Here is a 57,171-nt window from a genome sequence, read left to right as displayed (position 1 = left end):
ATGCAGAACACCCGACTGGCAGCGCTTCCGAACGTGAAGTCTGCCCGGGAATTCGGTGTCTTACTGGATGCGCCGCTCCAAGGCTGGCAAGGCCTTGCCGTGCGTTCTGGCACGCCCGATGCGGTCGTGCAGAAACTACGCGCTGCCTGGATCACCGCAGTCAATTCCGCCGCGGTCAAAACCAAGGCCGAGCAGCTAGGGATCGAACTCGACACGGCCAAGTCGTCCGAGGCATTCCAGAAGTTTTACCTGGCCGAATACGACCGCTGGGGCACTTTCATCAAAAATAACCAGATCACTGCACAGTGATCCGGCCTGCCAATCAATTCTTTCACCATGACAGGCAATCCCATGATGCAACGAATTCTTCTTACAGGTGCAGCAGGAAAGCTGGGCAGACGACTCAGAGCGCCCCTGGCAAAACGCTATCCGCTGCTGCGCGTCACCGACATCCTCGAGTTGCAGCCCATCGAGAGCAATGAAGAGGTTGTCCAGTGCGATCTTTCCAATGCTGCGGCCGTCGAGAAACTGCTGGTCGGCGTTGATGCGATCGTGCATTTCGGCGGGTATCCGCGTGAAGCAGCGTGGGACACGATCCTTCCTGCGAACATCATCTCGACCACGAACTTGTGGGAGGCCGCAATGAAGGCGGGCGTGCGTCGCATCGTGTATGCGAGCTCCAATCACGCCATTGGTTTCCACCCAGTGGGCCGTACGATCGGAATCGATGCTGAGCTCAAGCCCGACTCACGTTATGGCGTTTCCAAAGCTTTCACCGAGATCGTCGCCAGGTTCTATTACGAGAATTTGCGCTTGAATCGCTGGGCCTGCGAATTGGCCGTTGTGAGGATCTTCCTTCGGATGAACGCATGTTGTCCACGTGGATCCATCCGGACGACTTGGTTCAGCTGGTGACCCGGGGCATCGAAGAACGTGTCCAGGCTGATGTCGCCTACGGCTTGTCCCAGAATTCAAAGGGCTGGTGGCGCAACGACGGACTGGCAGCCTTGAAGTACGAGCCCGCACACAGCGCCGACGACCATTTGGACAACATCGCCGTGGCGGACCCCTCTGCGCCGTCCTGGCAATACCAAGGCGGCCCGTTTGCCACCGCAGAGTACGTCGGCGACCCTGAACGTGCTGCCTTGTTCTCCCGTTAGGCCCTGCTGACGAGAGCTTTCAATCCCTCTTTTAAACCATACCATGACCTACCAAGACATCCCCGCCGAACTTCGTGCCTCCTTGATGAAGACTTCTGCTGCGAGCATCAGTACGCAGCTGATCCGTCGCGGACTGCGCAACGTGGCCATCCGGGGCGTGCGGCCTCTCAATCCGGATCTGCCGCCAATGGTTGGTCCCGCATTCACGTTGCGCTACGTCCCAGCTCGGGAGGATCTGGACGCCTATGGCTCCGGAGGTGACCCGCAAAACATCCAACGCCAGGCCATTGAGGTTGCGCCTTCGGGTCACGTCTTCGTCGTCGATTGCCGCGGCGTGACCGACATTGCTGGTATTGGCGCCATCTTGGGGCGGCGACTTTTGCAGCGCGGACTGACAGGCATCGTGCTCGACGGAGGAGTGCGTGACACCCATGCGCTGGCTGTCACCGACATGCCGGTGTACTGCGCAGGTCCTTCTGCGCCGCCAAATTACACGGGTCACCATGCAGCAGACATGAACATTGTGATTTCATGCGGCGGTGTTGCCGTCTACCCCGGGGACATTATTTTCGGAGACTGCGAAGCGGTGGTCGTCATTCCACGCCATCTTGCGGAGGAAATTGCTGCGGACGCCGTCGAAATGGAGCGCCGAGAGCGGTTCCTCTTCGCTCAAATCGAAGAAGGTAATTCGATCAATGGCGTCTACCCACCAAGCGAGGAAACGCTTCATCGATATGCCATTGCATGCGAGCACGGTCTGGCCTGAAAGCCACTGCGGTTTCCAGTGAAGACCCAATGACTGAATAAATTTCGACCGCGATCACGAACAGAGGCACCGCACGTGTGTTCATACAATATTTTTGTAAATTAAAACATTTTATAAAATATACAAAATTAAAAGTTATATTAGAACCCTTAAAACTTGGAGACAACATGAAACTGCCTTTGATCACCCTGGCTTCTCTGCTGGCTTGCGGCGCCTCGATGGCCCAATCAAGCGTGACGCTCTACGGCATTGCCGATGCCTACTTTGGCCAGAAGGAAACCGGTGTCGGAGCCACCAAAGTGAAAAGAACGGTCGTTGACAGCGACGGCATGGCCAATTCCCGCTGGGGCCTGCGGGGTTCGGAAGACCTGGGCGGCGGCCTGAAAGCCGAATTCCAGTTTGAAAGCCTGTTTGACATCACCAACGGCGCCACCACACAGGTCACCACAGCGCCAGCCTCGGTCGCGCCGCAGTTGTTCAGCAGCCAGGCCTGGGTGGGCGTGTCGGGCGGCTTTGGCAGCGTGAAGCTGGGCCGCCAGGTGTCACCCTTCCATTCGTTCGTGGGCCTGACCAACAATTTGTACGACGCGACGGCTTTTTCCACCACCGGCACGGTATGGGGCTTGGGTAACCTGCCCAACTATGTTGGGCGATTCGACAACGCTATCAGCTACGAGTCACCGGTTTTCAGCGGATTCAGCGGCAAGGTTGCACTGGGTTTCGGCGAAGATAAGGCGCTTGCCACACCGACCACCCCGGCGCTGTCAGCCTCGCGCAATACCAGCCTGAACATCAAGTACGCGCAGGGCCCGCTGGTGGCAGGCTATAGTTTTCAGGAGCAAAGGCCGCAGGGCAGTGCGACGGCCCTGAAGTACAACTTGTTGGGCGGCTCGTATGACTTTGGCATGGTCAAGGTGGTGGGCGGAGTCAACACTGCTCGGCGCGACAACACCAAAGACAATGAATGGCAGCTGGGCGTGAGCATTCCGTTTGGCGCCGCATCAGTTGCCGCAGGCTACGGCAGCTCTAAGGGACATGTAAATGGCGCAACAGGCAACAAAGGCACTGGCCTGGCCTTGCTGGGCACCTACGACCTGTCCAAGCGTTCTCGCCTGTATGCCGGTTGGAGAACTACCACTGCAAAAAACGCAAGCGGCACAACGATTAACGAAACCTCAACGATGGGTGCCGGCATCATTCACCGTTTCTGATTGCCAACAAGCCATCAGCATCGGAATTTATTGAAAAATGATTAAAACCGACAAAGTTGGCTTGGGGCCTTTGACGCATTAGGCACCTGGCCCGCCGGATTAGGCTGACGGCCACCCAAATGGCGGACTACACGGATGCGCTCCTCGCGCTGGCAGGCCTTTCGCAATTGGAACTGCGGGTCACGGATGTGGACCTGAGCGCCCTGGCCTGCAGTGCCCTGGCCAATTTGCAGGAACGCAACGCGCAGCGGGTCGTGTGTTTGACTGTTCAGGAAAATCTGAATGTCCGCGGAGACGCTCGGTTGCTGCGCCTGGTAATGGACCACCTGCTGGACAATGCCTGGAAATTCACCAGCCTGCGCAAAGTCGCAGAAATCTCCTTTACGTCCAATGAAAATGCGCAAGGTGAGAGGTTTACTGCGTCAAGGACAATGGCGTAGGCTTCAACCCGTCATATGTCGACAAGCTCTTTAACAGCTTGTCGGTGCACCTTCAATCTGTCACTTTTGAACTTTCAATTGGCACCAAATAGACCACGCAGATAGATCATTTTCCCTAGAGGCACTTGGTAAAAGGCGTTATCCAGGAAAATTTGCCCAGACAAGCATTCTTCAAAATATAGTCCTTTCAATTGGCACAACCTTGCATTTGCTACCTTCAATGTGTCACTATGTGCGCATTGACCTGCAAGGAAAGGACGATGAGACGTTTTCAGGTGGTATCCAATGCGCTGGCCGTTGCCGGCGACCGCCTTGTGGCCATCATCAGCGTCGAGCCTGCCGGATCCGTCACGGTCACTGAACAACATCAGCCAGAAATGGACCATGCCGATTAAAGATTGGAAGGCCGCCTTGAATCGCTTTACCATTCAGTTCGACGAGCGCATGCCGCGCTTCTAACTCAACCGCCGTTTACACAAAATTCGGGACACCCTCTCGGCCTGCTCACGGCCAGCTTTTGAGCAACGGCTTGTGCACTTACCTGCCGAGTGCACAGCTCAATAACTGCCGCCTGCTTGAGCTCTGGTGAGTGCTGTACACCGCCCGCTTTGCCGACAACGTGGGGGTGCAGCTCATCGATCCAGGCCGCGAGCGTGTCCCGGCATGGATAGCCCAGTGCTTCTATGGCTCCTGTAATGCAGCGATCATGATTGAGGTAATGCTCGACCGCCACCTGTTTCTGTTCGTCAGAATACTTCTGCCATGAGCGCACATAGCCAGTCGGAAAATCCTCGCCTTGTTCGAATGCCCGATGCCAGCTCTTGAGACTATTCTTTGTCGGATAACCCAACTGTCGAATGGTCGCGCCAGTGCGTTTGCCGAGTTTTATATAGAGCTTGACGGCTCGAATTCGGTCTACGTAAGAGTACATGAACTATCTTCCCAAGTAGTCCAAGAATTCCGCCGCACCCCCTTTTGAGAAAAAGTGATCCCTATGACTACAGCATTGCGCGACGACCAATTTATTGAGTGATTAATGGGCAATGATTAGTTGCAGATTTAGCCACAGGGGATCGGGCGCTTTCACATCGCCGAAACTTCGTTAATATCAAGCAAGCGTGCGGTAGAGTGCTACCCGTCGATTGACTTCAACTCCCGACTCAAAAGGCCTCCGTCCAAGGGCGGAGTTCAAGTTCATGAGTCCAGGCGCTGCGGTGCTGGATATGAAGCTGCCAATAGGTTTCCGCAATTGCATCGATAGAAAGCAGACCATCTGGCCCTTTTTCGTTTTGACGGCCAGGAAATGCTGATAGCAATCGATCCCCCTCAATGCCACCGTCTATGACGACGTGAGCGACATGAATGCCCTTCGGCCCTAACTCACGCGCCATACTTTGAGCAGTAGCGCGCAGTCCTGCCTTTGCAGCCGCGAATGCAGCAAACATCGCACGGCCGCGCAGTGAACCAGAAGCACCCGTGAAAAGAATTGTCCCGCGGCCGCGCGCCACCATGTGCCTAGCACTTTCCCGACCAGTTAAAAAACCGCCGAGGCAATGTTCGCGCCATAGGTTCTCGAAGTCGCTGGTTTCAAGATCCAAAAACGCGTCGCGGCGATTGCTGCCCGCATTGTGTAAAACCAACTCAAGCGGCCCATATTCTTCGGCACTTGCTACGAAACGCTTCGCGTCCGATTCGTTGGAGCCATCTCCGATGACAGCATGCGCAGAGCCCCCGGTTGCACAGATCTCCGCTACTACCGTGTCGAGCTTCTCAGCGGTACGCCCCGCAACCACTACATGAAGGCCTTCCCTTGCAAAACGCCTCGCCGCTGCAGCACCCAGACCTCGGCTTGCACCAACGCCGACAATAAGTGCGGATCTATTTTGTGTCATCAAACTTCCCCCTTATGAGTCAATGCATCAATTTAAAGCATGTCAATTTCTGCTCATTTGATCGTCGACTGGAAGTCGACCGAGTGCAGCACCGAGATTGAGTTCAACACCACCATCCGTCGCGGCGTCCTGTGACAGCAACCATTTGACGCGTTTCGCCACTACTGGCTGAACCATTAGTATTTGGAAGCGCTGACTCTCGTCTGTCATCAAACTCTCGGCGGGCAGCGTCGCAAGATTCACCATATGCTTTGCGTTTTGAATACCACTTTGCGGGAACCCGGCTATTCGTTTCGCAAGACGATCGACAAAGCCACTCAATTCAGAATCCGGTAGTGCGCGATTGATCCAGCCGTACCGCTCCGCCTGTGCGGCATCGTAGTCGTCACTCGACAGAATGACTTCGAGCGCGCGGGCGCGTCCGAGCAATGCTGGTAACCATTGAGTCCCGCCCGCCCCCGGCAGCAGACCACTGCCGACTTCCGGTTGACCGAATACTGCTCTTTCAAGCGAGGCAAACCGCATGTCCAGCGCCAGCGCAAACTCACCTCCCGCTCCCCGCACACGGCCACGAATTTCGCCAATGGTGACCTGGGGGAGTTGCGATATCCGTATGTATAGCTGTGCGAGGGGCGACAGGCCGTTGCGTGGCTTCGACGCGGGGGTTGAATTTACCTGGGCCGCCATGTCAAAGTGGTTTACAAAAAAGTCCGTAAGGGCGCTGCGAAAGACAACAACCCGAGTGATTTCATCCTTCGACAACGAATCGACCAAGGCCATTAAATCGACGACCAATTTGCGGTCGACTAAATTGGTTGGCGGGTTGTTTATCTCAATGATGGCGATACCATCGCGATCCGTACGACTTAGTGTTGATAAATTTTCAGTATTCATTGTGGTTTCCTGTTAAGGCTGAATTGCCCGAACGATTTCTTCCTCAACTTCTCTGAGGCGGTCTTTACCAAAGAAGATCTCATTACCCACGAAGAATGTGGGTATGCCAAATGCGCCGCGTTCAAACGCTGACTGAGTATTTGTGAGAAGGGTGCCTTTGACGTCAGGCTGTTGTGACGCCTCAACTAAGCCCCCACCATCAATCCCAGCAGCCGACAGGACGGCAACGATCTCGGTCGGGTCATTCATGTTTCGCTCCTGTTCCCACATGGCCCGGTACATCGCATCCACGTAGGGCTTGAAAATGCCAAGCTTTTGCGCCGCGACGGCCCCACGCATCAGTTGTAGCGTGTTGATTGGGAAGAAAGGGTTGAAGCGGAATTTTTCGACCTTGTGCTTGGCAATGAAGCGTTGTATTTCAAGCGCGTCGTAGGCTTGCTTTTTCGGGATGCCTGCAAATGCTTCCATAGGTGAACGATTGTTGGCAAGCTTAAATAGACCCCCCAAAAGTATTGGCACGTACTCAAAGTTGACGCGGGTGCGCCATTCGATTTCAGGAATTGCTTTGTGACAGAGGTAGGCATTCGGACTTCCAAAGTCGAAGATGAATTGAACTGCAGGATGACTCATGGGTGACTCCAATGGGTGTTGATTGATCCAAACGTAAACGTTGGTGAATTACCAGCGCTCCAGCCACGGGCGCAGTTCTGTCTCATGCGTCCATGCATCTCGCGGTTGGGCATGTATCTGCCAGTAGGCCTCCGCAATGCTGTCTGGGTTCAAGATGCCGAGTTGTTCCTTCAGCTCGTAGCGTTCCGGAAAATTCGTGCGAATGAATTCCGTGTCAATGGCACCATCGATGACCGGGTGCGCCACGTGGATGCCCTTTGGCCAAAGTTCGCGGGCCATGCTCTGCGAAAGCGCACGCAATGCATGCTTTGCACCTGCGAAGGCCGCAAAGCCATCGCTGCCGCGCAGGCTTGCGGTAGCACCGGTGAAAATGATGGTTCCCCGACCCCGTGGCAACATCACTTTTGCGGTCTCCCGTCCCATAAGAAAACCGGAAAAGCAAGCCATCTCCCACACCTTTTGGTAGACACGGGAAGTCGTTTCAGTGATCGAGAAGCGCACGTTGGCACCAATGTTGAACACAGCTACTTCAATAGGTGCAATGTCGCGCTCGATCTTTTCGATGAGCGCGATCATTTCCTCTTCTTTGCGGGCATCGCTGCCAAATCCGTATGCCTCGCCCCCGCTATTGCGGATTTCAGCCACAAGGGGTTGAAGCTTATCTTCGCTACGACGGGTAACACAGGCAATGTAGCCTTCGCGTGCAAACCGTCGAGCAATTGCTCCCCCTGTGGCATCACCGGCGCCGATGACAAGAATGGCTTTCTTTTCGTTCATGATGAATTCCTTTTAAAACGTTTCTACCAAATACAAACTACATAGCCATTAAGCTACTGACAATTGTTCGCACGGATATCGCGCCTCAGTGGATAAGACGTCAGCGCTCTCAGCGGCGTGCTGATAAATGAAATCAGCGATGCCAGAAATGTCGGATAGCGCCAGTGCGGGCTTGCCAAATATGGCCACGGCGCCGTCAGTCGCAATGGCCTCTATACCGGGAAACGATGGCCAGAGAGGGGGCTTACCAAGCTCAGCGCGCCACACTTCCAACTTTGGAAAATTCCCTTGTTTGAATCCCTCTATCAACACCAGATCACACGCTTGTAACTTGCTCAACATATGAGACAACGACGGCTCAATCTCTTCACGCATTTCATGCATAAGAGCCCATCGACTCCGACCCATTAGCAGTAGTTCTTGACAACCAGCTTCGCGCAGACGGTATGAGTCCTTGCCTGGACGGTCAATGTCCAAGTCCTTATGACTATGTTTGATCAGAGAAACTGTCAGCGCGCGCGCTTTCAACTCAGGGAGGATGCGCTCCAGCAATGTAGTCTTGCCCATTCCAGAATGCCCCGCGATACCAAATACACGCATATCAGCTCCGCCCTGCCATCTGATTTGGCTTGTCGCTGCGGATAAGGTGCTCCCCGGCGTTGCGAACTGCGTCCAACAGTTCGTGCTGCATCGCTTCACTACGCATTGCACGCGCAAGCATCACTGCTCCCACGTTCTGTGCCATGACGGCCCACGCAGTATCTGAATTACCTGTCAAAGCGCTAACGTTGGCATGAATAGTTTGGACGCCTTGCTCAAATGCCAGTCTCACGGCGTCTTCGGAACGCCCTATCTCGGGTGTCAACGAGGGCAGTGGGCATCCCATTTCCGGGTGCTGCACATGACTCAAACTTAAATACCCCGCTAAGGCTCGGGACACCCCTACTGGATCTGCAGCATCTACAGCGGCATACATGTCAGCCGTGCGCTTCAGTTCGGCCGTGATCATCGCGACGAACAGGTCCGACTTGCCGCTGAAGTGTTTGTACAAGGAACCGGTTGTCACTCCCGCAGCTGCAGCCAAGTCTGCCATTCCACTGCTAATGAATCCATGCCGCTTTGCGTGCCGACCTCCTGCATCCACTAGTTTTGCGCGTGCTTGTTCTTTGTACTCGTTGGTGTAACGCATGGGGCTTCTCTAAAAATTTAGTTGACACATTTTCAACAGGTAGCGTAGGATAACGTTCATTATCCAATAAATCAACAACTTTTTTCTGAGGACGGAAACCCCATGGAAAGCACAGAGACAGACGGCTGGAAAAAGACGGCTTGCATCATTTGCTCACTCAACTGCGGCCTGGAAATCAAGACTGAGGGGGGACGAATCACAAAGATCAAGGGTGACAAGTCCAATCCAATCTCACAGGGCTACATCTGCGAGAAGTCGCAGCGCATGGACTTCTACCAAAACGGTGCTGACCGCATTGACTCACCCAAACGCCGCAAGCCCGACGGCAGCTACGAGAACATCCATTGGGAAACGGCTATACGCGAGATTGCGGAGAAGTTCGCTGCAATTAAGCACCGGCATGGCGGTGAAAGCATTCTTTACTATGGTGGTGGCAGCCAGGGCAACCACCTCGGCGGCACGTACGCAGATAGCACCATCAAAGCACTAGGCATTCAGTACCGCTCGAACGCATTAGCACAGGAAAAAACGGGGGAAGGCTGGGTACAGGGCAAGATGACCGGTGCGCCAGTACATGGTGACTTTGAGCACTGCGAGGTGGCGGTTTTCCTTGGCAAGAACCCATGGCAATCACATGGATTTGCCCGGACACGTGTCACGCTTCGTGAGATTCAGAATGACCCAAACCGGGCGATGATCGTCATAGACCCCCGGCGAACGGAGACCGCCGAAATGGCGGATTACCACTTGGCCGTAAAACCTGGTACCGACGCGTGGTGCCTGGCGGCAATGTCCGCCATTTTGGTGCAAGAAGAACTGGTGGCCACGGAGTGGCTCGTCGAGCACACTACCGGCTACGCCGCAGTGCTAGCGGCCATAAATAAGATTGACATTACCCGCTATGCCAAGACCTGTGGAGTTGAAGAGTCTTTACTAAGGGCGGCCACCAGACGTATTGCGATCGCGAAAAGTGTCTCGATGATCGAAGACCTTGGAGTGCAAATGAATTTGCACTCCACACTCAACAGCTACCTCAACCGCTTAGTGTGGTTGCTGACGGGAAACTACGCGAAGCCGGGTGCCAATAACGCATTTGTGCCTTTTCTCAATCTATCCAACTCCAGCCGAAGTACATCAAAACCATCAGGCTCAGGCAAGCCCGCTGCACCCCGTAAATGGACACATAGCCCGGTCACCCATTCGAAGGTGATCATGGGGCTGATTCCGTGCAACGTGATCCCGGATGAAATACTGACTCAGCATCCCAAGCGTTTTCGGGCGATGTTCATTGAAAGCGCCAACCCGGTGCATTCTTTGGCGGACAGCCAGCGCATGCGCCAATCGTTGCGCGCCCTGGAGTGCAGTGTGGTGATTGATGTTGCCATGACAGAAACCGCCCGGCAAGCCGACTATGTGTTGCCAGCTAGCAGTCAGTTTGAAAAGGCCGAGGCCACGTTTTTTAACCTGGAATTCCCGCGCAATGGATTCCAGTTGCGTCACCCGCACCTTATCCCTCGCCCGGGCACGTTGCCTGAAGCAGAGATTCATGCACGTCTGCTGGAGGCCATGGGCGAGTTGAACGATTCCAGCTACACGTTCTTACGGGCTGCTGCGCGAATAGGGCTCAAGGCATTCGGGCTGGCCTTTGCTTGGAAGTCGATGCGCGACAAAGCGGTGGCACGGTATGCCCCAGTGGTGCTTTATCGCACTCTGGGTCCAAGCCTGCCAGCCAATCTCGCGCCAGCAGCATCCCTATGGGGAATCAGCCAACTTTACGTGCGGGCACAGCCCGCAGCGGCAAAGGGCGCTGGGTTTGGTGGCCCCACGCTGCTGGGTGGTAATCGGCTTTTTGATGCCATATTAAATAGTCCATCCGGTGTCATATTTGGCGTCAGCCAGTACAGCGATAGCTGGGATGCGGTGAAGTTGCCCGACCACAAAATTAACTTGAACATCAAAGAAATGCTGGACGAGTTGGCAACGATTGACTGCAAGCTACCACTCCACCGAGCAGACTACCCGTACGTTCTATCGGCCGGGGAACGACGCCCTGAAACAAGCCAAACGTCCATCCGCAACCCAGAGTGGATGAAGAAAGGTCAGTTTGGCTTGCTGCGCATACACCCGCAGGATGCGGTCAAGCTTGGGTGTGCGGAAGGGGACTGGATTCAAATTCGTACCCCGCGTGGCACCGCGCAAGTACCCATTGAACTGACCGATGAACTGCAGCCAGGGCACGTATCTTTGCCCAATGGCCATGGCCTGGACTACCACAGGGCCGATGGCACGCTGGACCGCAGAGGCGTCTCGTTGAACGAACTGACCAACACCACCGATCGCGATCCCTTCGCAGGCACGCCCTGGCACAAGTATGTGCCGGTGCACCTGGAAAAAATCGGCGCCCCTTAAACCCAAACCGAGAACCACCATGACCCATGTCGTCACCGAAAGCTGCATACGCTGCAAATACACCGATTGCATTGATGTTTGCCCCGTGGACTGCTTTGTCGAAGGCCCCAACTTTTTGGCTATTGACCCCGACGCTTGCATAGATTGCGCTGTGTGCATCCCCGAATGCCCCGTAAACGCCATTTACGCAGAAGAAGATCTCCCCGCAGACCAGCGGCACATGACCGCCCTTAATGCCGAGCTATCCCGCTTACCCGGTTGGAAAGTCATCACAAAGCGCAAAGACCCTTTGCCTGAAGCGCCAGAGTGGAAAGACCGAACCGGCAAATTGGCCCAGCTGCAGCGCTAAGCGCAGGCTCTTCCACATGATCAATCAGAAAGAACAACCATGAGTGCATGTTTAGAAGAAACCGTTTTGAGCGTCCACCACTGGACCGACCGGTTGTTTAGTTTCACTACCACGCGGGACAGCAGCCTGCGTTTTTCCAACGGGCACTTCACCATGATCGGTTTGCGTCTGGAAACGGGCAAGCCGCTGCTGCGCGCATACAGCATCGTCAGCGCCAACTACGAAGACCACCTGGAGTTTTTCAGCATCAAAGTGCAGGATGGCCCGTTGACCTCGCGCCTGCAGCACATCAAGGTGGGTGACAAGATTGTGGTGGGCCGCAAGCCAACCGGCACCCTGCTGATCGACTACCTGCTGCCGGGCAAGACCCTCTACCTCGTTGGCACCGGCACCGGCCTGGCACCATTCCTGAGCCTGATCCGCGACCCGGCCACGTATGAAAAATACGAGAAAGTGGTGCTGTTCCATGGCGTGCGTGAGGTCAATGAACTGGCCTATGCAGATTTCATCAACGTGGACCTGCCCAAAGATGAGTTTCTGGGGGAGTTTGCTACCGCGCAATTGCTGTACTACCCCAGCGTCACACGAGAACCCTTCAAGAACCGTGGCCGTGCCACGGACCTGTTTGCCAGCGGCAAGCTGGCGTCTGATTTGAGCTTGCCCAAGCTGGACCCGACCCACGACCGCATCATGATCTGCGGCAGCCCGGCTTTGAACAAAGACATGCGCGAGCTGCTGGATGCGCGCGGCTTCGTTGAGGGCAACACCACTACACCGGGCGACTACCTAGTGGAGCGGGCGTTTGTGGAAATGTAAACGGCGGTTGGTAAAGCGCACAGATCGGTTGACCTGTCAACCGTACCAACCTAAAGTTAGTGAAGTCCGTCCTACGCGCGCAGGTCATCGCGCACGGCATCGGCACCCCAGTGCGCCGCGTTGAGCAGTCGTTGCACGCCATGGGGCTGCGCTCGCCCAGATGCTCGGCAAGTTGCAACCCGTTCTTTCGTTGCACCGAACTCAACAAGCCGCGCAAATACCGCAGGGCGCGCGCCAGAGGCTTTGCATGGAAAAAGCGCGGTCCAATCCGCTCGTGCAGTGCCATCAGTTCGCCGCTCATTGCCTGACTGCTGCTTCTTGCATGGCCACCTCCATTGGCTTGATCCATGCCTGTTAGATCAACAAGGCGCCTATAAGTGCGATTGTAGTATTAAGGCAACAAACAAAACAGACCCGGTGAGCCGCTGGGCGTTGCAACTCAAGGAGCGGCGGGGTTACTGGCGCGCCATCGTCGCCATTGCGGCCAAGAACGCCCGGATGTGTTGTGCCGCGCTGAAGCTGGGAGAAGGCTTCAAAGTTCCCGCGTGATGGAGTTCGGCTTGTAGATTTTCAAAACCAGCACCGTGTGATGTGCCATTGTTGATGAGTTGAGAGGTTGGGACCTGCGCCGGGGAGTGCTCGTTTATATGGATGGCAAGGTAAGAGCAATCGAAGCCAGGTGCCCTCAAGCTTTGCCGAGGGACGATTGGAGCCCCTAGCGCGCGTCTTTCATCAGGGCTGCCGCCATGCAAGTGCGGAATCAGTAGCCGTTTATAGACACGCTATCCACACCCCTCTATTCAAAAGCAAAGGCTGAAAAGTGCCTGGTTTGAAAGCGAAAAACACGGGTTTCCGTCTGTGATCGCTACAAGATCACAGACGGCGAGGTCGGTGCTTGCAAAAAAGGGAAAGTCCTTATAGACCATGTAAGAACCTAGATTCGCAGCGAACCATTTTTTAGTTTCGACTACTGGTCAGACCGGATTCCGGCCTCGCGGATCACGCGCGCCATCGCTGCCCTGTCGGTACGCAGAAAATCGGCAAAGGCGGCCGGTGTGGAGCCCACGGGCTCGACGTTGACGCCGACGAGCTTCAGGCGCGTGTCGGGCTCGCGGACGATCTCCTGAACTTCGCGCGAAAGGCGCTGCACAATTGCGTCCGGCGTACCGGCTGGCGCCACCAGGCCGAACCAAACGGTAATGTCGATACCGGAATAGCCAAACTCTTTCATGGACGGAATATCCGGCGCTAGCGCTGAGCGGTCAGGCTGCATCACTGCGAGTCCCCTGGCCCTGCCCGCCTTGACCTGTGCCAGCGCAGTGGACGCGGTATCAAAGAGGATGGGGACTTGTCCGGAAACGAGATCCTGGATGGCCGGGGCACTGCCTTTATACGGTATGTGGATCAGGCTCGTGCCCGTGTCTCGCTTAAACAGCTCCCCGCCTATATGTCCCGTGGTTGCATTTCCGAAGGACGCATAGGACAGCTTTCCCGGCTCTTTTTTTGCCATGCTGATGAGAGCGGGCACATCTCGAGCCTCGAATTGAGGATTTGCAATCAGCACCAATGGTGTACGGATCACCTGGGATACCGCAACAAAGCTGGTCGCTGCGTCATAGGGGAGCTTTGCCTGCACAAAGGGGTTGGTTGAAAGCGTTGTGTTTGTCGCCATCAACAGGGTGTAGCCGTCGGCAGGTGCGCTGGCCACTTTGCCCGCGCCTATCATGCTGCTCGCGCCGGCGACGTTCTCTACCAGTACAGGCTGGCCCATGCGGGTCGCCATACGCGCGCCGACGATCCGCGCAACGATATCGGAGCCGCCGCCGGCTGGAAACGGAACCACGATGCGTATTGGTTTCGATGGAAAGGGCTCCTCGGCCCAACCGTGAACGGGCAGTATGGCCGTCAGCAGGGCAAGCGTGACCACTCTTCGTACGCGAAAGATGAGATGCCTTGATTTGGATGGTTTGTGCACGATGTGTCCTTATGAAAGACTGAGGTTTAGTTGTCGAAAGGGCCGCGGGGTGAGCGTCGGCTGAGCAGCACACGGCGTTTGCGCAGGCCCTGGATCACCTCATCGGTGAGCCCGGCACGGCTGAGAACCAGCTCGTTGTCTTCGCCCTGGAAGGACGGCGCGCCGGGCTTGGGCAGTCGTGACCGGCTGAACCGCCAAGGCACGCCGGGCATGCGGGTGGTCTCGCCCATGCGGTTGTCAACCTCCACAATCGCTCCCCATTCCCGCGCCCAGTCGGACTTGGCGAACTCCTGAGTTGTCCGCACCACGCCTATTGCCAGGCTGGCCTCGCTGACCTGTGCCTGCAGCTCGTCCAGATTTGTGAAAGTAAGAATCCACGCCCTGACCTCGGCTAGCAGCGCCTGCAGGTTTTCGCGCCTGAGCCGGGCAGTCAGGAATCGTGGGTCCCGCTGCAGGTCGGGGCGCCGCATCATGGCGCAGTAGCGGACGAAGGTCGTAGTTCCGATAGGGCTGCTCGCGACAGTGATACGGCGGCCGTCGGACAGCTCATAAATGTGGGAATCCGGCGCTCCCAGCGCCATCGGCTCGCCGTCGGTGTCGATACTGGATAACAGCGCACCGGCGCGCTCGTTGACGGACAGCATGGTCGCGGCCATCGACACATCAACATGCTGGCCTGCGCCGGTTAGATGGCGGTGGTGCAGCGCCGCGAGCACAGCGATCGCGCCTTCCAGGCCGGTATACATGTCGGCGTGGCTACAGGCGTCGTTACGGGGCTGGCCTAGGTCGCCGCCGAAGTGGTCCTGCACGATGGAGGTGAGTCCCGTCTCCGCATGAATCGTTGGTGCGAACGCTGGTCGGTTGCTCCATACCCCGGTCTGTCCATAGCCGCTTATGGATACATAGACCACGCCGGGGTTGCAGATTGCGACATCCTCGTAACCTAGGCCGAACCTTGCCAGCGTGCCGGGGCGAAAGTTCTCGACGATCACATGGGCCTTGCTGCACATTCCGGTGACGATCTCCCGCGCCTCCGGCCAGTTCAAATCTATGCTCAGGTTTCGTTTGCCAGCATTTTGCTGTGCGTAATAGGCCGACATGCCGTTGAAATGGGGCACGCCAGCGCGGGCAATGTCGCCAGCAGGCGGCTCGATCTTGGTGATGTCCGCGCCCAGGTCGCGTAGCACCTTGGTGCAATGTGGGCCGGCGAGCACTCGGGTGAAGTCGATGACCTGCAGGCCAGCTAGCGGTGCCTGTGAGGTTTCATTGGGCGTCTCGTTCATGGTCAGTTTCCCTCGAACACAGCGGTGCCAGGGCCTGTGGCGGCGAACGCGGCCAGTCCGCGTTTTTGATCTGCGGTAGCCCACATCGCGTCATTTACCTCGGTCTGGATGAGATCAGCCGCATATACCCCGCTGCGTGCCGAGAGATTTGCCAGTCGCTTGATGCCGCCCAAGGCCACCGTCGGGCCGGCTGCCAGCTGGCGTGCCCAGGACATGGCAGCCTCGGGCAGATCTACCTCTGCCACGACGAGATTGATCACGCCCCAGCGCTCCAGCATGGCGGGCTCGTGCCGCCGCGCGAGCATCGCCATTTCCTTGGCGCGCGCGCTGCCCGCGCGCTGGGCCACGCGTTGCACGCCGCCAAGCAGGGGTAAAAGCCCGAGGGAAGCCTCCGCCATTCCAAACTTGGCGGTATCAGCGGCAATGATCGTATCGCAGGTCAGCGCAAGCTCAAAGCCGCCCCCGAGCGCAGCACCATGAACGGCTGCAACCGTCGGGATGGTGACATCTTCGAGGCCGTTCAGGATCGCCTCGAACTCAGCCTGATTCCGACGACGTCCTGTGCTGAACCCGTTAGTATCGGCACCCGCGCAGAAATGCCGCATGGCACTGCGCAGCACGATAGCGCGGCAGTTTTCACGTGCGGCACATTCGTAGCAGTCCATCAGCGCTTTCAGGAAGATGTCATCAATTAGGTTGTGTGGCGGCTTGTTAAGTGTCACAACACCCACAGCACCCTGCTTTTCAAAAATGACTGTACTCACTGGTGGACTCCTGTCTGATAAATGTTTCATATGCAATGTGATCTCTGACAACATCATAAGTTATCGCCGCATACATTGTCTAGGGGTTGACCCTTGTTGCAGGGCACAATGTGGTGATGTCAGCCATCAAATCCACCTCGTATCATCACGGCGACCTGCGCAATGCGCTGATCCAGGAGGGCCGTCTTTATTTGGAAGAAGCGGGTCTTGCGGAGCTAAGTCTGCGAGGACTGGCGCGGCGCATTGGCGTATCCATTGGCGCGCCAGTGCGGCACTTTCGCGACAAGAATGAATTGCTTGCCGTGCTGGCGACACAAGGGTTTGTGGAGCTCAGCGATGTACGCCGCAGCATTGCCGCATCGAACCTGGCAGCGGGCGACAAACTGCGGGAAATGATGCGCGGCTATGTCATGTTCGCGCTTAAAAACCCAGGGCTTTTTAACCTGATGACCGGGCCGCGTGTGCTTGATCTTTCTGTCCACAACGAGTTACGCGAGACGAGCACCGCATCCTTCCAGCTTTTTTCTGATGCAGCGCAAGAGTTTGCGCGCCTAAACGGATGGCCTCCCGACCAGCGCCAGCTGGTGGCACATGCTGGTTGGTCAGTAGAGCATGGCTTGGCCACCTTGCTGATCACAAGACGGGCTCCCCGCGACGGACTTGATCCCACCCAAATAATTGAGCTTGCCATCTCCATATTTCTGGAAGGGGTCACCAAACCGCTCGTGCCGCCCGTCCCGGCGCCGCAGACTGCGAGCGTGACTTAAAGCATTTCGTTATACACATAGATGGTCGCCCCTGTTTGCCAAGCGTTCAATTCGATGATGGATCGAAAGGTGGAGATTGCAGCCATAGATCCGGACTTTGATTGAGGCTGAGGCCTCCCGTCCCTGATGGAATCCGCTGGTCAAGTCCTTATCAACTCCACGCGCTCAAGGCGCTTTGTGTATATCAGGCTTGCTCGACCACGGTCTGACCTGTTCTTGCCATCACTTCGTTGAATTGCCTGTGCAATCGGTACGCTTCTCCTGTGAAACGGGGTTGCTGGAACTCGCTCTACATCGCAGGGCCTGGGCTTGTCTTCACGCCGCCGAGCCGCATTGGGCTGGGTAGGTCGATGCGTAGGGGCGGTCGTTGACCAGCAGGGCCCAGACGATGCGGGCATTCTTGTTGGCCAGCGCAACGGCGGCCACGTTCTTGTTGCGCCGCGCCAGCACATTGGCGAGCCATCCGCTGGCCTGCTCGGTTTTGCTTTGGGCGACCCGGATCACTGCGCGCGCCCCGTGGATCAGCAACGTGCGCAGGTAGGCGTCTCCACGTTTGCTGATGCCCAGCAGCGTGGGCTTGCCGCCGCTGGAGTGCTGGCGCGGCACGAGGCCCAGCCATGCAGCGAGCTGTCGGCCATTGTCAAAGTTCTTGGCGTCGCCAATGGAGGCCACCAGCGCACTGGCCGTGATCGGGCCGATGCCAGGGATCTGCGCGAGCTTCTTGCTGGCGTCGCTCTGACGATGCCAGAGCTGGATCTGTGCATCGAGTTCGCCCACCTGGGCGTCGAGCACCTTGAGATGCTCACGCAGCCTTTCGAGGAGCAGGCGAAACGCGCCCGGCAGCTCGTTGTCAGCGTCCTCCAGGATTTCTGGCAGCCGCCCGGCAATATGACTGATGCCCTGCGGGATGATGATCCCGTGCTCGGCCAGCAGCCCGCGGATCTGGTTGGCCTGCGCGGTGCGTGCCTTGACAAAGCCCTGGCGGGCACGGTGCAGCGCCAGCACGGCTTGCTGCTCGGCGCTTTTGAGCGGCACGAAGCGCATGTTGGGCCGCGCCACAGCTTCGCAAATCGCCTCGGCATCGGCCGCATCGTTCTTGTTGGTCTTCACATAGGGCTTGACGAACTGAGGCGCCATCAATTTGACGGTGTGACCAAACCCTTGCAGTTTGCGCGCCCAGTGATGGGCGCTGCCGCAGGCCTCCATGCCCACCAGGCAGGGCGGGAGATTGGCGAAGAACGGCGCCATCTGGTCGCGCCTGAGTTGTTTTCGCAGCACCGTGTGGCCTTGCGCATCCACGCCGTGAAGCTGAAAAACAGTTTTCGCCAGATCGATGCCAACAGTCGTAATGTTCATTTCGCTTGCCTCTATCGGTTAGGTTAGTGGAACTTTCATTCTCCGCATTTCGGCACTTCCAGGTGCCGTTTTGGGGCGGGGCGACCATTCCATTAACTCCCGGGAAAATCCCTCTCAAGAAAAGTTGAAGGAAACCGATGGGCTGTGCAAGCACTGAATTTGAGACGATAGACTTGGGCGATGAGCGGCGCAACAAGCGGGCCATCCGGCTGGTCGAGTGCCTGAGCACACAGCCCAGGGCGAGCGTGCCGCAGGCCTGCGGGGACTGGGCCGACACCATGGCGGCGTACCGGTTCTTCAACAACGAGGGAATCGACTGGCGTGATTTTGGGCGCACACACGGACTGCGCAGCCTGCAGCATTTGGCAACGGCCGCTGCCATGAATGTCGAGCGGCTTACGGCATGGCTGAGTGGCCAGCCTCGGGCCAAAACACGAATCTCACGTTTCGTCCGGCTGGCAACATGATCGAGGCCGTTGTCAATTCGCCAACAGATGGCATGGTCACCCCACCTAAACCGCTGCAGTTGCTGCTGACGTGAGGCAATAAACTACCCATGAATGCGGCCTCGCAGTAACGGCATCGATGTGCAAGAGATACACCATGAAGCCAGCCTCTTTGCGCCAATCCACCAGCCAGTACCATTGAAGGTGGACTCAACAACGATCCCTGCCAACTCTGGCCGCCAAGGTTTGAGCATCCCAATGATCTTTTTAAGGTCATTGGGTAACGGCTTCCCGGCCACGACGCAGATATTGTTTGTCGAGCATCGACACCACGCTATCGTTCGAATGAAAGTCAATTCCGCTGTATTTCATCTTGGCCTCTTGGTTGGTGAAAGCAAGTTTGCAAGCTCACTTTAAATATGCCACCAATCTCAGCGACAGGTTGCTGGTTAGATGATTTTCAGAGCTAATGCAGGTGCACTGACCCAGAAAACTTGGGACAGGGTCATTTCACTTCTGACCACCGTTCAGGGCGGCGGTTTCGTCCGACAGATTTATCTGCCGCTGATCAGCAGCGGTGCGACTGGTCGGCATTGCAGCAGCGGCACATAAACGTTATTCGTCATGCTAATATGAAAGAAAGATATTTAGACTTTCTGTAAGTGCATCTTTTGACATGGGATCTGCAACTTGCATTCTTGATTTAGCCGAAATATATTGACAAGCTTGCATGAGCGAACGTTCAACCTACCATCATGGAAACCTTCGCGATACGCTCGTCGCGTACGGTAAACAACTGCTTCTTACGCAGGGACCGCTAAATATTTCACTCCGTTCCGTGACTCGGGCAGCTGGAGTCTCGCCTGCGGCTCCCCGCCATGAGTTTGGAGATCTGAACGGTTTACTCTCTGCCATTGCCGTTGAGGGCTTTGACGAACTCATTGCTTTGCGGTCTGCCGCAGTTGCTCAGGCCGCCGATCCTGTACAACGTTTGCGTGCTGTTTTGCAGGTGTATGTGGACTTTGCCATTGAGAAGCCCGGCCTCTTTTGGCTGATGATCGGACCACAGATTTCAGATCGGCACGAGCGACCCGAGATCAATCAGGCAACAGAGCGTTCTTACGCGCTGTTGCAGCGTTATGTTTATGAATACCTACAATCCCAAGACTTGGGTGCAGCCTGTACCCATGAACTTGTTCAATGCGCATGGTCGGCTATGCATGGTGTGAGCATGCTGTTCAGTGGGCGTTCCCACGGACCGAACCCTGCAGCTTCCCTGCCTTTTGAGGTGTGGCGAGAATCTGTTATCGACTTTACCTTGGTGGGGCTCGTCGCAAGAGGCAAGGAGATTTCGGCCAAGAAGTTGGCTGATCATTCGCAGAGCCATCTGCCATAAGATCAGCCTGGAAAAAGCAGGCCGGCACCAAGCAAAAATGGACCAACGCCATAACCTCAACGTCGATGACACTGATTCTTCGATCCATTGTGAGCACCGTAGATTCAATTCCTGCGCCGGGGCTGGCATAGGTGATGGCCGATTGTGGCCCAATCGGGATCTGGTAGACGGGCACAACCTAGCATGCAGAGCGACGTCTGACTCGTTCAAACATGAGGCGCGACGATGGATGGACATTCCTTTATCTATCGAGTTGCGGCAGGCAGGCTTGGCTGATAAGGCTGCTTGCCCTACAAGCCTGCAGTCATGACTGGCAACTGCAGGAGCCGAACAGGCTCGTACCCGCTACCGATCAAGCCAAGATTATTGGCAGGCTGTACTTGTCTTTTAAAGCCTTTTTGTAGAGTTTTCCTGTGTCGTGCCTGGGAAAGTCTGTCTCGAAGTAGACGCGGCGCGGCGTCTTGATGGGCCCTAACGTTTCGCGGCAAAAGGTTCTTAGCACAGCCTCTAATTCCGCGCCAGCATGAGATGGGCTGGCGGGCTGCACGACCGCAATGACTTCTTCCCCAAATTCCGGGTTTGGCACGCCGAAGACGGCCACGTCCTGAACGCCTGCATGCCCGAGCAGTGCATCTTCAATTTCTTGAGGATAAATCTTGACGCCGCCAGAATTAATCGTGAAGTCCTTTCGGTCGGTGAGATATAGATACTCGTCAGCGTCCATGTACCCCACGTCACCGAATGAACGCCAGCCTTGGGCACTGTGGATGCCTTGAGTCTTGACGGGATCGTTCCAATATTCGAACTTGGCGTCGCTTTCGAAAAAGACCAGCCCAACTGTTCCAGTTGGAACTTCTCGGCCCGCGTCGTCCAAAATGTGCAGGATTCCATCCTTTGCACGACCTACCGAGCCTTTGTGCAGCAACCACTCCTGCGACGAGATGGACGTGGCACCAATTCCTTCTGTACCCGAGTAATACTCATAAAGCACTGGACCCCACCAGTCAATCATCTGCTCTTTCAAATGCACTGGACAAGGAGCGGCGCCATGAACGGCCATGCGCATCGAACTCACGTCAGATTGCTGGCGGTCTTGTTGGGGCAAGCGAAGCAGGCGATGGAACATGGTCGGCACCCAAAGAGAGTGCGTACATTTGTACCGCGCAATGAAGTCGAGTGCTGGTCTTGCGTCAAACCTCTCCATGACAATACTGGTTGCGCCGAAATGCACAGCCGCAGAAAGGTAGCGGTTGGGCGCAGCGTGATACAGGGGCGACGTGGACAGGTAGACTGAATCTGAAGTCAGCTCAATGCCCGCTGCCGTGTATGCGTTGCGGCTGTCGACCGCGTCAAAGGCACCTGTGAAGGCCGGCTTGCGAACACCCTTGGGCCTGCCGGTTGTGCCCGAGGTGTAGACCATCTCCCTGCCAGGCAAGGGGCCGCTGGGTAGTTCCTTTGAGGCTTTCGTGAATACTTCGTTCCAGCTACTGCCCGTGAACTCAGGCCAGCCGATGGACCTGACGGCACATACGAAGTCAGCGTTTCCAGAGGCATGCTGCGCCGCTTCAGTCGCGCCTGAAATGATCGCAAACCGGGCTGCCGAATCGGCCAGGATGTAGTTCAAGTCGGCCGTCGAAAGTTTTGTTGAGGCCAGTACGTAGTACAGACCGATTCGCTGCGCACCCAAGGTGAGCGCGAGGAGCTCAGGCGAGTTCTCGAGACATAGCGCGATGCAGTCCCCGGTCACCAGGCCAAGGGAGCGCAAGGCGTTGGCTGCCATGTTCGCCTCCGTCTCCAATTCAACGAATGTCCTTGATCGACCGCTGGGCTCGAACACCAATGCCAACTTGTGGGGTGTGACAGAAGCGATGTTGTGCAAGTGGTACGTCATTCAATATTCCTTTGAGTTGCACGGCGGCCTCTAGGGGATGGGCCACTGAAACAACGGGTGATACTTCATTTTCAACAGTCCGCGCGAGAACCCATGCCAATGGAAACCGCTCAGAACAACTCTAGCTGTGCATCATCCACTTTTGTGGCAGGCCGCGCCAGGGGTTCAAACTGCACTGCAGTTTTCTTGTTCGGTTTAAGAGCGGCCATGAATGCGCGTTGAACTAGGTGTGGACCTAAACTCGGTCGGGATCGCAAATCCAACACCACATACAGACATGATCAAGCAAACACCTGCGACTCCAACTCGAATCCATGAGCTGCTGGAGCCCTGGATCGCGTGCGACCCGACAATGCCAGCGCTGAAGGATGACCATGCCTCTTACACTTATGGCGAGCTAAAAAAAGCGAGTATCGCCGCAGCAAAGCAGCTGAGCAGCTGGGGCGTGCGCGCCGGCGACAGAGTGCTCGTAGTCGGCGAAAACTGTGCCGGTAACGGTGTCATTGCGCTCGCTGTCAGTCGACTCGATGCCTGGCTTTGCATTGTGAACGGCCGGCTCAGCCAGCGGGAGATCGATGGAATTATCGAGCATGCCGCGCCTCGGAGAACGCTCTACGCCACCCATGTCTCCGCAGATGCGTTGAAGCACGCCGCGCGCCACGGTGCAGAGCCGTTGGACTGGACGGGAGTTGCCAAACTGCACCTGGGGCCTCTGAACGAACAAGCTCAAGCGGAGCCTTGCTTTGCTTGCCCAACTGAACAGGTCGCGGCCTTAATCTACACCTCTGGCACTTCGGGAGCGCCCAAAGGCGTCATGCTGACCCACGCGAACATAGCTTTTGCTGCGCTTTCCGTGCACGCAGTGCGCGGACTCGGGCCAGGCGACGTCGTGTATGGAGCCTTGCCAATGGCGCATGTCGTGGGGCTTTCAGCCCAGTTGTTCGGCACCCTTGCCTGCGGCGCCGAACTTATCCTCGAGCCTAGGTTCTCCCCTGCGCTGATGGTAAAAGCCTTCGAGTCAGGGGTCACATGCTTTACAGGTGTGCCAGCGATGTATGCGCGTCTGCTCGAGTGGCTACGCGAGGAAAACATGTCTCTGAATGCGCCCAAGCTACGCATCATCGGTGTTGCAGGCTCCCCGCTGACGCAGACGCTCAAGTCCAATGTGGAGCGCGCGTTCGGCTTGCCGTTGCTGAACGGCTATGGGCTTACCGAAACGTCGCCGACGATCGCACAAGTGCGTACCGACTCGGCCCGCACTGACTGCGCCGTTGGCAATCCTATTCCCGACGTTGAAGTACGCGTCATGGACCAGGGCCGAACCGACGTCAAGCCGGGAGAGGTTGGTGAACTCTGGGTGCGCGGCCCGAACGTGATGAAAGGCTACTACCGCAATGAGGCACTCACCCGCGACGTCATCAACCCGCAAGGTTGGTTCAACACCGGTGACATGGCCAGGCAGTCTGATGACGGTGCGCTGCACATCGTTGGCCGCACCAAAGAGCTGATCATCCGATCTGGCTTCAATGTCTATCCGGTAGAAGTAGAGCAGGTGATCAACAGCTTTCCCGACGTGGTTCAGTCCGCGGTCGTTGGACGCACAGCAGGTCACAACGAGGAAATCATTGCCTTCGTCGAGGTGCGTACTGGCAAGCTCATCGCCGAAGATGAACTCCGGGCTTTCCTGCGTGCACGGCTTTCCCCCTACAAGCAGCCGACGGAAATTCATTTCATGCCACAGCTCCCTGCCTCGGCAACCGGCAAGGTTTTAAAGAGCGTCTTGAAGATCCTGGTCGAAGGCGACAAGCTGGCGAACCGAGCCTCGTAGCCGCTTCAAACATGCGTATTTTATACAACTGAAGGAGATCGAATGAGCAGCAAGAAAGCTATTTTGGTAATAGGCGCCGGTGATGCCACTGGCGGCGCCATTGCGCGCCGTTTTGCACGCGAGGGCTACATTGCGTGTGTCACCCGCCGCAGCGAGGATAAGCTCGCACCCCTGGTGGACCAGATCAAGGCCGACGGTGGAGAGGCCTTCGGATTTGGCAGCGATGCCCGAAAAGAAGAGGAGATGGTGGCGCTTTTTCAAAAGATCGAGACAGAAATCGCCCCTATCGAGGTCGCCGTCTTCAACATCGGTGCAAACGTACGCTATGGCATTACCGAGACGACGGCTCGCGTCTATTACAAGGTGTGGGAGATGGCCTGCTTTGGAGGTTTCCTGATGGGGCGTGAGGCGGCCAAAGCAATGTTGCCAAGAGGCCGCGGGACGATCATTTTCACTGGAGCGACGGCCAGCCTTCGCGGCAGAGATGGTTTCGCCGCTTTCGCGGGGGCTAAACACGCATTGCGCGCATTGGCGCAAAGCATGGCGCGCGAGCTCTGGCCCAAAGGCATCCATGTCGCACACCCGGTCATCGATGGGGCGATCGATACGGAGTTCATCCGCTCCACCTTTCCAGAGCGGTATGCGACCAAGGACCAGGGCGGCATCATCAATCCCGACAGCATCGCAGAAGCCTACTGGCAATTACATATGCAGCCTCGCGACGCGTGGACGCACGAGTTGGAAATCCGTCCATGGCTGGAGACCTGGTGATGAGCGATCAAGAAGCCGGTATTGTGCAGTCGATAGCCAACGGCGTGTTGATGCTGGCGTTCAATCGTCCTGCTCGTAAGAATGCCATCACCCAGGCGATGTACGCCGCACTGGCCGATGCGGTCACCACAGCCGACACGGATGAAGATATCCGAGTGGTGGTCCTTCACGGCAGTGAAGCGGTTTTTACGGCTGGCAATAACATCGGTGACTTTGCCGCTGCCGTGCAATCCGCTGGCGAACGCCCTTCAGCGCGGTTCATGAAAGCAGTGGTCAATCTTCGCAAGCCGCTTGTCGCTGCGGTGAACGGCCCAGCGGTGGGAATTGGCGCGACCGTACTGCTCCACTGCGACCTGGTGTATGCAGGTGAGAACGCAACGCTGTCGTTTCCCTTTGTCAAGCTCGGGCTATGCCCGGAGTTCGGCTCGAGCCTGCTCCTGTCGCGAAGAGTAGGACCGCAGCGGGCTGCGCAGCTTTTTCTCTTGGGCGAGCCCTGTAGCGCGCACCAGGCGCTCGCGCTCGGGTTGGTTAACGAGGTCGTGGGGCCCAATGAGACGCTGCAGCGTGCCATGGGTGCAGCAAATCAGCTGGCCAGGTCGTCACCCGACGCTGTCATGACGACGAAGTGGTTGATGCGTCACGCGTGTGTTGACGAAACACTCGCACGCGTGCAACTCGAGAACATGCATTTTTCCCAATTGCTGCAAACACCGCCTGCACAGGCGGCGTTTGCCTCATTCTTAAAAAAAGCCAACCCTGCGGAGCCGGGCACCGCAATTCATCAAGAGGTGCTCAAGTGAATACTGTGTCCGTTCATTTTTTGTTCGATTTCGGCAGCCCCAATGCGTATCTGTGCCACAAGGTAATTCCGCGGATCGAGGCGCGCACCGGTGTCAAGTTCGAGTACGTCCCAATTTTGCTGGGTGGGCTTTTCAAGCTCGCCAACAACCGATCCCCGGCCGAAGCATTCGCAGACATCCCCAACAAGCGCGCGTATGACTTGATGGAGCTGGACCGGTTCGTGAAGAGGTATGGTCTCGCGCATTACAAGCGAAACCCTTTCTTTCCAGTCAATACGCTCCCGATCATGCGCGGGGCAGTGGCAGCCCAGAAGCTGAACTGCTTTGAGAAGTACGTAGGCACCGTATTTGCGAGCATGTGGGAGCGTGAACAGAACATGGCTGACCTTCAGGTGATCTTCAGCGAACTCAAAGCAGCGGGTCTGGATTCAGAGGCGATCTTCTCGGCCACGCAGGATCAGGAGGTTAAGGACCGGCTGCTGGCGAACACGAAGGACGCGCATGCCCGAGGCGCCTTCGGATCTCCGACTTTCTTCGTTGGCAACGAGATTTTCTTTGGGAAGGACCGTCTGCGCGAGATTGAAGAAGAAATCGTTCGCGCAACTTCCAACTAATTCATTTTAAGGAGACATCGATGATTTTTCTCAAGAATCTGCTTGCTTCACTTTCCCTACTTGCCGCAGCGGCGGCCCCTGCTGTCCAAGCCCAGGATCAGGCCAGTTCCTATCCCACCCGCCCCATCAAGATCATTATCGGCTTCGCGCCCGGAGGTTCGACCGACGCGCCGATGCGCGTGCTGGCGGAAAGCGCTTCGAAGATCCTGAAGCAGGCTGTCATCATCGAAAACAAGCCCGGTGTAGGCGGCACATTTCCGGCGATCGCCCTGCAAAGCGCGCCTAACGATGGGTACACGCTCGCCATCCTGGCCGCCAGCGTCTTTCGCCTGCCGTACACGACCAACATCACGTGGGATCCAGCCCGCGACATCAGCTACGTCATCGGGCTGACCGGCTATGCGTTCGGCATCGTCGTGCCGGCTTCGTCTCCCATCACCACGTGGAGCCAGTACGTCGCGCACGCAAAGGCTCACCCCGGTGAGACCACCTACGCGTCGCCGGGCACCGTGACCACCAACCATCTGACGATGGAGAGGATCGCTCGGGATGCGGGCATCAAGTTGACGCATGTCCCTTTCAAGGGAAGCTCCGAATCGATCCAGGCGCTGCTGGGTGGCCATGTGCAATCCGCCGCCGAAACTTCGGCCTGGGTGCCTTACGTCGAGAGCGGCAAGTTCCGCTTGCTGGTGGTTTGGGGCGAAAAGCGGATGGCGCGCTTCCCGAACGTGCCGACACTCAAGGAATCGGGCATCAACATCGTCCAGGCGTCGCCGTGGGGCATCGGTGTCCCGAAGGGGACCGATCCCGCGATCGTCAAGAAGATCCACGATGCGTTCAAGCAAGCCATGGAGATGCCCAACTTCAAGGCTGCGCTGGCGCAGTACGAGATGGAGCCGATGTACATGGACTCCGAGCATTACCGCCGTTTCGCTATCGAGTCGATGAAGCGCGACAAAGAAGCTCTTGAGTCCCTGAACATCACGAAGCAGTAGCCCTCACGCCCAGGCGGTGAACCGCCTGGGCGGTAGTCCGCCCCCTGTGGCATCCAAGTCCGGCACACATCTGCTGGTCGCCCACGTGGCGTCGCGCAAGCGCCGCCATTCGTCCCGAAAGTGCGTTATGTCCCTTCCTCCTATTCTCAAAGGCAGACTGACGGTACCCGTCGTCGGTTCACCGCTCTTTATCATTTCGAATCCCGAGAGCGTCATCGCTCAATGCAAGGCAGGGGTCGTCGGCTCGTTCCCCGCCTTGAATGCGCGGCCCGCGCCGGTCCTGGAAGAGTGGTTGGAACGCATCACGCGGGAGCTGGCGGAATACAACGCCGCCAACCCTGATCGTCCTGCGGCGCCATTTGCGGTCAATCAGATCGTTCACCGCTCCAACGAGCGGCTCGAGCACGATATGGATCTTTGCGTGAAGTTCAAGGTACCGATCGTGATCACGTCCTTGGGGGCTAGTGAGGAGGTCTTCCGCGCGGTGCATTCCTATGGCGGCATCGTTTTGCACGACGTCATCGACAACGAGTTCGCCAAGAAGGCGATCGCCAAGGGTGCCGACGGTCTGATCGCGGTAGCGGCGGGAGCCGGCGGACATGCTGGCATCTTGTCGCCTTTCGCGCTGCTTCACGAGATCCGCGAATGGTTCGACGGCCCGCTTCTACTGTCGGGTGCCATCGCGCATGGCAACGCCATCTTGGCCGCGCAGGCAGCGGGAGCCGATCTGGCCTATGTTGGCTCGGCGTTCATCGCGACCGACGAAGCGAACGCAAGCCCGGAATACAAACAGATGCTTGTCGACAGCAGCGCGGGCGACATCGTCTATACCAACCTGTTCACGGGCGTCCACGGAAACTACCTGCGCAAGAGCATCGTGAACGCGGGCCTCGATCCCGAGGAGCTGCCGACTTCCGATGCGTCGAAGATGAATTTCGGTTCATCGCGGGTGAAGCCCTGGAAGGACGTCTGGGGTGCTGGTCAAGGGGTCGGCAGCATCAAGGCCGTGCTGCCCGTGGCCCAACTGGTGGAGCGCCTGCAACACGAGTACGAGCAAGCACGTGCGCGGCTCGAGTTGAGGCATTGAGCGATAGACCGAAGGCACGGCATGACAAGGCGAACTCACAACGACCGAAGTCAAGCGTGGCAGACCAACCAGTAAACAAGGCGTGGAGCGTTCTGCAATGCAGTTCTGCGTTTTTGACGGGAGTGGTTCCTTCTGCGTGAAACGAACTAGACTTCACCAGAGAACCATCAATAGCTTAGGAGATAAACAGTGAACTTTTCAAGTTTCGCGAGCCATGCGGGCCGCGTCCTCACCGCCGCCATAGCGCTCAGTTCTATGAACGCCGCATGGAGCCAGGCCTCCACCTCATTCCCATCTAGGCCCATCAGACTCGTCGTGCCGTTTCCTGCCGGAGGAGGAACCGACCTGATTGCTCGACCCCTTGCCGCGAATCTCAGCCAGGCGCTTTCTGTGCCTGTGATTGTCGACAACAAGGCTGGCGGCGCGGCCATGATAGGTTCAGGTTTCGTAGCAAAGGCCAAGCCGGATGGATACACGCTCTTGATTACGGTAGGAAGCCCTATTGTCATCAATCCGGCAGTCTTCAAAAAGATGACGTACGACTCGGTAAAGGACTTCACGGCAGTCTCGCAGGTGAGCACGATGCCGGTGGCCATCGCTGTCCAGAAATCCTTTCCCGCAAATAATTTGGAAGAGTTCGTCGACTTCGTCAAGAAGAGCAAACAGCCTTTGAGCTTTGGCTCCACGGGCCCAGGCTCGGCTAGCCACATCATTGGTGAAGTAGTGAATCGTCGCCTCGGAGTGGACCTGACCCACATCCCTTATCAAGGGTCGGCTCCCGCAGTCAATGCCGTGCTGGCTGGCCACGTCACCGCGGTATACGCAGACATGGCCGCCATCGCGACTCAGGTCGATGGCGGAAAGCTCAAGGTGCTGGCCGTGACGGGAACGCAGCGCGGGCGCACGCGGCCTGACGTCAAAACGTTTGAAGAACAGGGCGTGAAGGGTCTTAGGTCAAGCTGGGTGGCAGTTTTCGCGCCAGCCGGAACGCCGCAGTCGGTACTCCACACGCTGTCAGATGCTGTCGCCAAAGCCGTGCACACAAAAGACATTTCCGACCTCATTATTCGCGGGGGGATGGAGCCTTCAGTCTCTCTGCCGGCAGAGATGAACCACCGCGTTCAAGTAGACTTGGCAAACTGGCAAGAACTGGTCAAAGATATTGGTGGGATTAGCCTCGAATGACGCACTCAGACCCTGGGCGTTCTGGCCAGATGGCATTTGATGGATATGACATTGCCAGTTGGCTCGTCGATTTGGCGCAGCGGCGCGGAGCGCACCCGTTTCTCATCTGGTCTCCATTTGAGGGCGAGCCAAATGTTCTCAGCTATTCCGAATTTCTCGAGCGTGTACGCCACTTGGCCGGCGGACTTCAGCGCGCAGGCGTCGGGGTTGGCGACCGAGTTCTCGTACATCTGGACAACTGTCCAGAGACCTTGCTGGTGCGTTTCGCGTGCGCGTGGATAGGCGCAGTCTGCGTAGCGACAAACTCCGGGGCGTCTTCGGAAGAATTGAGTTTCTTCGCAGAAAGCTCCGCTGCGACATGCGCAATAACCCAAGAGCGTTTTTTATCTCTCGTGAATACTGCCTGCCCCCTGATGCGATGGATTGCAGTGACCGACGCTGCGGGCATGGAGCAATCAGAGTCCAGATACAAGGCATTTTCGGAGCTTTATGGCGAGCCGGCGGACTTGCGCCCGGCGGACCCTTGCGCTGAGGCGTCGGTGCTCTACACCACCGGGTCGACCGCCCGGCCAAAGGGCGTCGTGTGGACGCACGCCAACGTGCTATGGGGCGCCAGACTGAACGCCCAACAGCAAGGCTTGTCACCGGAAGATGTCCACTTGCTCTTCCTCCCCCTGTTCCATGTGGTCGGCCTTTCATGGGCCTTTTTCTCTACAATGTGGGTAGGCGGAACTGTCGTCCTTCAGCCCCGATTTTCCAAGTCCCGCTTCTGGCCCGTCGCCCAGATGTATCGGGCCACGGTGTCATCGCATGTGAACTTCACGACCACGGTCCTCGCGCAACAGACCGTTCCCCAGCATTTCTTTCGGACTTGGGTTACAGCGCGCTATGACCGAACCCAAGAGCAGAAATTTGGCGTCTCCATGGTGGCCGGCTGGGGGATGACCGAGCTTGTTACGCAAGTCGTCGTCGCGTCGCCCTATGCTCCGACAGTGCACGGAGGAATCGGACGGCCCAGCCTGGGCTACGTGGTCCGAATCGAAAACGACATGAGGGTGCTGGTGCGTAGCGGCGAGGCTGGCCATCTTGTCGTCAGAGGAGTTCCCGGCCTTTCCATCTTTAAATGTTATGAGGGAGACCCCGGAAGCACGGAGACGGCATTCGATGAGGACGGATTCTTCATGACCGGCGACCGCGTCCGCTTATTTGAAGACGGCTCCATCTCTTTCGAAGACAGACTCAAAGACGTCATCAAGGTGGGCGGCGAAAATGTGTCGGCCCTAGAAGTCGAACAATTCATTGCGAAGCTTCCGGGCGTGAGGGAGGTTGCGGTCGTCGCGAGACCCCATTCCGTCTACGGAGAAACCGTAGTGGCCTTCGTCGTTCCGGCCGATAGAAACTCGACACACTCGCTCCCGACATCCGTTGCCGCGGCGTGCGCGGGCGGTCTCGCGCGATTTAAGGTTCCAGCGGCCATTCGCGTCATTGATGAACTTCCGAGAATTGGCGTGGGCAAGGTTGCCAAGACCACATTGCGCGAAATAGCCAAGGCAGATGTCGGCGATGCCATGCCGCAAGGAATTCGCATACCGACCTCGGCGCTGGACGCGTGACGATGGCTACCCTGTATCACGCACCAAGGTCTCGTTCGTTCCGAGTGCTGTGGACGCTGGAGGAACTGCAGCTTCCATATACGCTGGAGGTTCTGCCATTTCCCCCAAGAGCGTTCGCCAAAGCCTACCTTGGCGTGAATCCTCTGGGCACGGTGCCGCTGTTTCTGGATAAGGATGTGCGCATGACAGAGTCTTGCGCCATATGCCAGTATTTAGCGGGACGACACAGTCCGGGTGGGCTCGGCGTGCTTCCGTCAGAGCGCGGCTATTCGGATTATCTGAACTATCTTTCGTTCGGCGAGGCCACGCTGATGTTTCCGCTGGCCGTGTACTTGCGCTACACCAAGGTGGAGCCCAGCGAGCGGAGGCTGCCTCAGGCTGCCGAAGATTACCGGCGTTTCTTCTTTGGCCGACTCCGAAACATCGATGCCCTCCTCGCCGATGGCCGTCAGTACATTTGCGCTGACCGGTTCACCGTAGCGGATATTTCGGTTGGCTACTCCCTGCTCTTTGCGGAAAACAACGCTCTGCAGGCGGAGTTTCCTGTCAACGTTAGCAACTACCTGGCGCGACTTAAATCCATCACATCGTTCGAGAAGGCACGGCAAATCGAAAGCAGCGCTCCGCTGTCTTCGTTAGCGCCATAGGCCATGCCAGGACGGTGAAACTGCACAGGTAGCCCTCACAACGCGCGGCCAAGACCGGAGTGCCATGCGGCGCTCCGCCTAGGTATCTGCTCGGTACTTTGTCTCGATGCTGTGTACTGTGGCGATGAGTCTCGGGCGGACTTCGCTCATGAAAGTTTCAGCCGAGATCAACTGCGCGGCCGCAGCGACATTGACCACCATCAGTGGAAGGCCCGGGTTGAGTGAAATTGGCACTGCGATGGCATTGACTTCGCGCCGCCAGTCACCGAAGGATCTGACGCAGCCATGCTCCTGAAGATCCGAGACAGCTTGCTGGATGCTTTGCTGTACCTGCGGCCATGCCTGTGGGTCCACTGCCTGAATCCGCAACTCAAGGGTTTCGCGTGCGCCGGCAGGCGCCCCTGCGAGGTAGCCCCGGCCAATTGCTGTGGTTGCCAGTGGCAGCCGAGAGCCGATGCCGAGCCGCAGGGTGAGGATGGCCGACTGGCTGCGGCAGTTATCGATATACAGCATTGAAAGCTGGTCGCGAATCGCGAGCGAGACCATGCAGTCAGTGTCGTTGGCGAGTTGCTGGAGCAGCGCGTTGCTCGCTTCTTTTACATCCAATCGCGAGAGCGTCGTGCCTCCGAGTGCCAGCGTTTTAAGACCCAGGCGATACCGTCTTGACTCTGGAATGTGATGCAGAAATTCTAGTTTGGTGAGCGTATAGGTCAGTCTCGTGACAGTGGATTTCGGAAGCGTGCATCGCTGTGCGAGTTCTTGGTTGCTCAACCGCTCCTCACCCGATTTGAACGCATGCAGCACTTCCAGGCCACGCGCAAGCGCAGTGACGAAGTGCCTGTCTTCCTTGGCATTTGTGGTCCGCTGGGACAAGTTATCGAATTCATTGTCGGATTTCGTCATAGCTCACTCTCAAATGCTCTAAGAACCGCAATGCGGAACAGACTGAAAAACCCAACAACACCGAAGGGTGTGTTGTGCCTGCCTGCGGCAACCTGGCGGGATGGATTCTAAACATATGGTGGTTCGGCAAGGATGAGCAATAAGACTGTTCTGCTATGCAGTTTAGAAATCTCAGGTCGAGTGGGCTTTTGCGTTTCTTCGACTCCACAATTCATAGCCAGCGACGTCTGCGCAGTTGCGATGTCATGAACGCACAAACCCGGAGAAACTCAATTGAAAGTTATTGTCGCAGTCAAGCGTGTGGTCGATTACAACGTGAAGGTGCGCGTGAGAAGCGACGGCACGGGTGTGGACATTGCCAACGTCAAGATGAGCATGAACCCTTTTGACGAGATCGCCATCGAAGAAGCCGTGCGGCTCAAGGAAAAAGGCCTGGCGACCGAAGTCGTTGCCGTCTCGTGCGGCCCGCTGCAGTGCCAGGAGACCTTGAGAACGGCCATGGCCATCGGCGCGGACCGCGCCATCCTGGTCGAGACTCTTGAGGAGCTCCAGCCGCTGGCCGTGGCCAAGCTGCTCAAGGCGCTGGTGGACAAGGAAGCGCCGCAGCTGGTGATCCTGGGCAAGCAGGCGATCGACGACGACTGCAACCAGACCGGGCAGATGCTGGCGGCGCTGCTGGGCTGGGGCCAGGCGACGTTTGCCTCCAAAGTCGAGGTGCTGGACGGCACGGTCCAGGTCACGCGCGAGGTCGATGGCGGCGCCGAGACGCTGTCCTTGAGCCTGCCGGCCATCGTCACGACCGACCTGCGCCTGAACGAGCCGCGCTACGTGACGCTGCCCAACATCATGAAGGCCAAGAAAAAGCCGCTGGAAAATATCAAACCCGCCGATCTGGGCGTCGATGTGGCCCCGCGTCTCAAGACCCTGAAGGTCAGCGAGCCGCCCAAGCGCAGCGCCGGCATCAAGGTTCCTGACGTGGCCACGCTGGTGGACAAGCTCAAGAACGTCGCCAAAGTCATCTAACACCTGTCCAGCCTGAACGGAGTAAACAACACATGACCTCTTTAGTCATTGCAGAACACGACCACGCCAGCATCCGCCCGGCCACGCTCAACACCGTCACCGCTGCCATCCAGTGCGGCGCTGGAACGGGTGAGGTGCATGTGCTGGTGGCCGGGCACCACGCCCAAGCGGCCGCGCAGGCCGCCGCCGCCATCGCCGGCGTCGCCAAGGTCATCCACGTCGAGGGCGAAGCCTTCGCCCACGGGCTGGCCGAGAACGTGGCCGCGCAGGTGATCGCGCTGGCCGCCAGCTACAGCCACCTCTTGTTCCCGGCCACCGCCTCGGGCAAGAACATCGCCCCGCGCGTGGCCGCGCTGCTCGACGTGGGCCAGATCTCGGACATCACGAAAGTCGATGCGGCCGACACCTTCGAGCGCCCGATCTACGCGGGCAACGCCATTGCCACCGTGCAGAGCACAGACGCCGTTAAGGTCATCACCGTGCGCACGACCGGCTTTGACGCGGCCGCATCCACTGGCGGCGCGGCCACGGTTGAAACCCCGGGCGGCGTCGCTGACAGCGGCAAGTCCAGCTTTGTGGGCAGCGAGATCGCCAAGAGCGACCGGCCCGAGCTGACGGCGGCCAAGATCATCGTCTCGGGCGGGCGTGCCTTGGGCTCATCCGAGCGGTTCCATGCCGTGCTCGAACCCCTGGCCGACAAGCTCGGCGCGGCGCTGGGCGCCTCCCGCGCGGCGGTCGATGCGGGCTACGCGCCCAACGACTGGCAAGTGGGGCAGACCGGCAAGATCGTGGCGCCCCAGCTGTACGTGGCCATCGGCATCTCGGGGGCCATCCAGCACCTGGCGGGCATGAAGGACTCCAAAGTCATCGTGGCGATCAACAAGGACGGCGAAGCGCCCATCTTCAGCGTGGCCGACTACGGGCTGGAGGCCGACCTGTTTGCCGCCGTGCCGGAACTGACGGGGGCGCTGTGATGGAATTGAGCCAACTTGTTGTTCAAACGTGCCTCGACGGCGTAGTCCTCCTGCGGGTCAGCAATCCCCCAGTGAACGCCATCAGCACCGGCGTTCGCAGGGCATTGCTTGACGCGGTCGAGCAGGCCGACACCGACAGCGCAATCCGCGCCATTGTGATCACGGGTGCTGGCAAGAGCTTTATGGCCGGTGCAGATATCCGTGAGTTGGGTCTTCCTGCCCAGCCTCCCAGTCTGCCAGACCTCTGCAACAGAATCGAGAACTGCGCAAAGCCGGTCATCGCGGCCATGCACGGCGTGGCGCTGGGCGGCGGGCTGGAAATTGCTCTGAGCTGCCACTATAGGCTCGCTGCGGAGGAGGTGAAGTTAGGACTGCCGGAGGTTCTTCTTGGCCTGATGCCAGGGGCGGGAGGTACGCAGCGGTTGCCTCGCCTGATCGGGGTCGAGTCTGCGTTAGCGCTCATGCTGAGCGGCCGGCATGTGTTGGCGAAAGAGGCGCTTTTACTGGGAATTATCGACAGACATGTGCTGCTCGGTGATGCCGCAGCGGCGGGCGTTCAGTACGCGCACGAGCTATTGAATGCCGGGGCTGGCGTTCGCCGCTCCCGCGATGCCGAAGGCCTCAAGGATCACGCAGCTGCCCAGGCCTTTTTGGACGAAGCGCGCAATGTGCTCGCCAAAAAATCCAGGCACCTGTTTTCCCCACACAAGATCGTCGAGGCCGTGCAGTCAGCACTTGGGATGGCATTTAGCGAAGGCTTGACGCAAGAGCGGGCAGCCTTTCTGAGCTGCCTGCAGAGCCCGCAGTGCGAAGCTTTCACTCATGCCTTTTTGGCCGAGCGAGCAGTCTCCAAGGCACCCGAAACGCCCGGCGCGCCGCCGCTTCCCGTCATGGCAGTGGGAATTGTCGGCGGGGGACTGATGGGGGCAGGGATCGCCGTGTCGGCCATTGACGCGGGCTTGTGCGTACGGATGGTCGAACAGGACGACAAGGCGGCCGCCCGGGGCCTGGCAAACGTCGAGAAAGTCTTCGCCGGACAAGTCTCCAAGGGACGGATCACCCAGGCGGGCATGGACTCGGCACTCAAGCGCTTTTCTGTCTCTACCGACTACCAGTCGCTGAAAGATGTCGACCTGGCGATCGAAGCCGTGTTTGAAGATATGAACGTCAAAAAGATGGTCTTCGAGCGACTGAACCTTACCTGCAAGCCAGAAGCGGTGCTCGCGACGAACACTTCCTACCTTGACATCGATGAAATCGCCCGGACGGTCTCGCGTCCGGAGCGCGTCATCGGGCTGCACTTCTTCTCGCCCGCGAACATCATGCCTCTTCTTGAGATTGTCGTTGCGGGCAAGACGGATGCGCAGACGGTCTCAACGGCATTCGAATTTGCGAAAAAGCTGCGCAAGGTTCCTGTTCGCGCGGGTGTCTGCGACGGATTCATTGGCAATCGGGTGCTGGCTGTTTATCGGGCTGCTGCCGACCACATGATGGAAGATGGCGCATCGCCCTATCAGATTGACCGGGCGCTGCGGGATTTCGGGTTTGCCATGGGTCCATACCAGGTGGCCGACCTGGCTGGCGGTGACATCGGATGGGCAACGCGAAAGCGCCGCGCCGCAAACCGCGACCCCAACGCGCGTTACGTGCAGATTCCGGACCGCCTCTGCGAGCGCGGCTGGTTTGGGCAAAAGACGGGACGCGGGTACTACCTATATCCCCAGGGTTCACGAACGGGCGAGGAAGATCCGCAAGTGCTGGCCATCATCGACGAAGAGCGCCGCCGTGTCGGCATCGAGCCCAAGAGGTTCACGGATGGAGAAATCGTGCGGCGCTATCTGGCGGCCATGATCAATGAGGGCGCCAACGTGGTTTTTGACGGCATTGCGCTACGCCCCCTGGATGTGGACGTCACATTCCTTCACGGCTATGGCTTTCCCAGATTCAGGGGGGGGCCCATGAAGTACGCGGACACCATCGGTCTGGGCAAGGTGTTGGCCGACATCAACGAGTTTTCCGTTGCAGACCCACTTTTTTGGAAACCTTCAGCCCTGTTGGTAGACCTTGTCGGGCGGCGTGCCGGATTCGCCACTCTGAACAACGCTCTTTCGTGATCAAACCTAGGAAAACCATCATGCGTGAAGCAGTTATCGTCTCCACCGCAAGAACTCCCTTAACCCATCCCATTACACATAAGTCACCCATCATTAAACTGCCGGGCATAACGGGCGCCCTCAACAAAGACGGCAATCTCCTGCATGCCCAGCCAAATCGTCCTGGCCCCCGGTTCGCCATCGTGCTTTCTCCCCAGAAAGCCGCCGCGCTGAGCAATCAAACGCACCACGGTGTTGAGCGGGGGCGTCTGCCGGGGCACGGGCTTTTTGTTCAGGATGAACGCCGCTCGCCACTCGTCGGGCTCGAACAGCAGGTCTGCCGGTAAATCGGGCAAGGTGCGCCCCAGCCGCATCAGGCGGTTGATGCGCCAGGCAATCACCATGTACAGCGCCAGCGCGGTCTGCAGCCGCTCGGTGTCGGCCAGCTGCAAGCGCTCGACACGGCAGCCCTCCTTAAGCACCAAGAAAAAAAGCTCAATTTCCCATCGAGCGCGGTACCAATTGACGAGCTCCACTGCGTCCTGCAGCGTGGATGCCACCCGGTTGGTCAGTAGCCGCCAGACCACCGGCTTGGCGCCTGCGGGGGCGTTGATTTCCGACGCAATCAGGCAGGTCACTTCAAGTTCGCCGCCCTGGCGGTCAGGCAGCAGGACACGCTGGGCACGCTGGGCACGTACCTCCTGCTCGACCGCGCGGGCCTTGCGCCCGCGACCGGCCGGCATCTCAAAGCGTATATGCCCCAGCGGCACGCCGGCCATGACCTCATCCCACAGCTTGCCCCCTTCGGGCAGCACCCGGTTGTGCTGGCAGCGCACCAGGTAATCGGCCGCATGGTTCATCTTGCGCGCCATCACCAGCAGCGCCAGGATGTCCGACTCGCGGTCGCCGATGCACACGTGGCGCGTGCCGGGCAGCTCGCTGGCCTGCTCGGCGATGCGCTCGTAACTTTCCACCCAGCGCACACTTTCGAGCATGCCGCCGCGCGGCGCATCGCCTTGTTTGAACTCGCGCGCCCATGTCCAGGCGTTCATCACCCCCAGCGGCTCGCGCTCGGGCGTGACCACGTAGGTCGGGTGCAGATACAGCCCGCGCTGCGCTTCGTAGCTCAGCGGCCCCAGGCCCGTCATCGCCTGCCCGTTGTAGTCCAGCTCGGTCGTGTCCTGCAGGCACAGCACCACCGCGTGCTCGCGAATGCGGCCCATCGTCGCCTGGCGGTGGGCTGCCATCACGCCTTCGCAACTGACCTGCTCGTTGCGCAGGAAGCGGTACGCCGCCGCCGTCTCGGCCCAGTTCTCGCTCGCCCCCGGAATGCTCGCGCCGGGCTTTTGCCCCAGCCGCTCGGCCAGCAGCACGGCGCGCCGGTTCAGACGCGGGTCACCTAAATCAATCGTCTCGAATTCCTGTTGCGCCCAGCCCATCCACTTGCCCCTTCAATTACTCTGCTGCCTATATTACGGGCATGTGTGTAATGGGATGCCCTTAACCAAGGCGCACCGCGGCGAGTTCAACATTACCCCAGGCGCGACGCTGGCCTCATTCGCAGTTCGCGCAGCCGTCGAGCGTTCAGGCGTCGACCCCGAACTGGTCGAGGACTTGATTCTCGGCTGCGGCTATCCAGAAGGGCGAACCGGTCGCAACCTTGCACGCCAAGCGGTGTTTCGCTCCGGTCTGCCGACCAGCATCGCAGGGATCACCGTGGCGCGCTTTTGCGCGTCGGGCCTGCAGGCCATCGCATTTGCGGCCGGTCGAATCGTGGTGGATGGCGCGCCAGCGGTCATCGCTGGTGGCGTTGAAAGCATTTCTGGGATCCGTACACGTGAAAACGGGGAGGACACCGATCCCTGGATTGCTGAACACAAGCCGGACGTGTACATGCCAATGATCGACACTGCCGACATCGTTGCCATGCGCTACGGCATCAGCCGCGAGGCGCAGGATCGATTTGCGCTGCAAAGTCAGAAACGGACCGAAGAGGCACAGGTTGCCGGGCGTTTTAACGATGAGATCATCTCGGTTACCACGACAATGGCAGTCACCGACAAGGTCACAGGAATCGTGACCCGTATTCCGGTCACGGTGAATCAAGATACCTGCAACCGACGCGGCACCACTTATGAGGCGCTGGCAAAGCTGCCGCCAGTCAAGGGAGAGGGAAACTTTGTCACGGCTGGCAACTCTTCGCAACTGTCGGATGGCGCTAGCGCCTGCGTGATGATGGAAGCAAAGGCTGCGCAGCAGGCCAATCTCGTGCCGCTGGGGGTTTTCCGTGGATTTGTCGTTGCCGGCTGCGAACCTGATGAGATGGGCATCGGTCCAGTCCTGGCCGTTCCCAAGCTCTTGAAGCGCCATGGCCTCAAGGTTGACGACATCGGGCTGTGGGAGCTGAACGAAGCCTTTGCGTCGCAGGCCCTCTATTGCCAGCAGCAACTCGGGATTTCCGACGAATGCCTCAACGTCAATGGCGGCGCCATCTCCGTCGGGCACCCCTTTGGCATGACCGGCGCACGCCTCACGGGCCACGCGCTGATTGAAGGCAAGCGGCGCGGTGTGAAGTATGTGGTCGTCACCATGTGCATCGCCGGCGGCATGGGCGCCGCCGGGCTGTTCGAGATTTTCTGAGTCAGACGCCATCAGATTTTGAACCCTTCACTTATGTGCGGCCTAGCACCAGGCTTTGGTTACCTGTTTATTGGAAAAACTCTATGAATGCATCCGTCAGGATAAACATGATCAAACGTACTGCCGCTGCCGTGCTGCACGCCAACGTAGGCCTGGCCTGGGAAAAATCTCTGGACGCCGACCGCCTGCAACAGCTTGACCAGCGTACGAGCGTGCTGCTGGCGAATAGGGTCGCCTCAGCGTTCTCTTTTTTCTCGCTGATCTGCCCAAAGGCAGGGCGTCAGGCACACACGCACCTGACCATTTGCCAAGCTTCAATGTTGATGAAGGCTCGGTGGCACTCAATTTTTTGTACCATTTAGGAGCCACTCGTGGATCTCAAATTTACCCTTGAAGAAGAAGCCTTTCGCGGCGAAGTCCGCGCTTTTCTGGCCGACAAGCTTCCGCGACGCTTTTCGGAAATTGTGAAGTCCGGCAGGCGATTGAAAAAGGCCGACATGGCCGAGTGGCATGCCATTCTCAATCGCCAGGGTTGGCTCGTGAGCCATTGGCCCAAAGAGTACGGCGGTCCGGGATGGACGGTGGTCGAGCGATTTATTTTTGAAAACGAATGTGCACTGGCCGCAGCCCCGCGCATCGTGCCATTTGGCGTGAGCATGCTCGGTCCTGTGCTGATCAAGTACGGCAACGAGCAGCAAAAGCGCCACTGGCTGCCCCGAATGCTCGATGGGTCCGACTGGTGGTGCCAGGGTTACTCGGAGCCCGGAGCAGGCTCCGACCTGGCGTCGGTCAAGACCACGGCGGTACGGGGCAGCGACGCGCAGGGCGACCACTACATCGTCAATGGCCAGAAAACCTGGACCACGCTGGGTCAGCATGCCAACATGATCTTTTGCCTGGTCCGCACCAACCGCGAGGCCTCCAAGCAAGCGGGCATCAGCTTCCTGCTGATCGACCTTCAGTCGCCTGGCGTGCAAATGAGGCCTATCGTGCTGCTTGACGGTGAACCAGAAGTGAACGAAGTGTTCTTCACCGATGTGCGGGTGCCGGCTGCAAACCTGGTGGGCGAAGAGAACCAGGGCTGGACCTATGCCAAGTACCTGCTGACCTACGAGCGCACCAACATTGCGGGTGTCGGCTTCTCCGTGGCCGCGCTCGAACGCCTCCAGGCCATCGCCGGCAAGTCGATGCGCAACGGCAGGCCGCTGACCGAAGATCCGCAGTTCGCCGCACGCCTGGCAAGGGTAGAGATCGATCTGGAGAATATGAAGACAACCAACCTGCGCGTGATTGCCGCTGTCGCTGGAGGGGGTGTGCCGGGGGCCGAGAGTTCGATGCTCAAGATCCGGGGCACCGAGATTCGGCAGGAAATCTCATCGCTCGCACGGCGCGCCATGGGCCCTTACGCCTTGCCTTTTATTGAGGAAGCGCTCTACGAAGGCTACACCGAGGCCCCTGTAGGCCCTGACGAGGCCGCTGGCGCCGCTGCGCTTTACTTTAACAACCGCAAGCTGTCGATTTTCGGCGGCTCCAACGAAATCCAGAAGAACATCATTTCCAAGATGATCTTGGGACTCTGAAAGCAAGGCCATGAACTTCGTACACACAGAAGACCGCCGCATGCTCGCGGACACCCTGGACCGCTTCATTGCACAACAATACGGTTTTGAGACCCGCGATCGCATCGCTTGCTCCAGCAAAGGCGTGAGCCCCGAGATCTGGCGCCAACTGGCCGAAATCGGCGCCATCGGCGCGCTGTTCACCGAGGAAGATGGCGGCTTTGGCGGTGCCGGCTTCGACATCGCCGTGGTGTTCGAAAGCCTGGGCCGCGGCCTGGTGGTCGAGCCTTTCCTAGGCTCGCTGGTGGTCGGCCGTGCCATTGCCCACGCCGGTACCAGTGCCCAGAAAGAGGCACTAAGCGCCCTTATCGACGGCAGCACCATCGCGGCGCTGGCGCACGACGAGCCGGGCTCTCACTACGAGCTGGCGCGGGTGGGAACGCGCGCCGAGAAGCATGGCGCCGGGTGGCTACTGCAAGGGGCCAAGGCGGTAGTGCACCAGGCCGAGCAGGCGGGACTGCTGCTGGTGTCGGCACGCACGGCGGGGGCCGTTGGTGACGAGCAGGGCATCTCGCTGTTTGTGGTTCCCACCGATGTCAAGGGCTTGTCAATGCGCGGCTACGGCAGAATCGATGGCGGCCGCGCGGCCGAAGTCACGCTCCACGATGTGCAGCTCGGCGCCGACGCGCTGCTGGGTGTGCAAGGGCAGGGCTATGCGGTGCTGGAGCGGGCTGTCGGCTATGGCGTGCTGGCGCTTTGCGCTGAGGCTGTCGGCGCAATGGACGTGGCCAGGAAACACACGCTCGAATACCTGCAGACGCGCAAGCAGTTCGGTGTGCCGATCGGCAGCTTCCAGGCCTTGCAGCACCGCATGGCCGATCTGCTACTCGAGATCGAACAGGCGCGCTCTGCCGTGATTAATGCCGCAGCGGCGCTGGACGCCGACCGTATTTCGCGCGAGCGAGCGCTGTCAGCTGCCAAGTACAGCATTGGCCGCATCGGCGCACTGGTAGGCGAAGAAGCAATACAGCTGCATGGCGGCATTGGCATGACCTGGGAGTTGCCTTTGTCCCACTATGCTAAGCGCTTGGTGATGATCGACCACCAGCTCGGCGATGAGGACCACCACCTCCAGCGCTTCATGGCGCTTGGAGCCAGCCACTGAGGTGAAAAACCAAGCAGCATGACCGGTGCCGGTCCGCGGCAGCTGAGCCAACAAAAGACTGTTGGCGAACGGATGCACAGCCTGCGTGACCCGACTCCGGCCAGCTGCCATGTCAGCGTTTCTACAAAAGCTTCAGCTACAAGGAAAACTAAGCAGTGAAAACACGAATTACCGAACTCTTCGGGATCCAGCATCCCATCATCCAGGGTGGAATGCACTTTGTCGGGCTGGCAGAACTGGCCTCGGCGGTATCCAACGCTGGCGGTCTAGGCATCCTGACGGCGTTGACGCAACCCAGCCCTGTCGCACTCTCAGCAGAAATAGTGCGTTGCCGCGCCATGACCGACATGCCCTTCGGCGTCAACTTAACGTTCCTGCCCTCCCGAACGCCGCCGGATTACGCAGGCTACGTCCGTGCCATCGTCGATGGTGGGGTCAAGATCGTCGAAACTGCGGGCAACAATCCGCAAAAGTGGCTTCCTGCGTTGCATGAAGCAGGCGTCAAGGTCATGCACAAGTGCACCTCAGTGCGCCATGCGCTGAAAGCACAAAGCATTGGCTGCGATGCGGTGAGTGTCGATGGCTTCGAATGCGGCGGTCATCCGGGCGAAGACGACGTGCCGAACTTCATTTTGCTGCCGCGCGCTGCACAAGCGTTGACGATTCCCTTTGTCGCGTCCGGCGGCATGGCTGATGCGCGCTCACTTGTTGCCGCGTTGGCTCTTGGAGCTGAGGGAATAAATATGGGGACACGATTTGTTGCGACCAAAGAAGCCCCAGTTCATGAGAACGTGAAGCAGGCTATCTTGAGAGCAAGTGAGCTAGACACTCGACTCGTCATGCGGCCTCTGCAAAACACCGAACGCGTCCTTAACAATGCGGGGGTCGAGCGCCTTCTTGAGAAGGAAAGGCAGCTCGGTTCTGCGATTACCTTTGATGACATCGTCGCCGAGGTTGGCGGCGTCTATCCGCGCGTGATGAAGGATGGTGAGATGGACGCTGGAGCATGGTCATGCGGCATGGTGGCTGGCTTGATTCAAGACATTCCAAGGGTGAAGGAACTGATCGACCGGATTATGCTCGAAGCAGAGGAAATCATACGACGTCGGCTGATAGGTATGCTGGCATAGTTGGCCCTTGCATGAACGTTTTCCAGCAAGCATCAGCATTGTGAATGTTTCAACGGGGGATTACAGGTTAATCGGCGGCGCCATGTGCGCATCCGTTTCGTCCTGCTGGCCCTGTGATGGCATTCACTGACAAGGCTTCTTGTGCAGATTAGGATTTATGCCCAGTCTTACTCCTGGAGGCCCCCAAGCCCGATGCGATCTGTTGACCCATCACTTCAATTTTTGCCTAACTCGTGTGTAAAACGCTGCACCATCGTCGCGTTATTCAAATCTTCGGTCAACAAGATCAGGCTTCCGCCAAATCGGTCAGGTCATCTGAGCTGATCAATTAAAGACTCTGACTTGGGTCAGCATGACCCAGACGGTGTACGCCAGCTCGTTGGCTAAAAACGAAACCACCACATACACGAGCAGTGCTCTAATGTCGCTACTGCCGAATACGACCTGTTGAGGTAACGATTGTCATTTCGACAAAGCGAGAACCCGATTGCTGATTGGGCCTGAAGCCCAGCTTGTAGCCCCCCAGATCGTAATTATCAATGCCCTCTAGGGCCTTGACAAACCCCTCGCGCGAGATTTTGGGCCCCATGCGACGCGCACTCTCGACGATCAGGGCACCGACGATATACCCTTCCATCATCGCGTAGCTCACCGGCACCGTCTGGTCAACCCTCTTGGCAGCTAGGTCAACGAACGTCTTGGTGAGCTTGCCGGAAATTTTGTATGGACTGGGCGTCACCTGGGTAATGGCAACGCCCCTCATGTGTTCCTCCCCAAGGCGCCGCGAAATCTGTTCGATATCCACACTCGAATGCGCCAGCAGTTGCGCCGCGCCCCCGGTTGCACGGTACTTTTCAATGAACGCACCAGTGGCTGGCGAACTGGACACCAGAATGATGGCTTGGGGCGCGGCTGCAATGAAGGCGTCAATGATCTCACTGGTCACTTTGGTCGTGCCAGCCGCATGAAATCCTTTAACCACCAGTCGCGCATTCTTGCTTTTGGCCATCTCTTCGACAGCTGTGACCAGCGCAGCCGAAGGCGGGCCGTCCTGATAGAAAAAGCCCAGCTTGGTAATTCCGACGGTTGCCAGGTGCTCGACCATCTTGCTCACTTCGTCGAGCAAACCGGCGCGCACGTTGTAGACCAGCGGTGCTTGTGCCCGCATCTCGTTGATACGGTAGCCGACCAAGGCTATGTTTTCCGTCTCCAGCAAGCGGGTCTTGATCAGCTCGGCCAGATTCGCATCTCCGAAATAGCCCGCCAGGACTAAAGGGCGGCTTTCCGCAAGCAGTTGCCGGGTGGCGGCAATGGTTTCTGCGGGCATGCTTCGATCGTCTTTCACAGCCAGCGCAAACGTGTGGCCGTTGACGCCCCCGGCCGCGTTAGCGTGGCTTAGTGCCAGCTGAAGGCCGGCAGAGTAGGAGCGCCCCAAAGTTGCTTCCGGCCCAGTTAGGGGCGCTGCCTGTCCGATGACAAGCTCGGTAGCTTCTGCCACAAATGAAAGCATCAATGCAACCAAAACCAAAACCAATCCGCTACGCATCTGTGTTTTGAAGTGTCTCATAAGGCAATACCTTTTCTTTTTGTTAAAATGAGTGGGGTCATGCAGGTTTGCCAGTTCATCCATTGCCTGGAACGCAAGCGCATTTTGATGCTGGTGCACCTATCTGATTTGCTGGCTGATGCTCGATCTAAAACCATCGCTGAATTCCCGTCGCACTATCAGGGTCGGCATGCTCAACTCCCGCAAGCTCTTTTTCAGTGAGTGCGTTGGAATGCCACTACAGGAGTCAACAATGCATTGCCGCGTACTCTTGCGCGAGGATGGCAAATTGAAGCAAGTCAACAGTAGCGACGCAACTGCCACGAAGGCACTATTGAATCGCTGGGTTGAAGTTTGGTGTGCAGTACCGTAGCTACGAACCGCAGATGAATTTCTGTTGGAAAGCGCTACCGATTCCTGGTTGTTAATGAGGGGTGCGCGGTGCTTACCAACTCATGCAATGATTTAATACGTTTTGCGCGTTCATGGAAACGATCTGCTTGAGCCATGGGAAGGCTTTCTGATCTCTACCATTACTCTGGCTGTATACCTGCTGCACGTATTGTTTCTCGGTACCGGATGAGCTGGTCGTCGACTAGCTTGCCCAATGCAGCTGCGTCGCCTGGAGTGGCAACAAAGCCCTGCTTTTGCAAAGTGCTAAGTACTGCCGGGTCTTTTAGCGCGTCTGTGAAGGCAACTCGAATCTTGGCAATCACTGGATCGGGTGTTCCCGCAGGAGCAAACAGGCCAGCCCAGGAAGTGATCGTAAAGCCCTTCACACCGCTTTCGCCCATTGTCGGCACTTGCGGCAAGAGCGGGCTGCGCTCTTCCGACGTCGTCGCGAGGACTCGCAGCTTTCCCGATGTCAAGTGCGGCAATCCGAGCGCAGGCGTTCCGAACATCACTTGCACTTGGTTGCTCAAGAGATCGAGAATTGCTGCCGGCTCGCCCTTGTACGCCACATGCTCCATCTTGATCGCACTGATGGAATTGAGCTGAAGTGAAGAGACAAGCGCGGTTGTATTGCCTGTCGCGAAGTTGAGCTTTCCAGGATTTTGCTTCGCCAATCCGATGAGTTCAGAAACCGTTTTGGCTTGAGTTTTTTCATTGACATAAAGGAAGAACGTATACCGTCCGATAGCCGTTACCGGTACGAAGCTTTTGACTGGGTCGTAAGGCAGTTTCGTTTTCAGCGCTGGCGAAGCTGACAGGGCACTGTTCGTACCGAACAACAGGGTAAGGCCGTCTGGCTTCGAGCGGGCAACTTCCGCTGCGGAAATGATGCCGTCGCCTCCGGCCTTGTTGTCTATGACAATTGGCTGCCCCACCTTGGATGAAGCTGAAATGGCGATGGCACGCGCGATGGCATCGGAGGCAGATCCCGGAGGAAAGGGTACAACCAGGCGTATCGGCGCATTTGGGTAATCGGCGCGTGCCATCGAGGAAATAGCCAAAGCGGCAAATAGAATGATTAGTCGGTTCATGATGTTCATAGAGGAAATTAGCAACTGCTGTTAGGTCTTATGGTCCAAAGCTTGAGCGCATTTGGATGCCCCATCGGCCTTCGAACTGAGTGAGTACGTAGAGTGATTCATAAATACCGATAATCGAGCCATCGCTGCGAAACCGGGTGTAGCTCAGGGCGTAATGAGATTTGAAGTCGCTGAACTGCACCAGGTCTCTGGTTCGCCAGGTACTGTGCTGCCAGCCGTCTTCCCTTTGAAGTTTCTGGAACAGATCCATGGGATTGCTGCCCGCCTTGTCATAAACCTTGACCTGGCTGCCCGTAAAGCGAAAATGTGGAAAGTGCATTGCCGCATCCATGGCAACTGCGTCGTGGGCATTGAGCGCGGCCATAAAGCTATCGAGTACCTTTTTGCACTGGATGTCGATTTCACTTTTTTGATCGGACATGTGTTTATCCTTGGGCTGTGTTGTAGGTCAAAAAATTCCGCACTGCTTGCTCGAACGCCATGGGTTCGTCGAGCGGGGCGAGATGCGCGGCAGGGAGTTCGAGATAAGTGCTTTTCGGGATACCCTTATGCAGCACGAGGGCTTGGTCAACGCTGGTGGCCCTGTCTTGGGCACCGCCGATGACCAACGTAGGAGACTGCACCAGATGCAATGTTTCTCGCGCGTCAAACGACATCACAATGCAGCAACACTGCACGTAGCCCTCTACACTGGTTGCTTTAAACATCTCTTTGAGCCACGACACCAACAAGGGGGAAACTTGTGCGTGTTCAGGTTTCAGCCAGCGCGCAACAGTGGCATCCGTTAGGACGGCTAACCCGCCAAGCTGTGCTTGCGAGAGTCGAGATTCCCACAATTCAGGGGCACCAAAGTGTGCGGCTGTATTGCTAAGTACCAGCCCGCGCATCCGATGAGAAGACTGCATAGCCAGTTCCAACCCCAACGCCCCACCCATCGATACACCGCAATAGAAGAAGCTTTCGATTTTTTGGACATCGAGCTCGGCGAGCAGCATTTTCGCCATTTCAGCGAGGGACACAGCAGGCCACGCAGGAGAGTCGCCATGCCCCGGGTAATCAAATCGGACAAGGCGATAATCCTCACCCAAGCTTCGCTCCAGTGAATTCCAAATTCGTTTGTCAGTGCCAAGTGCGTTGCCAAGCACCAGACACGGCGCATGCTTGGGCCCCGTACAAACGAGACGCATTTGACGTTTGCCTGGGCTCACGCTAACGGCCGTGCAATACGGGTTCATTGCGCATCAGCATTGAAGGCTTTAATAGTCACAGATGTTGACGCTGGTTGCTGGTCAGTACCTTCAGCATTACTGCACAGGTGCCTCACTGGCGCCAACCTCAAAAATGCCGCTCGACTATCGGACAGCTTGCAGCCTGCGTCAAACAAAAAGTTGAGGTTCATATGCTTTGCGGTCCGCCAGAGCTCAAAAAGCCGTTGGTTTCCAGCCAAGCAGCATCATCCTTCGGGTGGGGAAGCAAGATGCCTCCCTCCATTACGTTGGATCCCGGCACCTCGGCGAGTGAGACAACGATTTCTCCCAATTGGGTCGTTGGGCACTCTTTAAGCCACAGAGCGGTGAACTGTTTCATCATGGACTCCTTGATCTCTTGGCTTCGACCTGCGCGAACGCTGCCACGGATATTGGCAACCCCAGAGTCTTCACCGCCTGAAAAGCAGTTCGAAGCTGTGTATGCCTGGAACATGACGTGGACAAAGTGCCGCGGGGCGCCTGTGAGCCCACAATGGATGTCCGTAATACCCTGTGCAATCGAACGTTTCGCTTCGTTGGACAGAATTCCTTCTTTGTGTACGCATGTATAGAACGGCATATCTTTCTTTCGTATGTGTTTGCAATTCAGATAGAAAAGCGGTGCAGGTTTAAGCCACTTCTTCGTCTATGGACGGATTTGATTAGTCCAGTTTGATCGAGTTGCGTTCGATCACAGATTTCCAGCGTGCCCGCTCTTTTGCAAAAAGGGCTGTGGTCTCGGCTTGCGTCATGGCCGGATAGCTTTGGAGCGCTTGATCGTCAAGCGATTTAATGAAGTTTGGATTGGTCGTCGCGGCAGTGAGTGCCTCATACAGGCGGCTCTGAGTTGCAGCAGGGGTTGCTGCCGGTACCAAAATGGCGAACGAGGTTGAGACATCAAGGCCTTTAAAACCCAGTTCGGCCAAGGTCGGAACGTCTGGAATCTTGGGGTGCCGTTCGTTCGCCATCACAGCCAAGATTTTCAGCCTGCCCGCCTTGACCATGGGCAGAACTGTTTGCAAGACTTCAAAGCTTGCGCTGGTTTCACCCGACAATAGAGCAGTCATGGAGGGCGCACTGCCTTGGTATGGAATCTGTTGCAGCTCAATGCCCGTGATTTGTGCGAAGAGGGCTCCAGCCAGGTGCGTTGGATTTCCGTTCCCCGCAGATCCATAGTTCAATGGTGTCTTGGCTTTCTTCGCTGTGCCAAGGAATTCATCAATTGTCTTAACGGCAGAGGTGCTGTTCACCACAACAACGAAGGGCATCCGACTGACCATTCCAATTGGAGCAAACGCCTTTTCCGTATCGTAGGGCAGCTTTTTATAAAGGAATGGATTGGAGGTGGTGGCCGCAGTTCCCGCTAGGAGAGCGACCGTGCCATCGGCTGGTGACTGCGCCACATACTGAGCTGCAATGATGCTGTTTGCGCCAGGCTTGTTCTCCACCACGACTGTAGTGCCTAAAGGTCCGGTCAGGTACTGTGCTGCCAGTCGGCCTGCATAATCTGAAGAACCACCAGCGGCATAAGGAACAATCAGTCGCAGCACTTTATTGGATGCCTGGCCTTGCGCAAAGTTTGGCAAGAGACTTGCAGCAGGCAGCGTCAGAAATGAGGCAATAAGTCTTCGGCGCGCTTTGGAATCGGGAGAGGCTGACTCTGTGATGTGTAATTTATCCATGGGTGGTCCTTGTTTCGGTTGTGGATCTGTATCGAGTGATTGATTGCTTAGGTACCGTTTTGAGTAGGTATCGCTTGGTCGGAGCGCGCAACCTGCAATCCGAGCAGGCGCTCTAATTCTTCGTGGGAAAGACCCGGAGTGAGCTCAATCACCTTGATGCCATCCGGAGTGCACTCGAGCGTTGCCAAGTCCGAATAGATGCGCTTGACGCATGCGACGCCGGTCAGCGGGTAGGAGCACCTGTCAACGACTTTGCTCTGACCATCCTTCGTGAGCAAATCCATCATCACCCAGGTCTGCTTGGCACCGACAGCGAGGTCCATTGCGCCGCCAACGGCCGGAATCGCGCCAGGCTCGCTGGTGCTCCAGTTGGCCAGATCACCTGTAGCAGACACTTGAAATGCGCCGAGAACACAAATATCGAGATGATTACCGCGCATCATGGCGAAGCTATCTGCTTGGTTGAAAAAACTGCCACCCTCAAGCAGGGTCACAGGCTGCTTGCCCGCATTGATCAGGTCGTAGTCTTCGTGGCCACAAGCTGGCGCGGGACCCATGCCCAAAATGCCGTTTTCGCTGTGCAAGATGACCTCTCGATCGTTCGAAATGTGATTGGCAACCAGTGTCGGTTGACCGATACCGAGGTTGACATAGGCTCCATCATGGATGTCGCGTGCCACGAGCTTGGCGACATCCATCTTGCTGCGCCGTTGGTAAATCGCTGCCATGGCGGACTCAGGGTTGCCGACTTTGCTCATGCTGCCTCCTTAAATCCACCTGCCTCAGTACGGACTCGGGGTACCTTGACGACAGCCTGGACGAAGATTCCAGGTGTGATGATCGCTTCAGGATCCAAGGACCCGAGCTCTTGCAACGCGTGAACCGTTGCAATTGTTCGCCGCGCTGCCGTTGCCATGACCGGTCCGAAGTTGCGTGCCGCCTTGCGGTAGGTCAGGTTGCCCCACCGGTCTCCGGTCTCTGCCCGAATGAGGGCAATGTCGCCTGCAATCGGGTACTCAATGACGTACATCTGACCATTGATTTCCCGCGTCTCTCTGCCTGCGCCCAGTTCTGTGCCGTAAGCCGTCCGGCTGAAGAACGCGCCAATGCCAGCACCCGCTGCACGAAGCCGCTCAGCAAGGTTGCCTTGAGGAACAAGCTCGAGTTGAATTTTTCCGGCTCGGTAGAGCTCGTTGAAGACCCAGCTGTCAGCGGTGCGAGGAAAGCTGCAGACCATTTTTCCAACTTGGCCAGCCTGGAGTAATGCTGCAAGGCCGGCATAGCCATTGCCAGCGTTATTGTTAACAACCGTGAGGTTCCGAGCCTTGGTAGCCATCAGTGCATCGATGAGCTCAGTCGGTATGCCTGCAGTGCCAAAACCTCCAATCAAAATTGTCGCGCCGTCAGCGACGGGCCCGAGTGCTTGCTCAGGAGAGCCTGCCACTTTATTGATCAATTTATCAACTCCAGATGAAATAGACGAGTTAATGTAAACAGCATATACAAGAAAGTTAACAGTGTTTACCCTTAGATTAACGAAGCAATCTCTTCAGTAAAAGCATATTAATAATTCCTATTTGCCAAGTTCACAACGAATGACCGCATGAAGGTAAAGAGTGGGTTTTGCCAGAATGGCAATCAAGCAGCTTGCTCGGCCATGCTGAGCGCTATGACTGAAATACTTGAGCCAGATGCTGACTAACAAGGCAATGCGCTTGCCCGTTAACGTCATGCATGCTGGCATATCTGGTACGCGGCCTAAACGTTGAGCTATCGTCATCTTGAAGGCTTGGCGGTGCACCCTGCGAGGTAATCGAGTGAGAGTGCAAAATCACGTCCAGCGCAGCCTAGGAAATGACGTACTTCATAGGCCCCAAGAATTCGTATTTGCAGGGTTTGAGGTTCGAGGTGCAGTGGAACGGAAAACCGGGTTAACTGGCTAATTGAAATAGCCAAATAGGTTGTGGCCAATTTACATTGGCGAATTTGCTCTTGGCCGCCTCTCCTACAATGGGCCAAATTGAGTACACCCATTTTGACCATCCCTTCATGAATATTGCCCGCATCTACCTGCGTGTCAGCACCGACGAGCAGGACCTCACACGCCAGAGCGACATTGAGCGCAACACAAGGGATGCCGGGTACTACATCGCCGGGGTCTACCGTGAGAAAGCATCCGGTGCGCGCGTTGATCGGCCCGAGTTGCAGCGGATGATCGCCGACCTTCAGCCGGGCGAAGTGGTGGTCGCGGAGAAGATCGACCGCCTCAGCCGATTGCCACTCCCGCAAGCAGAGAAACTGGTCAACTCGATTCGCGCCAGGGGCGCACGCCTGGCGATACCCGGTCTGGTCGATTTATCGGACCTTGCGGCTGACGCGGATGGAATGACCAAAATCGTGCTGGAGTCGATCCAGGAATTGCTTCTCAAGCTGGCCTTGCAGATGGCTCGGGACGACTACGAAACACGCCGTGAACGCCAGCGCCAAGGTGTACAGCTGGCCAAGTCAGCCGGTAAATATGTCGGACGCATTGCAGACACCACCATTCATAAGCGCATCGTTGCATTGCGTGGTGCAGGCCAAACGATCCAGCGAACTGCCGAGCTGTCCGGATGCAGCCCGAGCCAGGTCAAGCGAATATGGGCACTCCATCTGCAAGCCAAGACTTGATCAATGCCCGTTGGTTTTCTCTCCAGCGATCAGCGCGAGCATTATGGCCGTTTCACCGGGGAGCCGTCATCAGATGATCTGGCCCGCTATTTCCACCTGGATGAATTCGATCTCGGGCTGATTTCACAAAAGCGTGGCCCGCACAACCGGGTTGGCTTTGCCGTGCAGCTGGGCACAGTGCGCTATCTTGGCACCTTCCAGTACGACCCGCTGGACATCCCAACATCGGTGTTGCAGGCGCTGACGAGGCAGCTGTACATCGATTCCACCGAGGGTGTTCAAGCCTACCGTGCCGGTGAGCAGCGGTGGTTGCATGCGGCGGAAATCCGAGCGCAATATGGCTACGTCGAGATTACCGAGCATCGCATCGGATTGCGCCTGACCCGCTGGCTGTACGCATTGTGTTGGACGGGAACTGATCGGCCCAGCGTGCTGTTCGAGCGGGCGAGCACCTGGTTGATCACGCAAAAAGTGCTGCTGCCAGGCTGCACCACCCTTGAACGCTATGTGTCACGCCTGCGCAGTCGAGTCGAGGCGCGGCTGTGGAAGTTGCTTACTCAAGGCGTCAGCATGACGCAGCAGGCAAGGCTGCAAGCCTTGCTGGAGGTGCCTAAGGGCACCCGTAAATCACAACTCGACCGCCTGCGCACCGGGCCGGTGATGACCAGCAGCACATCGCTGACCCTGGCATTGTTTCGCCTGAACTCGGTGCGTGAGCTGGGTATCAAACTGCCCGCTACAACCCGCATACCGGCAACCCATATCGCCGCTCTGGCGCGTTTTGCGGGTGCTGCCAAAATCAATGCAATCGTGCGCTTGCCCAATCCACGCCGCCTGGCAACGCTGGTCGCCTTTGCACATTGCCTGGAAGCGTCGGCGCAAGACGATGCCTTGGACGTGCTGGAAGGGGTTTTACGCGCCCTGTTCGGCGGTGCCGCCAAGGCCGAGAAGAAAGCCCGCCTGCGCACGATGAAAGATCTGGATCAGGCTGCGGCTACTTTGGCCAGCGCTTGCCGGGTATTGCTCGATCCCGATGTGCAGGATGGCGAACTGCGCACCAAGCTGTTCGAGAAGATGTCTCCAGGCACACTGCAGCACGCAGTCGATGGCATTACTGCCCTGATCCGGCCGGCCAACAATGTTTATTACAAGGAGCTGGAGGCGAAGTACAGAACAGTGCGGCGATTCCTTCCCGCCTTGGTGGCTCACATCCGCTTTGGCGCAAACCCAACTGGCAGGCCAGTCGTTGCCGCGCTCGACTGGCTGCGAGTCAACTTGACGCGCAAGACACCGCAAAGCGATGCCCCGTGCGAGGTGATCCCCAAGGCTTGGCGGTCACATGTTTTTCAGGACGATGGCACCGTTGATCGCCGTGCTTACACCTTCTGCGTCCTCGAAGAGCTTCAATCAGCGCTCAAGCGGCGTGACGTTTTTGTGGCGCCAAGCTGGCGGTATGCCGATCCGCGCGCGGGTTTGCTGGGCGGCTCCGAATGGCAAGCCACCAGACCCGTCATCTGTCGCACGCTGGGATTTTCGGCCAGACCTGGGCCTGTGCTGACCGCCTTGACCATGGAGCTGGACAGCACGTACCGCGCGGTGCTGGCCAGGCTGCCGGACAATCCGGCTGTGCGGTTTGAGTTCGTGGCTGACAAGCACGATCTGGTGCTCAGCAGGCTGGAGAAAACGGATGAGCCAGCCTCGCTGGCCGCATTGCGCGACAAAGTGTTCGGCATGCTACCGCGCGTGGACTTGCCGGAGTTGTTTCTGGAGATTGCCGTACGCACCGAATTTACGGCCGCGTTCACCCACCTCTCGGAGCGCACGGCCCGCGCTGCCGATTTGCAGGTCAGTTTGTGCGCCGTGCTGATGGCCGAAGCCTGCAACACCGGACTGGAGCCTCTGATCCGAGGCGATGCGCCTGCGCTCAAACGGGATCGGCTTTCCTGGGTGGATCAGAACTACATTCGTGACGACACGCTGGCACAGGCCAACGCGACCCTGGTGGCCGCTCAAAGCAGTCTGGCACTGGCCGACCTGTGGGGCGGAGGCGAGGTCGCCTCGGCCGATGGCATGCGGTTTGTAGTTCCGGTTCGCTCCGTGCATGCCGGGCCGAACCCCAAATACTTCGGTACCGGCCGCGGCGTCACCTGGTACAACTTGATCTCGGATCAGTTCTCCGGGCTGAACCACATTACCGTGCCTGGCACGCTGCGCGATAGTTTGATACTGCTGGCAGTGGTGCTGGAGCAGCAGACAGAGCTTCAACCCACGCAAATCATGACCGATACCGGCGCGTACAGCGACGTGGTGTTCGGCCTGTTCCGGCTGCTGGGTTATCGGTTCAGTCCGCGTCTGGCCGATGTTGGCGGAACACGTTTCTGGCGCATCGATCCCAAGGCCGATTACGGCTTGCTCAACGACATCTCGGCCAATCAGCTCAGCTTGCAGCGCATTAAGTCGCACTGGGATGACATGCTGCGCCTGGCCGGCTCCCTCAAACTTGGCAGGGTGTCGGCCGCCGGCATCATGCGCACCCTGCAAATCGGCAACAAACCAACCCGCCTAGCGCAGGCCATCGCCGAATTCGGACGCATTGACAAGACGCTGCATACGCTGACCTACATCGATGACGAGACCAAGCGCCGTGACACGCTGATTCAGCTCAACCGTGGAGAAGGCCGCCACAGTGTGGCGCGGGCCGTGTTTCACGGCAAGCGCGGTGAACTGCGCCAGCAATACCGTGAAGGCCAGGAGGACCAGCTCGGTGCGCTTGGCCTGGTGCTCAACATGAGCGTTCTGTGGAACACCCTTTACATGCAAGCCGCCTTGAACCAATTGCGCGCCAATGGTGAGCCCGTCAACGATGCGGATGTCGCCAGGCTTTCGCCGCTGCTTCATGAGCACATCAATATGTTGGGTCGATATTCTTTCTCGATGCCAGAGGCTGTGGCCAAGGGTGAGTTACGGCCTTTGCGTGACCTGACAGACCCGAGCCAAGCATGAAAAATGGCAGGCCGACACAGCCAAAATTCATTTGTCCACTTAAATTGACTGCTTAACCCGGTTTTCCGTTCCACTGCACCTCAGACCCCGCTTTCGAGGGCGTGAGCCTTTTTCACCTTTCGGTGCCCGGCATCGTGTTTGGCGTGACGCCGCCACCCAGCGGACTCTCCCCGTATGAAGTGCGGTACTGCGCGCCGATGCCCGGCCGTGTTCGCTGTGACCAAGGCATGGAAATTGAGGTGCCCGGCGGACTCGACGCCATGGACGATGCTGACCTTGTCATTGTTCCTGCGTGGAACCATCCCGAAAACGTTGCTCCCCCTCTCCTGGCGCACGCCCTGCGCAAAGCACATGCCCGCGGTGCCCAGGTTGTCGGCCTGTGCTTGGGCGCCTTCGTGCTAGGGGATGCAGGCTTATTGGACGGGAGCCGCGCGACGACCCACTGGGCTTGTCGCGACCTCTTCGCCGAGCGGTTTGCGCTGGTTAATTTCCTGCCTGACGTACTGTATGTTGACGACGGCAACGTCATCACGTCTGCCGGGACGGTAGCGTCGATTGACTGCTGCCTGAACCTTGTGCGTCAGCGTCACGGCGCCGACGTTGCCAACCGCGTGGCCAGGCTGCTGGTGACACCGCCGCACCGCCAGGGCGGACAGGCGCAATACATCGAGCAGCCGGTGCCTGCACTGCCCAGCGAGAGCCGTTTGCCGGGCGTGCTGGAGTGGGCACGCGAGCATTTACCGGAGCCGTTGTCGCTCGATGTACTGGCCGACATTGCGCGCATGAGCCGGCGAACCTTCACCCGACGTTTTCGTGAGGCCACGGGCACCACCGTCAACAAATGGCTGGCGGCCGAGCGTATAGCCAGGGCGCAGCAGTTGCTGGAAACCACGAATTTGTCGATTGAGCGCGTTGCGACCGAGGTGGGCTTTGGCACCGCACTGTCCCTGAGGCAGCACTTTGCGAGCGAGTTGCACACATCGCCTTCTGCCTACCGGCAGCTCTTTTGTGAAGGCCAACAAGGCGTTTTGGACGCCTCAACCGGTATAAGACCTCAGCAAGGTGGTTTGCTCAAAACTTGTAACTTTTGAGCTTCCCAACCCCGCGCGCGGGCCAAGCGTTCCTGAAGAAACAATGGGACAGGCCGGATGCCCCATGCGCCGATTTGCGCTAAAAAGGCAATGGCAGCGCCGAGATGACCGACTTGGCATTGGTGCGAGTTTCAAGCAAGCCCGCTTTTGAGCATGGTCGGGGAATCGTCAGCGACAGTGGTGAGCGCAGCGATGCGCATCCCGTTTGAGAGAGTGAGTCCAATTTGACGCTTCCCATGGCGCTGCCATTGATCAACCATTGTGGAGGATGCCATGGCCATTCGCAAGCATGACAGTGAGGTGTTTCCCAATGCCGCGGGCATTGATGTGGGCGCATCGAGCCACTGGGTGGCGGTGCCCGCGCATCTGGCCGATGACCCGGTGCGCGAGTTCGGCGCGATGACGGCCGACTTGAACGCGATGGCCGGCTGGCTGCTCGCGTGCGGCGTGGACACCGTAGCGCTGGAGTCCACTGGCGTGTACTGGATCCCGGTGTTTGAAGTGCTCGAACAGCGCGGCCTGAAAGTCTGGCTGGTCGATACGCGGCAGATGAAGTACGTCCCCGGGCGCAAGAGCGACGTGCAGGACTGCCAGTGGCTGCAAAAGCTCATGAGCCTGGGTTTGCTGCGCGCGGCGTTTCGTCCAGACGCCCAGGTCTGCGAGCTGCGGGCGGTGGCGCGTCAGCGTGACGTGCTGCTGGTCGAGCAGGGCAGTTGGGTCCAGCGCATGCAAAAGGCGCTGGTGCAGATGAACATCCAGCTCACCGAGGTGCTCACCGATGTGATGGGACTGAGCGGCCAATTGATTATCCGGGACATCGTCGCTGGCGAGCGTGACCCTAGGGCGCTGGCACGCCACCGCCACAGCCGCGTCAAGGCCAGCGCGCAGGAAATCACGAAAGCGCTGACCGGCAACTGGCGCGAAGAGCACCTGTTCGTGCTGCGTCAGGCGTTGGGAATGTATGACGACATTGCCCGCCACCTGGCCGAGTGCGATGCTAG

Annotated in this window: 55 protein-coding genes and 3 pseudogenes (1 of these 58 cut by a window edge); 35 read left to right on the top strand and 23 right to left on the bottom strand. The window is 57.8% G+C overall.

What is annotated here, in order from left to right:
- The 7 genes from EC86_RS0121255 to EC86_RS30420 form a co-directional block, all read left to right on the top strand.
- Positions 1–309 carry the 3' portion of a Bug family tripartite tricarboxylate transporter substrate binding protein gene (locus EC86_RS0121255; RefSeq protein WP_029527882.1) on the top strand. The gene continues 690 nt to the left of window position 1, outside the view, so the window shows 309 of its 999 coding nt (coding positions 691–999); the start codon falls outside the window, past its left edge; its stop codon occupies positions 307–309.
- Positions 310–336: 27 nt separating this feature from the next.
- Positions 337–915, top strand: a complete 579-nt coding sequence (locus EC86_RS26440) for an NAD-dependent epimerase/dehydratase family protein (protein WP_084181641.1) — start codon at positions 337–339, stop codon at positions 913–915.
- On the top strand, positions 870–1,160 hold the full coding sequence (locus EC86_RS27215) for a hypothetical protein (RefSeq protein ID WP_156955427.1): 291 nt from the start codon (positions 870–872) through the stop codon (positions 1,158–1,160). The genes EC86_RS26440 and EC86_RS27215 overlap by 46 nt, the downstream gene beginning before the upstream one ends.
- 43 nt (positions 1,161–1,203) lie before the next feature.
- Complete coding sequence (locus tag EC86_RS0121245) at positions 1,204–1,926, top strand: ribonuclease activity regulator RraA (protein WP_029527881.1); 723 nt, start codon at positions 1,204–1,206, stop codon at positions 1,924–1,926.
- A gap of 77 nt (positions 1,927–2,003) precedes the next feature.
- Positions 2,004–3,137: a porin gene (locus EC86_RS0121240; RefSeq protein ID WP_156955426.1), complete on the top strand. Its 1,134-nt coding sequence runs from the start codon at positions 2,004–2,006 to the stop codon at positions 3,135–3,137.
- A gap of 119 nt (positions 3,138–3,256) precedes the next feature.
- A complete protein-coding gene (locus EC86_RS0121235) occupies positions 3,257–3,577 on the top strand; it encodes a hypothetical protein (protein WP_029527879.1) in 321 nt (106 codons plus the stop codon).
- A 260-nt stretch (positions 3,578–3,837) separates the two neighbouring features.
- Positions 3,838–3,972, top strand: a complete 135-nt coding sequence (locus EC86_RS30420; protein WP_269635755.1) for a hypothetical protein — start codon at positions 3,838–3,840, stop codon at positions 3,970–3,972.
- A 101-nt stretch (positions 3,973–4,073) separates the two neighbouring features.
- On the opposite strand, the pseudogene EC86_RS29065 reads toward EC86_RS30420, so the two are convergent.
- From EC86_RS29065 to EC86_RS0121195, 7 genes and pseudogenes are all read right to left on the bottom strand, one after another.
- Positions 4,074–4,508, bottom strand: a pseudogene (locus tag EC86_RS29065) (IS3 family transposase); the annotation flags it as partial.
- Between the two features lie 229 nt (positions 4,509–4,737).
- On the bottom strand, positions 4,738–5,469 hold the full coding sequence (locus tag EC86_RS0121220; RefSeq protein ID WP_029527878.1) for an SDR family NAD(P)-dependent oxidoreductase: 732 nt from the start codon (positions 5,467–5,469) through the stop codon (positions 4,738–4,740).
- A 42-nt stretch (positions 5,470–5,511) separates the two neighbouring features.
- Positions 5,512–6,363: an enoyl-CoA hydratase/isomerase family protein gene (locus tag EC86_RS26435; protein ID WP_084181640.1), complete on the bottom strand. Its 852-nt coding sequence runs from the start codon at positions 6,361–6,363 to the stop codon at positions 5,512–5,514.
- Between the two features lie 12 nt (positions 6,364–6,375).
- Entirely contained in the window at positions 6,376–6,993 is a 618-nt protein-coding gene (locus EC86_RS0121210; protein ID WP_029527876.1) for a 2-hydroxychromene-2-carboxylate isomerase, read from the bottom strand.
- Between the two features lie 48 nt (positions 6,994–7,041).
- Positions 7,042–7,770 (bottom strand): SDR family oxidoreductase, encoded by a 729-nt coding sequence (locus tag EC86_RS0121205; protein ID WP_029527875.1) that lies wholly within the window; start codon positions 7,768–7,770, stop codon positions 7,042–7,044.
- Positions 7,771–7,818: 48 nt separating this feature from the next.
- Positions 7,819–8,370 carry a molybdopterin-guanine dinucleotide biosynthesis protein B gene (gene mobB, locus EC86_RS0121200; RefSeq protein WP_036773735.1) on the bottom strand — a complete coding sequence of 184 codons (552 nt, stop codon included), beginning with the start codon at positions 8,368–8,370 and terminating at the stop codon, positions 7,819–7,821.
- Between the two features lies 1 nt (position 8,371).
- The gene (locus EC86_RS0121195) at positions 8,372–8,959 is read right to left on the bottom strand and encodes a TetR/AcrR family transcriptional regulator (RefSeq protein ID WP_029527873.1); all 588 of its coding nucleotides are present in this window, start codon (positions 8,957–8,959) and stop codon (positions 8,372–8,374) included.
- 102 nt (positions 8,960–9,061) lie between these two features.
- Between EC86_RS0121195 and EC86_RS0121190 the strand changes: the two genes are divergently transcribed.
- Genes EC86_RS0121190 through EC86_RS0121180 form a run of 3 tightly spaced genes read left to right on the top strand, consistent with a single transcriptional unit; the run spans position 9,062 to position 12,533 of the window.
- Positions 9,062–11,368, top strand: a complete 2,307-nt coding sequence (locus EC86_RS0121190; RefSeq protein WP_029527872.1) for a molybdopterin-dependent oxidoreductase — start codon at positions 9,062–9,064, stop codon at positions 11,366–11,368.
- A 19-nt stretch (positions 11,369–11,387) separates the two neighbouring features.
- Positions 11,388–11,717, top strand: coding sequence for a ferredoxin FdxA (gene fdxA, locus EC86_RS0121185; protein ID WP_029527871.1), 330 nt, complete (start codon positions 11,388–11,390; stop codon positions 11,715–11,717).
- Between the two features lie 39 nt (positions 11,718–11,756).
- Positions 11,757–12,533, top strand: a complete 777-nt coding sequence (locus EC86_RS0121180; protein ID WP_029527870.1) for a ferredoxin--NADP reductase — start codon at positions 11,757–11,759, stop codon at positions 12,531–12,533.
- A gap of 77 nt (positions 12,534–12,610) precedes the next feature.
- Here EC86_RS0121180 and EC86_RS30065 read toward each other — a convergent pair.
- Positions 12,611–12,807 (bottom strand): annotated as a pseudogene (locus tag EC86_RS30065) (IS701 family transposase); the annotation flags it as partial.
- A gap of 125 nt (positions 12,808–12,932) precedes the next feature.
- On the opposite strand from EC86_RS30065, the pseudogene EC86_RS29055 reads away from it, so the two are divergent.
- Positions 12,933–13,082 (top strand): annotated as a pseudogene (locus EC86_RS29055) (IS110 family transposase); the annotation flags it as partial.
- A gap of 418 nt (positions 13,083–13,500) precedes the next feature.
- Here the strand turns inward: EC86_RS29055 and EC86_RS0121170 are convergent.
- The 3 genes from EC86_RS0121170 to EC86_RS0121160 are packed head-to-tail and all read right to left on the bottom strand — an operon-like array spanning position 13,501 to position 16,555.
- On the bottom strand, positions 13,501–14,508 hold the full coding sequence (locus EC86_RS0121170) for a Bug family tripartite tricarboxylate transporter substrate binding protein (RefSeq protein WP_156955423.1): 1,008 nt from the start codon (positions 14,506–14,508) through the stop codon (positions 13,501–13,503).
- A 26-nt stretch (positions 14,509–14,534) separates the two neighbouring features.
- Positions 14,535–15,791 (bottom strand): CaiB/BaiF CoA transferase family protein, encoded by a 1,257-nt coding sequence (locus EC86_RS0121165; RefSeq protein WP_029527868.1) that lies wholly within the window; start codon positions 15,789–15,791, stop codon positions 14,535–14,537.
- A 2-nt stretch (positions 15,792–15,793) separates the two neighbouring features.
- Positions 15,794–16,555 carry an enoyl-CoA hydratase/isomerase family protein gene (locus EC86_RS0121160; protein ID WP_029527867.1) on the bottom strand — a complete coding sequence of 254 codons (762 nt, stop codon included), beginning with the start codon at positions 16,553–16,555 and terminating at the stop codon, positions 15,794–15,796.
- A gap of 116 nt (positions 16,556–16,671) precedes the next feature.
- Between EC86_RS0121160 and EC86_RS0121155 the strand changes: the two genes are divergently transcribed.
- Positions 16,672–17,322, top strand: a complete 651-nt coding sequence (locus EC86_RS0121155; protein ID WP_051676218.1) for a TetR/AcrR family transcriptional regulator — start codon at positions 16,672–16,674, stop codon at positions 17,320–17,322.
- A gap of 315 nt (positions 17,323–17,637) precedes the next feature.
- Here the strand turns inward: EC86_RS0121155 and EC86_RS0121150 are convergent, their stop codons facing one another.
- Positions 17,638–18,678 (bottom strand): IS110 family RNA-guided transposase, encoded by a 1,041-nt coding sequence (locus tag EC86_RS0121150; RefSeq protein ID WP_029527865.1) that lies wholly within the window; start codon positions 18,676–18,678, stop codon positions 17,638–17,640.
- A 137-nt stretch (positions 18,679–18,815) separates the two neighbouring features.
- Here EC86_RS0121150 and EC86_RS0121145 point away from each other — a divergent pair, with 137 nt between their 5' ends.
- Both EC86_RS0121145 and EC86_RS0121140 read left to right on the top strand, forming a co-directional pair.
- Positions 18,816–19,145 carry an IS4/Tn5 family transposase DNA-binding protein gene (locus EC86_RS0121145; RefSeq protein WP_084181639.1) on the top strand — a complete coding sequence of 110 codons (330 nt, stop codon included), beginning with the start codon at positions 18,816–18,818 and terminating at the stop codon, positions 19,143–19,145.
- 709 nt (positions 19,146–19,854) lie between these two features.
- A complete protein-coding gene (locus tag EC86_RS0121140; protein ID WP_051676217.1) occupies positions 19,855–20,520 on the top strand; it encodes a TetR/AcrR family transcriptional regulator in 666 nt (221 codons plus the stop codon).
- 352 nt (positions 20,521–20,872) lie between these two features.
- Here EC86_RS0121140 and EC86_RS0121135 read toward each other — a convergent pair whose 3' ends face one another.
- Complete coding sequence (locus tag EC86_RS0121135) at positions 20,873–22,411, bottom strand: AMP-binding protein (protein ID WP_029527862.1); 1,539 nt, start codon at positions 22,409–22,411, stop codon at positions 20,873–20,875.
- A gap of 277 nt (positions 22,412–22,688) precedes the next feature.
- Between EC86_RS0121135 and EC86_RS0121130 the strand changes: the two genes are divergently transcribed.
- From EC86_RS0121130 to EC86_RS0121090, 9 genes are all read left to right on the top strand, one after another.
- Positions 22,689–24,239, top strand: coding sequence for a class I adenylate-forming enzyme family protein (locus EC86_RS0121130; protein ID WP_029527861.1), 1,551 nt, complete (start codon positions 22,689–22,691; stop codon positions 24,237–24,239).
- Positions 24,240–24,281: 42 nt separating this feature from the next.
- On the top strand, positions 24,282–25,010 hold the full coding sequence (locus tag EC86_RS0121125; protein ID WP_029527860.1) for an SDR family oxidoreductase: 729 nt from the start codon (positions 24,282–24,284) through the stop codon (positions 25,008–25,010).
- Positions 25,010–25,810: an enoyl-CoA hydratase gene (locus EC86_RS0121120; RefSeq protein ID WP_051676260.1), complete on the top strand. Its 801-nt coding sequence runs from the start codon at positions 25,010–25,012 to the stop codon at positions 25,808–25,810. The genes EC86_RS0121125 and EC86_RS0121120 overlap by 1 nt, the downstream gene beginning before the upstream one ends.
- Positions 25,807–26,424, top strand: coding sequence for a 2-hydroxychromene-2-carboxylate isomerase (locus EC86_RS0121115; RefSeq protein WP_029527858.1), 618 nt, complete (start codon positions 25,807–25,809; stop codon positions 26,422–26,424). Before EC86_RS0121120 ends, EC86_RS0121115 begins: the two co-directional genes overlap by 4 nt.
- Before the next feature lie 20 nt (positions 26,425–26,444).
- Positions 26,445–27,419: a tripartite tricarboxylate transporter substrate binding protein gene (locus EC86_RS0121110; protein WP_029527857.1), complete on the top strand. Its 975-nt coding sequence runs from the start codon at positions 26,445–26,447 to the stop codon at positions 27,417–27,419.
- A 127-nt stretch (positions 27,420–27,546) separates the two neighbouring features.
- On the top strand, positions 27,547–28,506 hold the full coding sequence (locus EC86_RS0121105) for an NAD(P)H-dependent flavin oxidoreductase (protein WP_029527856.1): 960 nt from the start codon (positions 27,547–27,549) through the stop codon (positions 28,504–28,506).
- Positions 28,507–28,821: 315 nt separating this feature from the next.
- Positions 28,822–29,691, top strand: a complete 870-nt coding sequence (locus EC86_RS0121100; protein ID WP_232229997.1) for a Bug family tripartite tricarboxylate transporter substrate binding protein — start codon at positions 28,822–28,824, stop codon at positions 29,689–29,691.
- A 29-nt stretch (positions 29,692–29,720) separates the two neighbouring features.
- On the top strand, positions 29,721–31,304 hold the full coding sequence (locus EC86_RS0121095; protein WP_232229996.1) for a class I adenylate-forming enzyme family protein: 1,584 nt from the start codon (positions 29,721–29,723) through the stop codon (positions 31,302–31,304).
- Positions 31,305–31,306: 2 nt separating this feature from the next.
- Positions 31,307–31,951: a glutathione S-transferase family protein gene (locus tag EC86_RS0121090; protein WP_029527853.1), complete on the top strand. Its 645-nt coding sequence runs from the start codon at positions 31,307–31,309 to the stop codon at positions 31,949–31,951.
- Positions 31,952–32,029: 78 nt separating this feature from the next.
- On the opposite strand, the gene EC86_RS0121085 is transcribed toward EC86_RS0121090, so the two are convergent.
- Entirely contained in the window at positions 32,030–32,854 is an 825-nt protein-coding gene (locus EC86_RS0121085; protein WP_051676213.1) for an IclR family transcriptional regulator, read from the bottom strand.
- 273 nt (positions 32,855–33,127) lie between these two features.
- Here EC86_RS0121085 and EC86_RS0121080 point away from each other — a divergent pair, with 273 nt between their 5' ends.
- The 3 genes from EC86_RS0121080 to EC86_RS0121070 are packed head-to-tail and all read left to right on the top strand — an operon-like array spanning position 33,128 to position 36,965.
- Positions 33,128–33,877: an electron transfer flavoprotein subunit beta/FixA family protein gene (locus EC86_RS0121080; protein WP_029527851.1), complete on the top strand. Its 750-nt coding sequence runs from the start codon at positions 33,128–33,130 to the stop codon at positions 33,875–33,877.
- 32 nt (positions 33,878–33,909) lie between these two features.
- Positions 33,910–34,851 (top strand): electron transfer flavoprotein subunit alpha/FixB family protein, encoded by a 942-nt coding sequence (locus EC86_RS0121075; RefSeq protein ID WP_029527850.1) that lies wholly within the window; start codon positions 33,910–33,912, stop codon positions 34,849–34,851.
- Positions 34,851–36,965: a 3-hydroxyacyl-CoA dehydrogenase NAD-binding domain-containing protein gene (locus EC86_RS0121070; protein WP_036773724.1), complete on the top strand. Its 2,115-nt coding sequence runs from the start codon at positions 34,851–34,853 to the stop codon at positions 36,963–36,965. The genes EC86_RS0121075 and EC86_RS0121070 overlap by 1 nt, the downstream gene beginning before the upstream one ends.
- 83 nt (positions 36,966–37,048) lie before the next feature.
- On the opposite strand, the gene EC86_RS0121065 is transcribed toward EC86_RS0121070, so the two are convergent.
- Positions 37,049–38,383, bottom strand: coding sequence for an IS4 family transposase (locus EC86_RS0121065; protein WP_029527848.1), 1,335 nt, complete (start codon positions 38,381–38,383; stop codon positions 37,049–37,051).
- 55 nt (positions 38,384–38,438) lie between these two features.
- Between EC86_RS0121065 and EC86_RS0121060 the strand changes: the two genes are divergently transcribed.
- From EC86_RS0121060 to EC86_RS0121040, 5 genes are all read left to right on the top strand, one after another.
- Positions 38,439–39,584, top strand: a complete 1,146-nt coding sequence (locus EC86_RS0121060) for an acetyl-CoA C-acyltransferase (RefSeq protein WP_029527847.1) — start codon at positions 38,439–38,441, stop codon at positions 39,582–39,584.
- Between the two features lie 83 nt (positions 39,585–39,667).
- Complete coding sequence (locus EC86_RS0121055) at positions 39,668–39,946, top strand: hypothetical protein (protein WP_029527846.1); 279 nt, start codon at positions 39,668–39,670, stop codon at positions 39,944–39,946.
- Positions 39,947–39,955: 9 nt separating this feature from the next.
- Positions 39,956–41,164, top strand: a complete 1,209-nt coding sequence (locus tag EC86_RS0121050; protein ID WP_029527845.1) for an acyl-CoA dehydrogenase family protein — start codon at positions 39,956–39,958, stop codon at positions 41,162–41,164.
- Between the two features lie 10 nt (positions 41,165–41,174).
- Positions 41,175–42,308 carry an acyl-CoA dehydrogenase family protein gene (locus tag EC86_RS0121045; RefSeq protein ID WP_029527844.1) on the top strand — a complete coding sequence of 378 codons (1,134 nt, stop codon included), beginning with the start codon at positions 41,175–41,177 and terminating at the stop codon, positions 42,306–42,308.
- Positions 42,309–42,463: 155 nt separating this feature from the next.
- Positions 42,464–43,438, top strand: a complete 975-nt coding sequence (locus tag EC86_RS0121040; protein ID WP_029527843.1) for an NAD(P)H-dependent flavin oxidoreductase — start codon at positions 42,464–42,466, stop codon at positions 43,436–43,438.
- Positions 43,439–43,865: 427 nt separating this feature from the next.
- Here EC86_RS0121040 and EC86_RS0121035 read toward each other — a convergent pair whose 3' ends face one another.
- From EC86_RS0121035 to EC86_RS0120995, 8 genes are all read right to left on the bottom strand, one after another.
- Positions 43,866–45,104, bottom strand: coding sequence for an ABC transporter substrate-binding protein (locus tag EC86_RS0121035; RefSeq protein WP_332258701.1), 1,239 nt, complete (start codon positions 45,102–45,104; stop codon positions 43,866–43,868).
- Positions 45,105–45,517: 413 nt separating this feature from the next.
- Entirely contained in the window at positions 45,518–46,477 is a 960-nt protein-coding gene (locus EC86_RS0121025) for a Bug family tripartite tricarboxylate transporter substrate binding protein (protein WP_051676212.1), read from the bottom strand.
- A 28-nt stretch (positions 46,478–46,505) separates the two neighbouring features.
- Positions 46,506–46,898: a nuclear transport factor 2 family protein gene (locus tag EC86_RS0121020; protein WP_029527840.1), complete on the bottom strand. Its 393-nt coding sequence runs from the start codon at positions 46,896–46,898 to the stop codon at positions 46,506–46,508.
- Between the two features lie 4 nt (positions 46,899–46,902).
- Positions 46,903–47,664, bottom strand: coding sequence for an alpha/beta fold hydrolase (locus EC86_RS0121015; protein ID WP_051676211.1), 762 nt, complete (start codon positions 47,662–47,664; stop codon positions 46,903–46,905).
- Positions 47,665–47,872: 208 nt separating this feature from the next.
- Positions 47,873–48,304, bottom strand: a complete 432-nt coding sequence (locus tag EC86_RS0121010) for a tautomerase family protein (protein ID WP_029527838.1) — start codon at positions 48,302–48,304, stop codon at positions 47,873–47,875.
- Positions 48,305–48,386: 82 nt separating this feature from the next.
- Positions 48,387–49,406 carry a Bug family tripartite tricarboxylate transporter substrate binding protein gene (locus EC86_RS26425; protein WP_084181636.1) on the bottom strand — a complete coding sequence of 340 codons (1,020 nt, stop codon included), beginning with the start codon at positions 49,404–49,406 and terminating at the stop codon, positions 48,387–48,389.
- Between the two features lie 47 nt (positions 49,407–49,453).
- Positions 49,454–50,164, bottom strand: coding sequence for a 3-oxoacid CoA-transferase subunit B (locus EC86_RS0121000; RefSeq protein WP_232229994.1), 711 nt, complete (start codon positions 50,162–50,164; stop codon positions 49,454–49,456).
- Positions 50,161–50,862, bottom strand: a complete 702-nt coding sequence (locus EC86_RS0120995; RefSeq protein WP_029527835.1) for a 3-oxoacid CoA-transferase subunit A — start codon at positions 50,860–50,862, stop codon at positions 50,161–50,163. Before EC86_RS0120995 ends, EC86_RS0121000 begins: the two co-directional genes overlap by 4 nt.
- 593 nt (positions 50,863–51,455) lie before the next feature.
- On the opposite strand from EC86_RS0120995, the gene EC86_RS0120990 reads away from it, so the two are divergent.
- The 4 genes from EC86_RS0120990 to EC86_RS0120975 form a co-directional block, all read left to right on the top strand.
- A complete protein-coding gene (locus tag EC86_RS0120990) occupies positions 51,456–52,076 on the top strand; it encodes a recombinase family protein (RefSeq protein WP_029527834.1) in 621 nt (206 codons plus the stop codon).
- 3 nt (positions 52,077–52,079) lie between these two features.
- Complete coding sequence (locus EC86_RS0120985) at positions 52,080–55,079, top strand: Tn3 family transposase (RefSeq protein ID WP_029527833.1); 3,000 nt, start codon at positions 52,080–52,082, stop codon at positions 55,077–55,079.
- A 101-nt stretch (positions 55,080–55,180) separates the two neighbouring features.
- Complete coding sequence (locus EC86_RS0120980; protein WP_051676209.1) at positions 55,181–56,170, top strand: GlxA family transcriptional regulator; 990 nt, start codon at positions 55,181–55,183, stop codon at positions 56,168–56,170.
- A 273-nt stretch (positions 56,171–56,443) separates the two neighbouring features.
- Positions 56,444–57,171 (top strand): IS110 family RNA-guided transposase (locus EC86_RS0120975; protein WP_029523719.1); only part of this gene is annotated, 728 nt, incomplete at its 3' end.

The sequence above is a fragment of the Polaromonas glacialis genome, assembly GCF_000709345.1.
Classification (GTDB): Bacteria; Pseudomonadota; Gammaproteobacteria; order Burkholderiales; family Burkholderiaceae_C; genus Polaromonas; species Polaromonas glacialis.
Note: the sequence above shows the minus strand (reverse complement) of the source record. Positions and strands in the feature narration are given on the sequence as shown.

Bases quoted from the DNA above. Each gene is read 5' to 3' on its own strand.
- EC86_RS26440 (WP_084181641.1), top strand. From the start codon at position 337: ATGACAGGCAATCCCATGATGCAACGAATTCTTCTTACAGGTGCAGCA.
- EC86_RS27215 (WP_156955427.1), top strand. From the start codon at position 870: ATGTTGTCCACGTGGATCCATCCGGACGACTTGGTTCAGCTGGTGACC.
- EC86_RS0121245 (WP_029527881.1), top strand. From the start codon at position 1,204: ATGACCTACCAAGACATCCCCGCCGAACTTCGTGCCTCCTTGATGAAG.
- EC86_RS0121235 (WP_029527879.1), top strand. From the start codon at position 3,257: ATGGCGGACTACACGGATGCGCTCCTCGCGCTGGCAGGCCTTTCGCAA.
- EC86_RS30420 (WP_269635755.1), top strand. From the start codon at position 3,838: ATGAGACGTTTTCAGGTGGTATCCAATGCGCTGGCCGTTGCCGGCGAC.
- EC86_RS0121220 (WP_029527878.1), bottom strand. From the start codon at position 5,469: ATGACACAAAATAGATCCGCACTTATTGTCGGCGTTGGTGCAAGCCGA.
- EC86_RS26435 (WP_084181640.1), bottom strand. From the start codon at position 6,363: ATGAATACTGAAAATTTATCAACACTAAGTCGTACGGATCGCGATGGT.
- EC86_RS0121210 (WP_029527876.1), bottom strand. From the start codon at position 6,993: ATGAGTCATCCTGCAGTTCAATTCATCTTCGACTTTGGAAGTCCGAAT.
- EC86_RS0121205 (WP_029527875.1), bottom strand. From the start codon at position 7,770: ATGAACGAAAAGAAAGCCATTCTTGTCATCGGCGCCGGTGATGCCACA.
- mobB (WP_036773735.1), bottom strand. From the start codon at position 8,370: ATGCGTGTATTTGGTATCGCGGGGCATTCTGGAATGGGCAAGACTACA.
- EC86_RS0121195 (WP_029527873.1), bottom strand. From the start codon at position 8,959: ATGCGTTACACCAACGAGTACAAAGAACAAGCACGCGCAAAACTAGTG.
- EC86_RS0121190 (WP_029527872.1), top strand. From the start codon at position 9,062: ATGGAAAGCACAGAGACAGACGGCTGGAAAAAGACGGCTTGCATCATT.
- fdxA (WP_029527871.1), top strand. From the start codon at position 11,388: ATGACCCATGTCGTCACCGAAAGCTGCATACGCTGCAAATACACCGAT.
- EC86_RS0121180 (WP_029527870.1), top strand. From the start codon at position 11,757: ATGAGTGCATGTTTAGAAGAAACCGTTTTGAGCGTCCACCACTGGACC.
- EC86_RS0121165 (WP_029527868.1), bottom strand. From the start codon at position 15,791: ATGAACGAGACGCCCAATGAAACCTCACAGGCACCGCTAGCTGGCCTG.
- EC86_RS0121155 (WP_051676218.1), top strand. From the start codon at position 16,672: ATGTCAGCCATCAAATCCACCTCGTATCATCACGGCGACCTGCGCAAT.
- EC86_RS0121150 (WP_029527865.1), bottom strand. From the start codon at position 18,678: ATGAACATTACGACTGTTGGCATCGATCTGGCGAAAACTGTTTTTCAG.
- EC86_RS0121145 (WP_084181639.1), top strand. From the start codon at position 18,816: ATGGGCTGTGCAAGCACTGAATTTGAGACGATAGACTTGGGCGATGAG.
- EC86_RS0121140 (WP_051676217.1), top strand. From the start codon at position 19,855: ATGAGCGAACGTTCAACCTACCATCATGGAAACCTTCGCGATACGCTC.
- EC86_RS0121135 (WP_029527862.1), bottom strand. From the start codon at position 22,411: ATGACGTACCACTTGCACAACATCGCTTCTGTCACACCCCACAAGTTG.
- EC86_RS0121130 (WP_029527861.1), top strand. From the start codon at position 22,689: ATGATCAAGCAAACACCTGCGACTCCAACTCGAATCCATGAGCTGCTG.
- EC86_RS0121125 (WP_029527860.1), top strand. From the start codon at position 24,282: ATGAGCAGCAAGAAAGCTATTTTGGTAATAGGCGCCGGTGATGCCACT.
- EC86_RS0121120 (WP_051676260.1), top strand. From the start codon at position 25,010: ATGAGCGATCAAGAAGCCGGTATTGTGCAGTCGATAGCCAACGGCGTG.
- EC86_RS0121110 (WP_029527857.1), top strand. From the start codon at position 26,445: ATGATTTTTCTCAAGAATCTGCTTGCTTCACTTTCCCTACTTGCCGCA.
- EC86_RS0121105 (WP_029527856.1), top strand. From the start codon at position 27,547: ATGTCCCTTCCTCCTATTCTCAAAGGCAGACTGACGGTACCCGTCGTC.
- EC86_RS0121095 (WP_232229996.1), top strand. From the start codon at position 29,721: ATGGCATTTGATGGATATGACATTGCCAGTTGGCTCGTCGATTTGGCG.
- EC86_RS0121090 (WP_029527853.1), top strand. From the start codon at position 31,307: ATGGCTACCCTGTATCACGCACCAAGGTCTCGTTCGTTCCGAGTGCTG.
- EC86_RS0121085 (WP_051676213.1), bottom strand. From the start codon at position 32,854: ATGACGAAATCCGACAATGAATTCGATAACTTGTCCCAGCGGACCACA.
- EC86_RS0121075 (WP_029527850.1), top strand. From the start codon at position 33,910: ATGACCTCTTTAGTCATTGCAGAACACGACCACGCCAGCATCCGCCCG.
- EC86_RS0121070 (WP_036773724.1), top strand. From the start codon at position 34,851: ATGGAATTGAGCCAACTTGTTGTTCAAACGTGCCTCGACGGCGTAGTC.
- EC86_RS0121065 (WP_029527848.1), bottom strand. From the start codon at position 38,383: ATGGGCTGGGCGCAACAGGAATTCGAGACGATTGATTTAGGTGACCCG.
- EC86_RS0121060 (WP_029527847.1), top strand. From the start codon at position 38,439: ATGCCCTTAACCAAGGCGCACCGCGGCGAGTTCAACATTACCCCAGGC.
- EC86_RS0121055 (WP_029527846.1), top strand. From the start codon at position 39,668: ATGAATGCATCCGTCAGGATAAACATGATCAAACGTACTGCCGCTGCC.
- EC86_RS0121045 (WP_029527844.1), top strand. From the start codon at position 41,175: ATGAACTTCGTACACACAGAAGACCGCCGCATGCTCGCGGACACCCTG.
- EC86_RS0121025 (WP_051676212.1), bottom strand. From the start codon at position 46,477: ATGAACATCATGAACCGACTAATCATTCTATTTGCCGCTTTGGCTATT.
- EC86_RS0121020 (WP_029527840.1), bottom strand. From the start codon at position 46,898: ATGTCCGATCAAAAAAGTGAAATCGACATCCAGTGCAAAAAGGTACTC.
- EC86_RS0121015 (WP_051676211.1), bottom strand. From the start codon at position 47,664: ATGCGTCTCGTTTGTACGGGGCCCAAGCATGCGCCGTGTCTGGTGCTT.
- EC86_RS0121010 (WP_029527838.1), bottom strand. From the start codon at position 48,304: ATGCCGTTCTATACATGCGTACACAAAGAAGGAATTCTGTCCAACGAA.
- EC86_RS26425 (WP_084181636.1), bottom strand. From the start codon at position 49,406: ATGGATAAATTACACATCACAGAGTCAGCCTCTCCCGATTCCAAAGCG.
- EC86_RS0121000 (WP_232229994.1), bottom strand. From the start codon at position 50,164: ATGAGCAAAGTCGGCAACCCTGAGTCCGCCATGGCAGCGATTTACCAA.
- EC86_RS0120990 (WP_029527834.1), top strand. From the start codon at position 51,456: ATGAATATTGCCCGCATCTACCTGCGTGTCAGCACCGACGAGCAGGAC.
- EC86_RS0120985 (WP_029527833.1), top strand. From the start codon at position 52,080: ATGCCCGTTGGTTTTCTCTCCAGCGATCAGCGCGAGCATTATGGCCGT.